Origin of the sequence: Streptomyces rimosus subsp. rimosus, from assembly GCF_000720725.1 — a bacterium.
Classification (GTDB): domain Bacteria; phylum Actinomycetota; class Actinomycetes; order Streptomycetales; family Streptomycetaceae; genus Streptomyces; species Streptomyces rimosus_A.
Genome location: NZ_JOCQ01000072.1, coordinates 1 through 42,745, shown reverse-complemented (window position 1 = coordinate 42,745; position 42,745 = coordinate 1). Strand labels below are relative to the sequence as shown.

Below are 42,745 nucleotides of genomic sequence, written 5' to 3'. Positions count from 1 at the left end.
CGCCGGCGCTGCGGGGGCCGGCGGCCGCGCCCGTCCGGCAGGCGCGAGCGTCATGCCGGGCCCGCGGCCCAGGCGGCCAGGCGCGCGCGCACCCACTCCGAGACCGGCCGCACACCGTGCTCGGCCTTCAGACAGGTGAAGACGACAGGCAGATCGCCGCGCTGCGCCTTGGCGTCGCGGGCCATGCCCTCCAGGTCGACGCCGACATACGGGGCAAGGTCGGTCTTGTTGATCACGAGGAGGTCGGCAGTGGTGACCCCGGGGCCGCCCTTGCGCGGGATGTCGTCGCCGCCCGCCACATCGATGACGAAGATCTGGCCGTCGACCAGGCCCTTGGAGAACGTCGCGGTGAGGTTGTCGCCGCCGGACTCCACCAGGATCAGATCGAGCGGGCCAACCGCGTCCTCCAGATCCTCCACCGCTTCGAGGTTGGCGGAGATGTCGTCGCGGATGGCGGTGTGCGGACACGCCCCGGTCTCCACCGCCGCGATGCGCTCCGGCGGCAGCACCGCCTCACGCAGCAGGAACTCGGCATCCTCACGGGTGTAGATGTCGTTGGTCACCACCGCCAGGGACAGCTCGTCGCGCAGCGCCCGGCACAGCGCGGCGACGGTGGCGGTCTTACCGGTACCAACCGGGCCGCCCAGCCCGATACGCAGCGCGCGGCGGGTGCCGTCGGCGCGCTTCGGGTCGGCGGCACGGTAGGTGTGCCGGTGCGGGAACCGCTCGTCGAGATCGTGATCAAGATGCATGTCTCTGCTCCGTAATCGTGTCGGAAATGGGGCGCGGTACGAAACTGCGGAGGCGCGCCGGGCGGCCGGAGGCGGGGCGCACCGCGGGATGGATACCGGCCGTCACGACGCGAACAGCCGCACCGGCCACGCCGCGTGCTGCTCAGCGGTGATGTCCAGCAGCGGTGCCGACGCCGCAGGCAGCACCCCGACCCCCTCCCCGGGCACGCGCCGCACCGCCTCGACGGCCTGCCCGGCCACCTGGTCCAGCGGCGCCGCCAGACGGGCCAGCACCGCCGTCGCCTCGAACGGATCCAGACTCAGCAGCCGTACGGCGGCGGTAGCCGGACCGCTGACGCTCTCGTACGCCGCCGCGCAGGCCGCATCCAGCGGTACCAGCCCCGCCGACCTGGCCGCCAAACCCAGCACCACCGGCTGATGGGCGCCCCGCGGCCGGGCCACGGCCAGCGCATCCAGCTCGGCCGACGGCCAGGTGGCCCGCGCCGCCCGCATCATCTGCCGCCCCAGCCGACGCGCCGTAAGCCGCAACGCCGGCACCGGCGTCCGCGCATCGGCAGCCTCGTCCAGCACCAACGGATCACACCCGGCCGCCGCAGCAGCCGCCAGCCCGGCCGCAACCAGGCCCGCGGTGTGCAACCGCCCCCGGCAGAACTCCTCCAAACTCGCCGCATCCGTGACCCGCCCCGCGGTGACCGCCGCCTCCGCACCCCCGGAATGCGCATGCCCCCCTGCCGGAAACCGGCCATCCGCCAACACCAGCAGCGCCGCCCCGCTCATCATCGCACCTCCTCCTTCAGCCGTGCGCACCTCTTCGGCCCCTCACCCGTCTCCCGGCCGCTCAGAAGAGGAAGTACCGCTGCGCCATGGGCAGTTCGGAGACATAGGCCCGGTCGACGATCTGGTCGTCGACGAATGTCGTCACATCCGTCACCTTCGCTCCGCCGATGATGACCTCATAGGTGTCGGGGTCGATACGGACATCGGGGGTCGCGTCGTTCTCCTTCATGTCGGCCTTGGTCACTGCTCGTGTGTCCTTGATGGCCCGGAACCGCTTGGTGAGTGTGCGGCCCTTGGCCAGGCCCTTGTTGAGGGCCCGGTCGGTGACGAAGTTGAAGGAGATGGCTCCGGGCGCCAGCCCCGTGGCTCCCCACATGGGGCGCGGCAGCACCGGCTGCGGGGTGGGGATGGAGGCGTTCGCGTCGCCCACCTGCGCGTACGCGATCTGTCCGCCCTTGATGACCAGATGCGGCCGGACCCCGAAGAACTTCGGCTCCCACAGCACCAGGTCGGCCAGCTTGCCGCACTCCACCGAGCCCACGACGGCATCGATGCCATGGGCGAGGGCCGGGTTGACGGTGTACTTCGCCACGTACCGGCGGGCGCGCCGGTTGTCGGCCAGTGGCGGCTCGGGCTCCGGCGTTCCGTCCGGCTCCGTGCCCTCGGGTCGGGTCTCCGGCCGGTCCTTGGGCTGGTCCTCCGGCAGGAAGCCGCGGCGCACCTTCATCACGTGCGCGGTCTGCCAGGTCCTCATGATCATCTCGCCGATGCGCCCCATGGCCTGGGCGTCCGAGGACATGATCGAGATGGCGCCGAGGTCGTGCAGCACGTCCTCGGCCGCCATCGTCGAGGGCCGGATACGGGAGTCGGCGAACGCCAGATCCTCCTCGACCTGAGGGTTCAGGTGATGGCAGGTCATCACCATGTCGAAGTGCTCCTTGACCGTGTTGACGGTCAGCGGGCGGGTGGGGTTGGTGGAGGCCGGCAGCACATTCGGCTCGCTCACCATCCTGAGCATGTCGGGCGCGTGGCCGCCGCCGGCGCCCTCGACGTGGAAGACGTGCAGAGGCCGCCCCTCGATGGCGTCGAGGGTGTCCTGGACGAAACCGGCCTCGTTCAGCGAGTCGGCGTGCAGTGCGAGCTGGACACCGGTCTCCTTGCAGACGCGCAGGCAGGCGTCGATGACGGCCGGGGTGGCGCCCCAGTCCTCGTGAACCTTGAGTCCGATGACTCCGGCGTCCACCTGGTCCAGCATGGACTGCTTCGACATGGTGGCGCCCTTGCCGAGCAGCCCGATGTTGACCGGGAAGGCGTCCAGCGCTTCGAAGGTGCGGTCGAGATGCCAGGAGCCGGGCGTCACGGTGGTGGCGGTGCTGCCCTCCGCCGGCCCCGTGCCGCCGCCGATCAGCGTGGTGACGCCCGCGGCCAGCGCTTCGTGCACCTGGCCGGGGCAGACGAAGTGGACGTGCGTGTCGATCCCGCCGGCCGTCAGGATCCTGCCCTTGCCCGCGATCACCTCCGTCTCCGGTCCGACGACGAAGTCGGTGGGTGCCGGGCCGATGCCGTTGTGACGGGTGTTGTTCTCCTCGTGCAGGGGGTTCATCGTCTCGGGGTTGTACGCCTTGCCCAGCGCGACGATCTCGCCGTCCCGGATGGCGACGTCGGCCTTGACGACGCCCCAGTGGTCCAGGACGACCGCGCCGGTGATGACGGTGTCGGGCGGCAGCACACGGCTGCCGGCGGCCCGACCGGTCCCGCTCCGGCCCGGATCGCGCGGGGCGATGGACTGCCCCATCGATTCGCGGATCACCTTGCCGCCGCCGAAGACCATCTCGTGGCCGCTGCGCCCGGGACCGCCGGACCAGTCGTCTTCGATCTTGATGCGCAGCGCTGTGTCGGCGAGGCGGATACGGTCGCGGGTCGTCGGGCCGAACCGGTCGGCGTAGGCGGCACGGGACAGGGGATCGAACGGGCCCGGCTCAGCCGGGCAGCAGGAGCAGTCGGGGCACGAAGCCATGGAGGTCACACCTGCTCCCCGCCGAACGAACCGCTGACGCTGTCGAGCGAACCCTCGACCTTCCGGGGCAGCGCCCTGATCTTGCGGCGCAGGCCGTGGACCACCCGCTCGCCTTCGATGGGCACGAGTTCGACCTCTTCGGTAATGCCGGGCTCGAACCGTACGGAACTGCCGGCGGGGACGTTCAGACGCCTGCCCCACGCCTTCTCGCGGGAGAACTCCAGCCCGTCGTTGGCCTCGGCGAAGTGGTAGTGCGAACCGACCTGGACCGGGCGGTCGGTCGGGTTCTTGACCGTCAGAGCGGTGATCTCGTGCTCGCGACGGTTGCGCTCGTTGAAGACGACCACCGCGTCTTCCTCACGCGGGGAGAAGTCGGCCTTCCCCGGCCAGACGGCCGGCTCGTCGTCCCGGCCCGCCGCCGGGAAGGGATCGTGCACGGTCACCAGCTTCGTCCCGTCCGGGAACGTGGCTTCCACCTGTACGTTCTCGATCATCTCCGGGACGCCCTCCATCACCTCCTCCCGGCTCAGCAGCTGCCGCCCGGAGGACATCAGGTCGGCGACGGTCCGGCCGTCCCGGGCCCCTTCGAGGACGTGCACGATCAGCAGCGCCATCGTCTCGGGGTGGTTGAGCCGCACCCCGCGGGCCCGGCGCTTTTCGGCGACATCCGCCGCCACGTGCAGCATCAGGCGTTCTTGTTCGTGTGGAGTCAGGTGCACAGCCGTATCCCTGCCTTCGCTCCCGCCCAGGGCTTCTGCCCTGAACCGTGTGTTGGGCTCCGGCCATGCATCACCGGCTCGCCGGACGAAGTCCTCCGACGTCATCCCGTGGCGGTACTCCGGCACAACAGCCGTCAAGGGCCGTTCCCAACCCCACGTGGACTCATCATGAGTACGCCGGCAGCCCACAAGCGTCGGACCGTGCGGCCAACACCCGAATGAGTGGCGACCGACAGATCGGCTGCACGGCACGGCATTCGATGATCCTGAGCACTCCGGACACGTCGGGCGCCCCGGGCACCTCGGGCACCTCGGGCGCCTCGGACGCCCCGGAGACCGCCTAAGCCCCTCCCCCGCCCAGCCACACCCCGACCACCTCGGCCGCGACGGACACCACCGTCCGGCCGGTGGTGTCGATCACCGTTGTGCCCGGCGGCTCCGGGCGGCGCCGGAGGTCGGCGTACTGGCGGAGGGTGCGGGTGAGTTGGCCGGCTGCCTCGGAGCCGATCTCCCGGCGGCGGACCCGGTGCTCCAGGGTGGGTACGTCGGCGGTCAGCCGTACGGCCGTGATGTCGGCGCCCGGCACGGCGTCGGCGATCCACGTCAACTCCCGCTCCAGCGTGACGAACACGCCCGTCAGGATCAGTCGGGTGTGCCCGACTTCGGCCAGGTTCGTCCAGACTGCGGCGAGGTTGCGGCGGGACAGCTCGTCCGGCGCGAGGCCGGGCGGGGGCCAGGGGTGCACCTGGTCCAGCTGGTCGGTGTCGATGACGGCGTGCGGGATGTCCGCGCGGCCGAGCTGGTGGGAGATCTCGTACGCCGTCGTGGACTTGCCGACCCCGGCGGCGCCGCACAGGACCAGAACCTTCGTCACAGGACCAGAACTTTCGTCGCGGGCTGCATCACCGCCCATGATCGGCCGATCGCACCCGCCTCGCCAGCGGATTTCCGGGCCTGCGAAGCTGTCCTGCGCCCGTACGCGCCGCACCGCGACCGGACGGGCCCGCGTCCGCAGCCGTTCCGGGCCACCGCCCGGTTTCCAGGAGCAGGAGAGACGACCGTGCGCAACGCCGTGGTGACGCCCGAGGGCGACCGCATCCGCTGGGCCGAACTGCCGGGCGAGGAGCCGGCCCGCGTCTACCTGCACGGCCTCGGCGCCACCTCGCCCGCCTACTTCGCCGAGACGGCCGTGCACCCGCGCTTGGCGGGCCATCGCTCGCTGCTCCTGGACCTGCTCGGCTTCGGCATCAGCGACCGGCCCACCGGTTTCTCCTACACCCTGGAGGCGCACGCCGACGCCGTCGCCGAGGCGCTGCGCGCCGCCGGGGTGAGCGCGGCGGATGTGATCGCCCACAGCATGGGCGGATCGGTGGCGATCGTGCTCGCCGGCCGGCACCCGGACCTGGTGGCGCGGCTCGTCCTCGTCGACGCCAATCTCGACCCGATCACCCCGCGGCGGGGCCGGCCGGGCAGCGGCGGCATCGCCGCGCTCTCCGAGGAGGAGTTCCTCGCGGGCGGCTGGGAGGGCGTACGGGACGCCGCGGGCCCGCACTGGTGGTCCACGATGCGGCTGGCCGGGCTGGAGGCGCTGCACCGCAGCGCGGTGCATCTCACCAAGGGGAGCGAACCGGTCATGCGCGAGCTGCTGCTGAAGCTGGCGATTCCGCGTACGTACCTGCTGCCCGAGGCCGATGTGCCGCTGCCGGGTGCCGGGGAGCTGACGGCGGCCGGCGTGCGGGTGGTGCCGGTGCCCGACTGCGGGCACAACATCATGCTGGACAACCCGGAGGGGTATGTCCGCGCGGTCGCGGCCGCGCTGGCGCCGCAAGCCGTCGGCTGAACCGGCCGAAAGCCCCTCCGGCCTGCGTGGATTGACGCCGTCACGCAGGCGTTGAGCTTCCGTTCATCGCGCTGCCGGATGCTGGCCATGCCGGCGGCACGGTGGTGCCGGCGGACGGGGGAAGTTCCGTGCCGAGATGGGGACATCTGTGATGAGCGTCGTTGAAGAACCGCTTCGCGTACCTGCCGTGTCGTTACCGCGCCAGCTGCCCGCGGGCAGCGCCAGGTCGCTGCCGATGCTGGACGCGGTGGTGGAGGTGTTGCGCGCCGCCGGTGAGGATGTGCACGTGGTGTACTCCGCACACGGCGACGTGTTCAAGGTGGTGCCGCGGCAGGACATGGCCGCCTGAACGGGCCGGGGCCGCCCGGTCAGCTGTCGCCCTGCCGCAGCAGGACGTTGCGGCAGGCGGCGGAGAAGTTGCTGAGACAGGCGTGGACATCCGCCCTGCGGTCCGCGACGCGCTCCCGTACGGCGTCGGGCTGCGCCGGTTCATGGGCCTCTGGCAGCACGGCCAGTTCGCGGTACGCCGCCACGAAGGCATCGGTCGCGCCGATCAGCGCGCGTGCGGCGTCGTGGACCTCCACGGGCCCCAGCATGGCCGTGGGGCTGACCGCGACCGACAGTTGCAGCCGCCGTTCCTCCACCCGCTCGACCAGTTCCTGTACGGGTCTCCGCCCGGAGAGCGCGGTGTGCAGGGCGGCGAGGGCGGCGGCCAGTTCGGCGTAGGCGCGGTTGATGTCGCCGTACACCTGGCGCCGCTCCTGGCGCACCCATTGCTCCTGCTCGTACCGGGCCTGCCCCGCCACCTGCTCGGCGAGGGCCCGCGCCGCCACCTCCGCGCTGTGCTTCGCCGCGCGATAACTGGCCAGCCCGCCGACCGCGGCCCCGAGCACCGCCCCGGCGAGCCCGATCGCACCGGCCAGGAGTGCGGCGAGTTCCTCGTCCACGGCGCCTCCTCGCACGGCGCCAAGGTACTGCCGGCCGACGGTGCCCGGTACGGGCCGTGCCTACCGGATCGGCACGCCCGCCACCGTCCTGGCGATGACCAGGCGCTGGATCTCACTCGTGCCCTCGAAGATCGTGTAGATCGCGGCGTCGCGGTGCATGCGCTCGACCGGGTATTCGCGGGTGTAGCCGTTGCCGCCGAGGATCTGCATCGCCTGGGCGGTGACCTTCTTGGCGGTCTCGCCGGCGAAAAGTTTGGACATGGAGCCTTCGGCGGAGGTGAACGGCTTGCCCGTGGTGGCCATCCAGGAGGCGCGCCAGACCAGGAGGCGGGCGGCGTCGATCTGGGTGCGCATGTCGGCCAGCTGGAAGGCGACGCCCTGGTTGTCGATGATCGGGCGGCCGAACTGGACACGGGTCTTGGCGTAGTCGAGGGCGACCTCGTACGCGGCGCGGGCGATGCCGACGGCCTGGGCGCCGACCGCCGGGCGGGACGCCTCGAAGGTGGCCATCGCGGCGTTCTTCACGCGTTCTCCGCCGGGGTTCTTCGCGCGTTCCCGCGCCCTCGCCAGGCGCTCGTCCAGCTTGTCCTTGCCGCCGAGCAGGCAGTGGCCGGGCACGCGCACGTCCTCCAGGACGACCTCGGCGGTGTGCGAGGCGCGGATGCCGTGCTTCTTGAACTTCTGGCCCTGGGACAGCCCCTGGGTGCCCGGCGGGATGATGAAGGAGGCGTGCCCCTTGGGGCCCAGGTCGGGGTCGACGACCGCGACGACGACGTGGACATTGGCGATGCCGCCGTTGGTCGCCCAGGTCTTGGTGCCGTTGAGCACCCATTCGTCCTTGGCCTCGTCGTAGACGGCGCGGGTGCGCATCGCGGAGACGTCGGAGCCCGCGTCGGGTTCGGAGGAGCAGAAGGCGGCCACCTTCACGTCGTCGGCGTCGCCGTACATCTGCGGGATCCAGGTGCCGATCTGCTCCTCGGTGCCGTTGGCCAGGACACCGACGGCGGCCAGGCCGGTGCCGACGATCGACAGGCCGATGCCGGCGTCGCCCCAGAACAGTTCCTCCATGGCCATGGGGATGCCGAGGCCGGTCGGGTCGAAGAACTGCTGGGCGTAGAAGTCGAGCGAATACAGGCCGATTTTGGCGGCTTCCTGGATCACGGGCCAGGGGGTCTCCTCGCGCTCGTCCCACTCGGCGGCCGCGGGGCGCATCACGTCGGCGGCGAAGCCGTGGATCCAGTCCCGGACCTCCTTCTGCTCGTCGCTCAGCTCCATGGTGAACTCGGCCATGACCCCTCCAGCGCTGCGTTGCCGGGTGCGGCACCCGACGGTGTTGCCGTGCGAGTGTTACTTGCGGTAACAAGAGTCTGTTACCCACCGGTAAGGGATGTCAACTCCCCCAGCGGCGCATTCACCCCGCGGTGCGGGTGTTACGTTGCGCGAGCGTCACGGATTCACAGAGGGCGGGGAGTGGGACATGGAAAACACCCAGTACAACGGCCGGCAGCGGGCCACCACGGCGGAGCAGTCCGCCGCGGGGCACGGCGCCGCGGCGGCCCCGCCGGACCCGGCCCGGCGGCAGCAGACGGCGACCGAGCGCCGGCGCCGCGAACTGCTGGAGGCCGCCGACCGGGTGGTGCTGCGCGACGGCCCGGACGCCTCGATGAACGCCATCGCGGCGGAGGCCGGGATCACCAAGCCGATCCTCTACCGGCACTTCGGCGACAAGGGCGGGCTCTACCGGGCACTGGCGGTACGGCACACCGACGCGCTGCTGGACGGGCTGCGGGCGGCGCTGGACTCCCCCGTACCGCGCCGGGACCGCGTCGAGGCGACGCTCGACACGTACCTGGCGGCGATCGAGACCCGCCCGCAGGTCTACCGGTTCCTGATGCATCCCGCCGACGAGAAGCCGGACGAGAAACCGGGGGCCGACAAGGACGCCGGCTTCGACGTCGGCCGGCACTCCGCGCCGCTGCTGCGCCGGCTCGGCGAGGAGCTGGCCGAGGTCATAGGCGAGCGGCTGGACCTGGGGCCGGGCGGCGAGGAGCTGGCCCGCGTCTGGGGCCACGGGATCGTCGGCATGATGCACGCGGCCGGCGACTGGTGGCTGCGTGAACGCCCGTGCTCGCGGGCGCAGTTGGTGCAGCATCTGGCCGACCTGCTGTGGGGGCGGCTGGCGGCGGCCGGGGACCGGCTGGGCGGGCCGGGGTTCTGAGCCCGCCCCCGTCAGGCCTCCGCCGTCCGCTCCCCCGCCCACGGCGCCCGGGCCGCCGCCCGCAGGGCCCGGCGGCGGCGCAGGCCGGTGAGGTGGTCGAGGTAGAGGCCGCCCGCCAGGTGGTCGCACTCGTGCTGGAGGCAGCGGGCGAAGAAGCCGGTGCCGGTGACGGTGAGCGGCTCGCCCGTCACGCTGAAACCTTCCACCACCGCGTGGTCGTGGCGCGGCGTACCGGCTTCGATGCCGGGCACCGACAGGCAGCCCTCGGGGCCGCGTACGACGATGCCGTCGGCTTCCACCAGCTTCGGGTTGACGAGGTGTCCGAGGTGCCGGCGGTCCTCGTCGTCCGGGCAGTCGTAGACGAACACCCTCAGCGGGACGCCGATCTGGTTGGCCGCCAGGCCGACGCCGCGGGCCGCGTACATCGTCGCGAACATGTCCTCGACGAGTTCGGCGAGGCCGGCGTCGAAGGCGGTGACCTCCTCGCAGACGCCGGTCAGGGCCGGGTCGCCGAGGAGGCGCAGGGGGCGCGGGCGGCCGGAGCTGCCGGGGATCGAGCGGGAACGCATGCGGGTAAGCGTACGTTCTGCAACGTGCGACGTCGCAGGTCGTCGCAGGGGGCCGGGGTCGCGGCACGGGTAGCGGGATTCGGGGCCGCCGCCGGATCTCGATAGGCTGATCCCCGACCGAAGCCTCCGGCCGGTCATCGGCTCCGGAGGAGGCGTTCCACCGGCAGCCCCAAGGGCGGGAGGGCGCCGGATGCAAGGAGGATCAAGGACGATGGCAGGCAACACGGAGCCGCTGTCGCCGCGGGCCAAGCTGGCCGTGACGGCGGGCAAAGCCGCGGCGGCGGTGTCGCGCGCGGCGGGGCGCGGCAGCGGATCGGTGATCGGCGGCAAGGTGGCGCTCCGGCTCGACCCCGACCTGCTGGCCCGGCTCGCCCGGCACCTGGACGTGGTGCTGGTGTCGGCGACCAACGGAAAGACGACCACGACGCGGCTGATCGCGGAGGCGCTGCGGGCCAGCGGCCCGGTGGTCTCCAACGCGCTCGGCGCCAACATGCCGGCGGGCATCACCTCCGCCCTGGCCGGCGGCTCGGACGCCCGCTTCGGCGTCATCGAGGTGGACGAGAAGTACCTGGCGGGCGTGGCGCGGGACGTGACGCCCAAGGCCATAGCGCTGCTGAACCTCTCGCGTGACCAGCTCGACCGGGCCGCGGAGACGCGCATGCTGGCCGAGCGCTGGCGCGAGGGCCTGGTCGGCTCCAAGGCGCTGATCATCGCCAACTGCGACGACCCGCTGATCGTGTGGGCGGCCTCGTCGTCGACGAACGTGGTGTGGGTCGCGGCGGGCCAGGAGTGGAAGGACGACGCCTGGTCCTGCCCGTCGTGCGGCGGCGTGATGCAGCGCCCCGGCGACGACTGGTTCTGCGCCGAGTGCGGCTTCCGCCGCCCCACCCCGAGCTGGGCGCTGTCCGGCGACCACGTACTGGACCCGCACGGCAGCGCCTGGCCGATCCGGCTCCAGCTGCCGGGCCGGGCGAACAAGGCCAACGCCGCGACGTCGGCGGCGGTCGCCGCGGCGTTCGGCGTGCCCCCGCAGGTCGCCCTGGAGCGGATGTACTCCGTCCAGGCCGTCGCCGGCCGCTACGACGTCGTCTCGTTCCAGCAGCGCGATCTGCGCCTGCTGCTGGCGAAGAACCCGGCGGGCTGGCTGGAGACGTTCTCGCTGATCGACCCGCCGCCCACCCCGGTGATCCTCTCGGTGAACGCGCGGGGCGCGGACGGCACGGACACCTCCTGGCTGTGGGACGTCGACTACACCCGGCTGGCCGGGCACCCGATCTTCGTGCTCGGTGACCGCAAGCTCGACCTGGCGGTCCGCCTGGAGGTCGCGAACCTGGACTTCCGGGTCTGTGACACGCTGGACGAGGCGGTGGAGATGGCCCCTCCGGGCCGTATCGAGGTCATCGCCAACTACACGGCCTTCCAGGACCTCCGCAGGCGCGTGGGCAACTGACGTGAACCAGCGATCTTCACGACAAGGACGAGCGAGCATGAGTGACAACAGCCTGCGGCTGGTGTGGATCTACCCGGACCTGCTGAGCACGTACGGGGACCAGGGCAACGCCCTGGTGGTGGAGCGCCGGGCCCGCCAGCGCGGGCTGGACGTCCAGCGCCTCGACGTCCGCTCCGACCAGCAGATCCCGACCTCCGGCGACATCTACCTGATCGGCGGCGGCGAGGACCGGCCGCAGCGGCTGGCGGCCGAGCGGCTGCGCCGCGACGGCGGCCTGAACCGCGCGGTCGCCAACGGCGCGATCGTCTTCTCGGTGTGCGCCGGCTACCAGATCCTGGGCCACGAGTTCATCAACGACCTCGGGGAGCGGGAGCAGGGCCTGGGCCTGCTGGACGTGGTGAGCACCCGCGGCGAGGGCGAGCGGTGCGTCGGCGACGTACTGGCCGACATCGACCCGCAGCTGAACCTGCCGCCGCTGACCGGCTTCGAGAACCACCAGGGCGTGACCCACCTGGGACAGACGGCCCGCCCGTTCGCCCGGGTCCGCTTCGGCAAGGGCAACGGCGTCGGCGACGGCTACGAGGGCGCGTACAACGACACCGTCTTCGGTACGTACATGCACGGCCCGGTCATGGCCCGCAACCCGCACATCGCCGACCTGCTGATCAAGCTGGCGCTGGACGTCAACGCGCTGCCGCCGGCCGACGACCGCTGGTACGAGGCGCTGCGGCAGGAACGCATCGCCGCGGCCACGCAGCCCGCGTAACCGATTCGCCGTACCCGTACGCCCGCGGTGTCCGCACTGCGGGCGTACGTGTGCCACCGGGCCCCGCGCTTGTAAGGTGAGCGCAATTCCACCGGACGACGGGGTCCGGGCGTCCGGTCGAGAGTCCGTGCCCGCGCCCGGCCATGGCCCGGCGGGCAGGCTCTTCAGTGCAGAGGGTCTGCGAAACAATGCGCATTGGTGTGCTCACCTCCGGCGGCGACTGCCCCGGGCTGAACGCCGTCATCCGCTCCGTCGTCCACCGCGCCACCGCCGACCACGGCGACGAGGTGATCGGTTTCCGGGACGGCTGGAAGGGCCTGCTGGAGTGCGACTACCGCAAGCTGGACCTGGATGCCGTGAACGGCATCCTGGCGCGCGGCGGCACCATCCTGGGCTCGTCCCGGGTGCAGCCCGCCCACCTGCGGGACGGCGTGGAGCGGGCCCGCGGCCACGTGGCCGATCTGGGCCTGGACGCGATCATCCCGATCGGCGGCGAGGGGACGCTGAAGGCGGCCCGGCTGCTGTCCGACGCCGGTCTGCCGATCGTGGGCGTGCCCAAGACGATCGACAACGACATCGCCTCGACCGATGTCACCTTCGGTTTCGACACGGCGGTGGGTGTGGCCACCGAGGCGCTGGACCGCCTGAAGACCACCGCGGAGTCGCACCAGCGCGTACTGATCGTCGAGGTCATGGGCCGCCACACGGGCTGGATCGCGCTGCACTCCGGGATGGCGGCGGGCGCGCACGCCATCGTGGTGCCGGAGCGCCCGTTCGACGTGGCGGAGCTGACCCGCAAGGTCGGTGCGCGCTTCGAGGCGGGCAAGAAGTTCGCGATCGTGGTGGTCGCCGAGGGCGCCAAGCCGCGCGCGGGCTCGATGGCCTTCGACGAGGGCGGCACCGACATCTACGGGCACGAGCGGTTCGCCGGGGTGGCCCGGCAGCTGTCCCTGGAGCTGGAGCGGCGGCTCGGCAAGGAGGCCCGCGCGGTGATCCTGGGCCATGTGCAGCGGGGCGGCACGCCGACCGCGTACGACCGGGTGCTGGCGACCCGTTTCGGGTGGCACGCGGTGGAGGCGGCGCACCGCGGCGCGTTCGGCATGATGACGGCGCTGCGCGGCACGGACATCACGCTGGTGCCGCTGGCCGAGGCGGTGGAGTCGCTCAAGACGGTGCCCGGGGAGCGGTACGCCGAGGTGGACTGCGTGCTGTAGCCCGCCCTGCCTTCTGCGTGACTGTTCCATGACTCCCCGATGACTGCTCCGTGCGGGCCGCCACGCGGCCTGTTCGACCGCCCCCGGCCGTGGCCCCGGCCGGGGGCGGTTCTAGTCTGGTCGCGGAGTATCGGTACGAATCAGGAGCGAGCGGATGGATCACGGCGGGCACGGCATGAACATGGATCTGCCGCCGTTCACGCTGGGGCGCGGCATGGAGTTCGGCGGGGACCCGTTCTTCCTGATCGGCTGCCTGGTGGGGCTGGGGCTGTACGGCTGGGCCGTGCTGCGGCTGCGGCGGCGCGGCGACCACTGGCCGGTGGCCCGGACGGTCGCCTGGGTCATCGGCGTGCTGACCGTGGCGCTGGTGATGTGCACCAAGCTGAACGACTACGGCATGGTCATGTTCAGCGTGCACATGGTGCAGCACATGGTGATCAGCATGCTGTCGCCGATCCTGCTGCTGCTCGGCGGGCCGGTGACGCTGGCGCTGCGCGCGCTGCCGGCCGCCGGCCGGGGCCGCAAGGGGCCCCGCGAGCTGCTGGTGGCGCTGCTGCACAGCCGGTACATGCGGGTGATCACCCATGCGGCGTTCACCATCCCGATGTTCATCGCGAGCCTGTACGCGCTGTACTTCACGCCGCTGTTCGACTTCCTGATGCAGTCCAGGGCCGGGCACATCGCGATGATGGTGCACTTCCTGGCGGTGGGCCTGGTCTTCTTCTGGCCGATCATGGGCGTGGACCCGGGGCCGCACCGGCCGGGCTACGTGATGCGGATGCTGGAGCTGTTCGCGGGCATGCCGTTCCACGCGTTCTTCGGCATCGCCCTGATGATGGGCACCGAGACGATGATCAAGACATTCGAGAACCCGCCGGCCTCCCTGGGCATCGACGCGCTCGGCGACCAGAGCGCGGCGGGCGGCATCGCCTGGGCCTTCAGCGAGATCCCGTCCGTGCTGGTGCTCGTCGCCCTCCTCTACCAGTGGTACAAGTCCGAGGAGCGCCAGAACCAGCGCAAGGACCGCGCGGCGGCGCGCGACGGCGACCAGGAGCTGGCGGCGTACAACGCCTACCTCGCCTCCCTCCAGGCCCGCGGCCAGGGCGGCGGCGCAGGGTGACCGGTTACTGACCAGAGGTCACGCACGAGAGCTGGCGGTACGGGCCGCGGCCGGGGACCATGTCCCCAAGGCCGCGGCCCGCGGCGTTGGGCCACCGGGCCGCTGTGAGGAGGTTGCGGGGATGCCCGGATCCGCTAAGGCGATGGCGGCGTGCACGGTGGGCGGACTGGTCGCGACGACGGCCTACACCGTGGCGCTGGGCAGCAGTGGCTGGCTCTGGTTCGCCTGGGTGGTGCTGGCCCTGGTGACGGTCGGGGTGGTGGCGGCACGGCCGTCGTAAGAGTCGCGAGAGGGGCGGGCGGCCGTCGCGAGGCCGGTGTCCACTCCGCAAGGGGCCCTTCGCGGCACGTCCGGCCTGCGATCTAGGCTGCGGGCATGTGGAAGGAAACGGCCCGCGGCGCGTGGCCCGACGCGGCATTCGCAGCTCCCGTATCACCGGCCGCGCTGACGGACGCGGAGCGCCGCCTCGGGTGCGGCCTGCCGGGCGAACTGACCGGATTGCTCCGTGAGACGGACGGGCTCGTGGGGCCGTACGGGGTCGATGCCGTATGGCCCCTGGAGCGCGTCGTCGAGCAGAACCTGTATTTCCGGTCCGACCGTTCCTTCGCCGAGCTGTACATGCCCTTCGACGCGCTGCTGTTCTTCGGCGACAACGGGGGCGGTGACCAGTTCGCCTTCGTCCGCACGCCCCGGCGGCCGGACGTCTTCGTGTGGGAACACGAGGACGACAGCCGCCGGTGGGCCGCCCGGGACCTGCGCGACTATCTGGAACGGTCCCTCGGGGCGGACGGCGACGACTGGTACCGGTAGCCGCGGCGCGGCCGGTACCGGTCCGGGGTCAGCGCTTGCGGGCGTACTTCCGGACCAGGACGCCGTTGTCGAACGTGCGGATCCAGTCCAGCGTGAAGTCCGTGACCGTGAAGTCCGCGCCGAACATCGGCATGCCGGAGCCGTAGACCTGCGGGTAGGTCTTGATCACCAGCTCGTCGACCTCGTCGAGCAGTTCGCCCGCCACCCGCGAGCCGCCGCAGAGCCAGATGTCCAGGCCGCCCTCCTCGGCCTTGAGCGCGCGGACGGCGCCGACCAGGTCCTCGGTGATCAGGTGCACGTTGGGGTCGGGCGACTCCCCGAGGCCGCGGGAGGCCACGTACTCGCGGAGGTGGCCGTACGGGCTGGTGATACCCGCGTCCAGCCCCACCTGGTAGCTGCCGCGCCCCTGGATCACCGTGTCGAACTTCTGGTTCTCCGCGTCGTGGAAGTCCAGTACGCGGCGCCCCTCGGCCGATACGGTCTCCGGGTATTCGGTCTTCAGGAACTCCAGGAACTCCTCGTTGACGAACTGCATCATCGACGACGCGTCACCGTTCGGGTCGCCGATGAAGCCGTCGATCGAGCAGGCCACGAAGTAGGTGAGCTTGCGCAAAGGGTCCTCTTTTCCGCCGGCGACGCGCGGTCGCGTCGCAGTCAGGGTCGGTGCGGTGGCGGACGGGCATACCCCTTCGCCGCAACCACTTCACCCATAGTGCTTCAGGCGTAGTGGTTGCGCAAGTCTTTTCTTGGCAGCTCCTGTCTGCGGCGCGCCTGCCGGGGACTGCGGAACATCCCCGGCAGGTGCGTCAGCAGTGGCTCAGCACGCGGCAGTTACCGCTCAGGAGTGGGCGACATCCACGATGAGCTGGTTCTTCTGCTGGGTGACCCGGAACGGGAGCCGCTTGGCGACCCCCAGCCCTATCTGCGTGTCCCCCTCGAAGCTGGCCGCGTACCGGGTGTCCTTGAAGGAGCGGTAGCCCGAGATGTTCACGCCCGGCAGCGGCTTGCCGGCCTTGCCCGGGTACGTCGCCTTGCCCGTGCCCGGGTCGTAGCTCGGCGCCGCCACCCGGATCTCCAGAATGGCGCCGCCGCCGACCTTGATGAGGTCGCCGGAACCGTCCTGGTGCAGCTCCTTGACGTAACCGATGCGGTAGCCGACCGGCTTGCCGCCCGCGGTCGGCACCTCGAAGACCATCCGGTCGAAGCAGTCGTGCTGCCCGGTCCGGATCTTCGTCAGCGGCTTGTGGTGGTCCGCCCCGGCGGACTTCAGGGCGCTCCCCCAGCCGGCCGTGTCGCACGCGGCCGCCGCGGCGGCGGCCGGTGCGGCCCCCGTCGCGGACGCGGCCGTCGCCGAGACCGCCGTTGCCGACACTGCCGCGCCTGCCAGCACGACCGCGGTCAGCGCAGTGCCCAATCGTCGCATTGCATACCCCGTATCTCGTCGCGTCCCATCGGATGCCGATGGTTCGTCCGTGGTGCGGCCCGGCCGGTCGGATCCGGCCGGTCCGTACTGGCGATCATTGCGTACGGGTCTGACAACGCGGCCCCGGGAGCGACGGGTTTCAGCCGCCGCCGAACGCCTGCGGGCCACGGCGCCCTTGGCGGCCGAAACGCCCTGTGCGACGCTCGCTGCCACGGCGGGGCCCGTCCGCGCACGTCACCCCCGCCGGCCCCGGTTCGTACGAATGCCGATACGGCCGCCTGTTACGGACAGTCCGGCGCGGTGTCCCGCGGCGCCGGCCGCCGGGCCGGAAGGCCGGCCGTGAAGCCAAGGAGAGCCAGAAGATGACTACTTCTGATCATGCCGGTCAGCACCCGCTCACCGACCCGACCCTCTACCGGACCCCCGCCGACGCCATCGCCGCTCCCCCGGAGAAGCTCGCCTACCTCGTCGGCTTCGACCGCACCGCGCAGCGCCCGGATGCGCTGATCGTCGTGGACACCGACCCGGAATCGAGCTCGTACGGACGGGTGCTGCACCTGGCCGACGTGCCCGGACTGGGCGACGAGCTGCACCACTTCGGCTGGAACGCCTGCTCCAGCGCCCTCGCCCACGAGGGCCACCACCAGCCCGAGCGGCGCTACTTGCTGACGCCGGGGCTCCGCTCCTCCCGGCTGCACGTCTTCGACACCCGCCCGGACCCGGCGCGCCCCCGCCTGGTGAAGGTGATCGAACCCGCCGAACTCGCCGACCGGGCGGGCTACTCACGCCCGCACACCCTGCACTGCGGCCCCGGCGGCGTCCTGCTGTCCTGCCTCGGCGGCGCGCACGGCAGCGACGGGCCGGGCGGCGTGGCGCTCCTCGACCACGAGACCTTCGACGTACTGCGCGCCTGGGAGACGGACCGCGGCCCGCAGCGCCTTGCTTACGACGTCTGGTGGCACCTCCAGCACAACATCGCCGTGACCAGCGAGTGGGGCACGCCGTCGATGGTCGAGGACGGCGTCGACCCGGAACTGCTGCTCGGCCGCGCGTACGGGCACGCGCTGCACTTCTGGGAGCTGGATTCCGGCCGCCATCTGCAACGCGTCGACCTGGGCGACGAGCACCAGATGGTCCTGGAACTGCGCCCGTCCCACGACCCGACCGCGACGTGGGGCTTCGCGGGCGTCGTGGTGAGTGTGGCGGACCTGTCGGCTTCGGTGTGGCGGTGGCAGCGCGAGGACGACGGGCGGTTCACGGCCCGCAAGGTGATCACGATTCCGGCGGAGCCCGCCAAGGAGGACGAACTGCCTCCGGTGCTCCAGCCGTTCGGCGCGGTGCCGCCGCTGGTCACCGACATCAACCTGTCGGTGGACGACCGCTGGCTGTACGTGTCGGCGTGGGGCACCGGCGAACTCCACCAGTACGACGTGAGCGATCCCGCCCACCCCCGCAAGACCGCGTCCGTACGGCTCGGCGGCATCACCGCCCGGCAGCCGCACCCGGCGGCGCCCGGTCTGCCGCTCACCGGCGGCCCGCAGATGGTCGAGCTCAGCCGCGACGGGCGCCGGGTGTACCTCACCAATTCCCTGTACGGCGCGTGGGACGACCAGTTCTACCCCGACGGCATCCACCCCTGGCTCGCCAAACTCGACGCCGACACCGAGAACGGCGGCCTCGCCCCCGACCCGCGTTTCTTCCCGCACGGTGAGGACTTCCGCGGACTGCGCGTCCACCAGACCCGTTTGCAGGGCGGCGACGCGTCGTCCGACTCGTACTGCTACCGCTGACCGTTTCCACCGGAACCGGAACCGATTCCGGGCCGGGGCGCGTGGCAGGACGGGACGGATATCGACGCATCCGCCATATCCAGCCACGGACAGGGGAATTCCACGCCATGCCCAAGGAATCGGAAAGCACGCCGGAACGTACGGTGCATCCGTCGGTGGAAGCCGTCGCGCACGGCTTCCTCTCCCATGCGGACCGGCTGTGCCCCGGCCTGGTCGAAGGGCTGTATCTGACCGGGTCGGTCGCGCTGGGGGACTACCGGCCGGGGCGCAGCGACATCGATTATGTGGCGGTCGCCGGGCACCTCCCTTCGGAGGCGGACCTCGCGGCCCTGAAAGAGGCCCACGCCGCGACGCGCGCCCGGCACCGCCGCCCGTATTTCGACGGAGTACTCGTCTCCTGGAGCGATCTCGCGGGAAGTTCCGCCGACTGCCCCGGCGCTGCGCGCACCCATATGGGCCGGTTCGACACGGGCGGCGGCTTCGAGGTCAATCCGGTGACGTGGGCCGTTCTCGCGCGGCACGCCGTGCCGGTGCGCGGCCCCGCTCCGGGCGAATTCGAGGTGGCCGTGGACAAGGCCGCGCTGCGCGAATGGACGCTGGGGAATCTCAACAGCTACTGGCGCCGCTGGCGGATCGCGCACGGCAAACCGCTGTCGGTCAGGGGTGTGTGGGCACTCGGCGGCCTTGCCACCGCCTGGGGCGTACTCGGCGTCACCCGTCTCCATTACACCTTGGCCACCGGGGAGATCACTTCCAAAGGCGGTGCGGGCCACTACGCCTTGCGGACGTTCGGCGCCGACTGGCATCCCGTGCTCCAGGAGGCGCTGCGCCTCCACGGCTCCGTCGCGGACTCCGCGGCTCCGCACGCCACCACCGCTCGCCTGCGCAACCCTTTCGCCCGCCGCCGGGCCGCCCTGGACTACATCGCCATGGTGATCGACGATGCGACGGCGGGCCGCTGACGACCGCCGGTCCGTGCGGACCGCCAATTCGGTGGCCCAGGGGACGCCCGTAAGGTTCCATGATCTTCCGGCACGGCCGCCGCACGGCACCTCCTCCCGTCCCGGCCCGGCCGCTTCCTTCCCAGCCGTCTCCCGAGCCACCAGGAGCCCCGCATGCCCACCCCGCCCCCGCCCTCCTTCCTCCTCGTCCACGGCGCCTGGCACCGGCCCACCTGCTGGTCCCCGCTCCAGGACGCCCTCGCCGCCGAGGGCCTGCGGTCCCACACCGTCGCGCTGCCCAGTTCCGGTCCGCAGGGCACGCCCGCCGCCGGGGTGTACGACGATGCCGAGGCGATATCCGCGCGGCTGCGCGAGATCGACGGGCCGGTGGTCGTCGTCGGCCATTCGTACGGCGGCATCCCCGTCACCGAGGCGGCCGCCACGCACCCGCACGTCGTCCACCTCGTCTATCTCGCGGCCTATATGCCCGCCGAGGGCGAATCGCTCGGCAGCCTGCACGGCCGCGAGCCGTCCAAGCCCGTGGACCTCAACGGTGTGCAGCCGCCCATGTTCGAGGACCCGCGTGCGTCGCTGTACGCGGATGTGCCCGACGAGCTGGCCGAGCGGGCCATCGGCGAACTCGTCGAGCAGAGCCGACGGTCGTTCCAGGAGCCGGTGACGCGCGCGGCGTGGCGCACCGTGCCCGCCACGTACGTCGTCTGCGAAGGCGACCAGGCGCTGCGGCCCGCGATGCAGACGAAGATGGCCGCGAACGCCGCCCACGTCGAACGGCTCGGTACCGGCCACTCCCCCTTCCTCGCCGCGCCCGCCGAACTGGCCGCCCTGCTCGGGCGGATCGCCTCCGGGAGCACGGAAGGCTGACCCGGCGCCCGCAGAAAACGGCCCGGCCCCTCCTCGAAGGAGAAGGGGCCGGGCCGTGCGGTGCGCGTTCAGCGCCGGTCACTCATGCGCTTCGGCTTCGACCGGCTTCGGGATCAGGAACGAGGTCGCGACGGCCACCGCCATGATGATCACGCCCGCGATCATTCCGGCGGTGTAGCCGGAGGCGGACGTGGGGTCGTCGGCCGGAGCGGCGGTCTTGACCGCGTACAGGACGGCGAAGCTGAGGCCGGAGCCGAGGTTGAAGGCGCCGGCGTTCAGACCGGGCAGGAAGCCCGGGTTCTCCTTCGGGGACAGGACGATGCCGAGTCCGTTGAGGACGATGTTCGCCACGCCCGCGTAGGTGATGCCCACGAGGATCGAGGCGGCCAGCAGCAGCCCCCGGGAGTGGGCGGAGAGCGTGACGATCATCAGTACGACGGTCGCCGCCGCGCCGATCAGCCCCAGGCGCAGGATCCGGCCGTACCCGAAGGTGGCCGCCAGCCGGCCGGCCAGCGGGCCCATGGCGAGTCCGGCGATGGCGTACGGGGTCAGCGTCCACCACGCGGACTGTTCGGCCGACATGCCGAGCCCCGCCTGGGCGTCCTGCGCGAACGCCGGGATGAGCCCGTTCATGACGGCGAAGACGCCGGTCATCGTCAGCATCGTGGTCAGCAGCGTCGCCCAGGTCGAGCGCTGCCGCAGGTGCCGCGTCGCGACCAGGGGGTGCCCGGAGCGGTCCTCGGTACGCCAGAACAGCCAGAACGCGGCTGCCGCCACGACCACCAGGACCGCTATCAGCGGCCAGTTGGCGGCGACCAGCTTGCCCGCCTCGTTGAGCGCGACGAGCAGCGAGCCGACGGAGACCACCAGCAGCACGACGCCCGGCCAGTCCATGCGGTTGCTGTCGGGCACCTTGGACTCGGGGGCCATGGTGGCGACGAGGGCGGTGGCGATCGCGGCGACGACGGCCATCGCCCAGAAGACCGCGGCGAAGCCGTGCCGGTCGGCGAGGTAGCCGCCGGCGAGCGAGTCGATTCCGGCGATGCCGCCGTTGACCGCGGTGATCACGCCGAGCAGCGTGCCGTACCGCTTGGGCTCGGTGACCTCGACCCGCAGCATGATCAGGCACAGCGGCACGGTCGGGCCGGAGACACCCTGGACGATGCGGCCGACGAACAGCATCGGCACGCTCTGCGCCAGCGCCGCGACCACACAGCCGACGACCATCAGGGCCATCATCCCGGCGAGCACCTTGCGGCGGCCGACGATGTCCCCGAGCCGCGGCAGGAACAGCGAGAACAGCGCCGCCGAGGTGAAGAAGGCGGTCTGGGTCAGCCCGATCTCGGCGGAGGTGGCGCCGAGGCTGTCCTCGATGTTCTTCAGCGCGGGGCTGAGCATGCTGGCGTTGAGCTGGAAGGCGATGCAGGCCGTCAGCAGCGCGGTGACCAGCACGCCGATCCGTACGGTGCGCCCCGGGCCCGCCGTTTCGGCGGGCCGGGCGGTGTGCGGTGCGCTCATGCCTCGACGTCGCCGATGCGTTCGAGGGCGTCCACCACCAGGTTCCAGAACCGTTCGTGGTCGAGCTGGACCGCGACCTGGGTGCGGCAGTCCGCGGGGATCGGCCAGCGGAAGTCGGTGACCGTCATGCCCATCGTCAGACCGCCGGTCAGCTCGATGTCCACCGGAGCCTTGCGGACGGTCATCACGTCGGGGTCGATGACGTACGCGACGGCGCACGGGTCGTGCACCGGCGGGTACTCGAAGCCCTGGTTCTCCCGGTAGGCGTCGCGGAAGAAGTCGAGCAGCTCCAGGACGAAGGCGGCAGGCCTGGTGCCGACGTCGGCGATCTTCTTGGTGACCTCGGGGGTGGCCAGCGCCTGGTGGGTGAGGTCCAGGCCGACCATGGTGACGGGCCAGCGCTCGTTGAAGACGATGTGCGCGGCGTGCGGGTCGATGACGATGTTGAACTCGGCGACCGCGCTCCAGTTGCCCTCGTGGTAGCCGCCGCCCATCAGCACGACCTCGCGCACGCGCTCGGCGATCCGGGGCTCCTTGCGCACGGCCATCGCGATGTTCGTCAGGCCCGCGGTGGGGACGATGGTGATCTCGCCCGGCTCGTGGGACATCACCGTGTCGATGATGAGGTCGACGGCGTGCCGGCGGTCGAGCTCGATGTCCGGCTCGGGCAGGTCCGGGCCGTCCAGGCCGGTGTCGCCGTGGATCTCCGGTGCGTTCTCGATGGTCCGCACGAGGGGCCGGGGGCAGCCGGCCGCGAACGGCACTCCGGTGATACCGGCGATGCGGGCGACGGACAGCGCGTTACGGGTGACCTTCTCCAGGGTCTGGTTCCCGACCACGGTCGTCACGGCGACCAGGTCGATGTCGGGATTGCCGTACGCGAGGAGCATGGCGATGGCGTCGTCGTGCCCGGGGTCGCAGTCGAGAATGATCTTTCTGGCCAACGGAAGAGCCCCTTTGCTCAGCTGAAGGTGGTGAAGTGGATCTCTTGGTGCACAGCAGTCAGGGCTGTTACCGAAAGAGCGCGGACGGACGGCGGCGCACCGGCCGGCGGACGGGGCCGACCACGGCTGGTGCTACCGGGCACCTCCCCTTCGACATGGGTCGGGTAATCGATTTCACGCAGGCGGTGCCTCCGTCCAGGGCCCTGACCAGCGATCGAGGCCCTGTCCCGTCATAGTGCCAGAGCAAACGGGCGGGGCGGACATCCGGGGCTTCGGCGGGGCGCGGGCGCCCGGCGGCAGGTACCGGTCAGACGTCGCGGCCGGGCTCCTGGGACGCGTCCGCCCCGTCGGCCCCCGCCGGCCCGGCGAGGGCGTCCGGCACCGGCCGGTCGTGCGCGGCGAGGACCGTGCCGATCGTGTCCGCCTCGGCGGCCGCCTTGTCTTCGCGATAGCGCACGACCCGTGCGAACCGCAGCGTCACTCCCGCCGGGTAGCGGGTCGAGGTCTGCAGGCCGTCGTACGCGATCTCCACGACCAGTTCCGGGCGTACGGTCACGATGTAGCCGCTCTCCTCCACCGCCAGCTCGCGCAAACGTTCCGTCTGCCAGGCCAGCATGACGTCGGTGAGGCCCTTGAAGGTCTTGCCGAGCATCACGAAGGTGCCGTCCGGGCCGCGCGCGCCGAGGTGGAGGTTGGAGAGCTTGCCGGTGCGGCGGCCGTGCCCCCACTCGGCGGCCAGCACCACCAGATCGAGCGTGTGCACCGGCTTCACCTTCAGCCAGGCGGCGCCGCGGCGGCCCGCGCTGTACGGCGCGTCCAGCGCCTTGACCATGACGCCCTCGTGGCCGCGCCGCAGCGTCTCGGCCCAGAACTCCTCGGCGGCCCCGCGCGCGGCGGTGTCGGCCGGATCCTCGACCACCATGCGCCGTACCCGCCGCTCCTCCGGCACCAGCCGGACCAGTTCCGCGTGCCGCCGGTCGCCCGGCAGGCCCAGCAGGTCCTGGTCGCCCACGGCGAGTACGTCGAAGAAGACCGGGGAGAGCGGCAGCGCGGCCCGGGCGGCGGCCACGTCCACGCGCGAGCCGAAGCGGCCCGCGATCTGCTGGAACGGCAGCGGGCGCCCGTCCTCGCCGAGTGCGATGACCTCGCCGTCCAGGATGAAGCACGGCGCGTCGAGGGCGAGCGCGGCCTCGGTGATCTCGGGGAGCCGGTCCGTGACGTCGTCGAGGGTGCGGGTGTAGACCCGTACGTACGAGCCGTCCCGGTGCACCTGCACCCGGATGCCGTCCAGTTTCTCCTCCACGGCGCACCGGCCGGCCTTGTCGATCGCCTCGGCCAGGGATTTCGCGCCGTGCGCCAGCATGGGCCCGACGGGCCGCCCCACCGTCAGCCGGAACTCGGCCAGTGCCGAAGGCCCCTCGGCGAGCAGGCCGCGGGCCACTTCCTCCAGGGACCCGGCCAGCATCACGGCCCTGCGGACGTCCGCGACGGGCACCTCGGCCGCCGCGGCGATCGCCTCGGCGGCGATGGCGTCGAGCGCGCCCTGCCGTACCTCGCCGGTCAGCAGGCCGACGAGAAACCGCTGCTCCTCCTCGGTCGCCGCGCCCAGCAGCTCCTGAACAAGGCGGCGCCGCTCGGCCTGGGAGCCGGGACCGGCGACGGCGGCCAGGGCGGTCAGGGCCGCGTCCGTACCGAGGACGGTCAGCGTGGCGGTGTCCGCGGCCGGTACCGGGTGGCGCAGCACGCTCCAGCCGACCCCGATCCGCCCCTGCGGCAGCCGCCCGGCCAGATAGGCGATGGCCACCGGCGCGTCGTCCGGTTCGGCCCGGCGGAACAGCTCGGCCAGCAGCTTGATCTTCTGGGACCGCGCCGAGGTGGCGGCGACCTCCCCGGACACCTGTGCGAGTCGGGCCAGCAGCATGGCAACATCCTGCAACGGCGGCGCCGCGCTCGCACGATCACCGGCGCGGGTGTGCCGCACCACCGTCCCCGGGGCACCGCCGCACCGGGCCGCCCGCGCTCACTTGCCGAACCCTTCGGACAGACCGCGCACGAAGTGCCGCTGCGCGACCAGGAAGATCACGATCATCGGCAGCGCGGCGATGGTCAGACCGGCGAAGAGCATCGGCCAGTCGGAGTTCAGGCGCCCGGCCATGTCGGCGAGGCCCACGGGCAGCGTCTTGAGGTGGTCGTCGGTGATGAAGACGAGCGCGAAGGCGTACTCGTTCCAGGAGAAGAGCGCCTGGAGGAGCGCGGCGGAGACCAGGATCGGGCGGGCCATCGGGACGACCACGCGCCAGAAGGTCTGCCGGCGGCTCGCCCCGTCGATCAGGGCCGCCTCCTCCACCTCCACCGGCTGGCCCAGCAGGTAGGCGCGGATGAGGAAGGTGGTGAAGGGCACCTTGAACGCGGTGTAGAGGACGATCAGCGCCCAGTACGTGTCGTAGATGTGCAGCGCCTGGAGGAGCTGGGTGAGCGGGACCAGCGCCACGGTCGGCGAGAGCATCATGGCGCCGAGGACGAGCAGCAGCGCGGGCTGGGAGAAGGGGATGGCGAGCCGGGTCAGCCCGTACGCGGCCCAGGCGCTGATCAGCACGACGGCGAGGACGCTGGCGGCGGTGACGAGCGCGCTGTTGAGCAGGTAGCCGAGCACGCCCTGGTGCCACGCGTCGGCGTAGGTGCCCCAGTCGGGGTGCGCGGGCAGCCCCCACGGGTCGGAGAAGATCTCCCCGTTCGTCTTCAGGCCGGACAGGGCCATCCAGCACAGCGGGTAGACGACGGCGACGGCGAGCGCGGCGAGTCCGCAGTACGTGAGGACGCGCAGGACGACGGAGCCTGAGCGGGCGGGTCCGCGGCGTGTGGTGGAAGGGGCCGGCGGGGCGTCCGCCGGGGCGGGCTTGTGCAGGGTCAGGGTCATGCCGCGACTGCCTTCCGGCGCGAGTGGAGGAGCTGGACGGCACCGGCCACGAAGGTGATGGCGAACATGACGGTGCCGATGGCCGCGGCGTACCCCATGTCGTCCCCGGTGAAGGCGCTGGCGTACAGCCAGGTGCCCAGCGTCTGGCTGGAGTTGGAGGGGCCGCCGCCGGTCATCACCATCACCTCGTTGAAGACGAGGAAGGCGCCGGAGACGGTGAGGATGACGAGCAGGGTCGTCATCTCGCGGACCATCGGGACGGTGACGGCGAAGAAGGTGCGGATGCGGCCCGCGCCGTCCACCGTCGCCGCCTCGTACAGCTCACGCGGGATGCGCTGGACGGCGACCGTCAGCAGCATCGTGGTGTAGCCGAAGGACTGCCACTGGCTCATGTTGATGACGCCCCATATGGAGGTGCCCGGGTCGCCCAGCCAGTCGTGGGCGAACCGGCCGAGGCCGAGGGTGTCCAGCGCGCTGTTGATGAGCCCGGCGTCGGGCTGGTAGAGGAACTGGAAGAGCAGGCCGGCGACTGTCATGGAGACAGCCGCGGGGATGAAGTAGACCGTACGCAGCAGCCCGCGCAGCCGCCGCCCGATGACCGCCTCCAGAATCGCGGCCAGCACGAGCGCGGCGCCGACCTGGAAGACCACCGATGTGACGGCGTAACAGAGGTTGTTGGCCAGGGCCTTCCAGAAGACGGGGTCCTGGAGGGCTTGCCGGTAGTTCTCCAGGCCGACGTAGCGCATGCCGGGCTGGAAGACGCTGAACTTGAACAGGCTGAGCCGGATGTTCTCCGCGATCGGGTAGTAGACGAACAGGGCGATCAGGGCCAGGGCGGGGGCTGCGTACAGGGCGTGGCGGAATCGGCGTCGCTGCATGACGGCGGCACCTCCTTCGGGGCGTCGGGGTGTACGGGGGTCAGTCGCGGACGCGGAAGCGGTGGGCCTGCCGGGCACCGTCGCGTACCTGGCGCACCGCCTGCGCGGCGGTGGTCCGGCCGCCGAGGACCGCTTCGGCCGCCGACAGATACGGATTGACGATCTTGTCGTCGGCCCGGGTGTCGAGCCACAGCGCCATGTCCTTGCTCGCGAGCGTGCGCTGCGCCTCGGGCAGCCCCTTCAGGCGCGCGGCGTCCGCCGTGCCCTTGACCGCGCTCAGCCAGCCCAGGTCGCGCACCACCTTGCGGGCCTGGTCGGGGCTGGTGAGGAATTTCAGGAAGTCGACGGCGAGGGCTTTGTTGGGCGAGGAGTTGGCGACCAGCAGCCCGTCCGCTCCCCCGGCGACGGCACGCGCGGAGCCCGCGGCGCCCGGGATGGCGGGCATGGTGAAGAAGTCCCAGTTCTTCGCGAACTTCTCCGGGGCGCCGCCCTTGGCGCTGAGGTAGGAGAACTCCAGCGTCTCCAGGTATTGCATCGCGGCCTTGCCGTACAACAGGCGGTTCTGCGCGGACTCGTGGCTCATGCTCGTGCCGGACGGTCCCATGCAGTGCTTCTTGAGCTGCGCGAGGTCGTTGAAGGCGCGTTCGTAGCCGGGGTGGGTGAAGGCACCATCACCGCCGTCGCCGTCGTAGTCCCTGGCCAGGACTGCGGGCGGCACCTCCATGGCGTTGAACTGGGTGAGCAGGTGCCCGGCGGGCCAGCCGTACTGGTTGCCGAAGGCGAGCGGGGTGCGGCCTGCCGCCGAGATGCGGTCGCAGGCCTCGAGCAGTTCGGGGAAGGTGTGCGGTTCTTGCCGGACCCCGGCCGCGGCGAAGATCTCCTTGTTGTACGCGAAGACCTTGGCGTCCATGTCGAGCGGCACCCCGTACCGGCGCCCGTCGAAGGTGAAGGCGTTCAGCGCACCGGGCTCGAACGTGCGGCCCCACGCGGTGCCCTTGAGCGGTTCCGACAGGTCGGCGGCGAGCTTGCCGTCGGCGAACTTCCGTGCATACCGGCCGGGCCAGGCGAAGTAGATGTCCGGCATCTCACGGGACGCGGCCAGCACCGCGATGCGGTCCTTGTACGGCTGGTCGCCGACGGCCTGGAGGTCGATGGTGACGCCCGGGTTCCGGCGTTCGTAGGCGCGGACCACGCTCCGGAAATACGGGGCGTATTCGGGGTCTGCCCACTTCTCCAGGATGGTGAGGTGGCCGCGCGGGGGCCCGTCGAGGGCGAAGTCGTTCGGGGTGACGCGGACGGGGGCCTGCCCGCACCCGCTGACCAGCAGGGTCAGCAGGGCGACGAGCAGGGTCCCGGCGACGGCGGCGGGAGTGCGGCGCATCGGCTCTCCTGGCGGGGGTTCTCCTGGCGGAAAGGGGCTGGTCAGGGGCGCCGGGACGGGTCGCGGGGGCGCGCGCCGTCCAGGGCGAGGGGATGCCCGAAGGCGCCGGGCAGTGTGCAGACGGCCGCCGCGTATGTGGCGGCGTACCCGGCCGCGTCGGCGAGCGGGCGGCCCCGGTGCAGGGCGAGGTGCAGGGCGGCGATGAAGGAGTCGCCGGCGCCGAGGGTGTCGGTGGCCCGTACGGGCACGACCGGCTGGTGGTGCATGGTGCCCTCGTACGACAGCAGCGCGCCCCGGGCACCGCGCGTCACCACGGCCAGCTTCGCGCCGAGGCGGTGCGCGCGGGCCAGCAGTCCGGCGGCCTCGTCCTCGTCCGCGTCGGGGCGGGAGAGGACGGCGCCGCTCACGAAGGGCAGCAGCGGTTCGGCGTAATTCCAGGGCCGGTCGGAGAAGTCGAAGCTCACCGGGCAGGCGGCGGCCAGCCGCGGCAACTGGTCCTCCATGCCGCTGCAGTCGCCGGTGTGTACCAGGTCGAAGCCGCGCAGCCAGCGCAGGTCGGCGTCGTCCGGGGTGAAGAGGGAGATCGTCTCGTCGCAGTCGCCGAAGGTCCGGTTGCCGTCGCCGTCGAGGTGGACGGTGGCGTACGCGTTGGGTCCCACGGCGATACGGGCCCGTTCCGTCGATACGCCTTCGGCCGCCAGGGCTGCCCGTACGTGCTGCCCGGCCGCGTCGCTGCCGGTGACGCCGAGGTACGCGGCCTCGGCGCCGCAACGTGCCGCGTGGACGGCGACGTTGAGGGCGTTGCCGCCCGGGTACATCAGTCCGCGCCGGGGATAGCGATCGACGACGTTGTCGCCGAGTCCGCAGATGCGCATACCGCTTTTCCTCCAGTTGGCTCCGGTGGGGTCCGGCCCGGCGCGGGGCGCGCGCCGGGCCGGGCGGGTACGGAGCGGACTCAGTACTCGACCTGGAACATGTAGCGGCGCTTGTCCAGGTCGTGGCCGCGCACGGACTCGTAGTGGCGGGCCAGGCGGGTGCCGAAGACGTCCAGCGCGATGGGCGTGATGTCCCCGCGCACCTCCTCGGGCACCCCGGGCAGCGAGAAGATCCGGGAGTCGACGTAGTGGGCCTTGCGGGTGTACTTGTCGAGGAAGCGCCTGGTGCGTTCGGCCATCGGGCGGGTGGCGTCCTCGCCGAGGAAGAGGATCACCGGCTGGTCCTCGGTGACGACCTCGAAGGCGCCGTGGAAGAACTCACCGGCGTGGTAGCTGCCGCCGTGCTTCCACTGCATCTCCATCAGGTAGCACATGGTGAAGCCGTAGCCCGCGCCGTAGTTGGGACCCGCGGAGAGCACGTACGTCACGGGCTCGTCGGCCAGCGCGGTGGCGATGGAGTGGGCGAGCGCCTCGCCCTCCTCCTGGGCGGTGTAGAGGGCGTCGGGCAGCGCCTCGTACGCCTTGCGGACGGCCGCGTAGTCGCCTTCCGCCCCCGTCTTCTCCAGCAGCGCGTACGCGAGCTGCCCGAACAGCACGCCCTTGGGGGCGACGACGGTGTCCTCGCTGCGGTAGGTGAACGCGATGTCGGCGGCCTGCGCCAGGGGGCTGTCGTCGTCGCGGGTCAGGGCGGCGACCTTGGCGCCGGTGGAGCGGGCGTAGTGGGCGGCGGCGACGGTCTCCTTGGTGGTGCCGGTGTGCGAGGAGACGAGGACGAGGGAGCCCTCGCCGAGCAGCGCGGGCCTGCGCAGGTTGAACTCGTCGCTGTTCATGTGGAAGACCGGGAAGCCGGCGCGGGTCTCCAGCAGGAAGTGCACCGGGTAGGAGGCGGTGAGCGAGCCTCCGCAGCCGACCAGGAAGACGTTGCGCAGTCCGCTGTCGACGACCTCGGCCACGAAGGCGCGGGCCGTCTCGTACTGGCTCAGGGCGAAGGCCACGGCCTCCTTGAAGTCCTCGGTGATGGGCTTGAGGGGCAGGGTTGCGGTGGTCACGCGGATCCTCTCCGAGCAGGTTGGGAACGTTCCCAATGCAGACCGGGAACGCCCTCCGACGCAGGGTTGGGAACGTTCCCATCGGGAATGCTGGGAACCTTCCCACCGCCCTTGGCGGGGCGTCAATACCCGTGCACAGCCGATAGCCTGGCGAGGCCATGACGACGAACCGACGCAGCGGCCCGCACCGGCCCGCCACCATCCCCGACGTCGCCCGCGAGGCGGGCGTCTCCCGTTCCACCGCCTCGCGGGCGCTCGCCGACTACGGCTCCGTCAGCCCCGAGGCGCGTGAACGCGTACGGGCCGCCGCCGAGAAACTGGGCTACCGCCCCAACCAGCTCGCCCGGTCCATGATCACCGGACGTACGCACACGCTGGGCGCGGTGATCGCCGACATCCAGAACCCGTTCTTCGCGGGCGTCACCCGCGGCATCACCGACGCCGCCCGCGCCGCCGGCTACCAGATCCTGCTGGCCAACACCGACGAGGACCCGGCCGCCGAGCGGGCCGCCGTCAAGACGCTGCGCGACAAGCACGTCGACGGCCTGATCGTCGCCCCCGCCTCCACCACGGACACCGGCCACCTCACCGCCGCGCACGACGGCGGCTGCCCGGTCGTCCTCCTCGACCGCCGCGTGCCCCGCCTCGACCTGGACTCCGTCACCGTCGACAACCACGGCGCCGCCCAGGACGCGGTACGCCGCCTCCTCGCCATGGGGCACCGGCGCATCGCCCTGGTCAGCCTGGTCGGCAACGACGCCACCGACGACCCGGTGGACCCCGGCTCCACCGGCCTGGCCCGCATCGAGGGCTACCGCGCCGCGCTGCGCGAGGCGGGCGTCGAGGACACGGAGACATATCTGCGCACCGGCGCCTTCCACGGCCAGGACCCGGCCGTGCTCGCCCACGGCCTGCTGGACTCCCCCGAGCCGCCGACCGCCGTGTTCGCCACCGACAGCCTGATCGCGCTGGGCGTCCTGTCCGCCGCACGCGAGCTGGGGCTGCGCGTCCCGGAGGACCTGTCCGTGGTCACCTTCGACGACACCGACTGGGCGCGCGCCGTACGCCCCCGGATCAGCGTCGTCGCCCAGCCGGTCCAGGAGCTGGGCGCCACGGCCGTACGGTCCCTGATCGCCCGTGTCCAGGGCGGCACCCACCGCCCGCAGCACACCACGCTGCCCACGGAGTTCATCGAGCGGGAGTCGGTCGCGCGGGCGACGAAGGGGAGGAAGCGGCGGAAGTAGCTGTACGCCGCCGGGCAGTTGGGGCCGATCTTCGGGGAACTCCGGTTCGGATCCACCTCCGACAATTTCCGTTATCGGGGGTAGTACTCGCCGCCGGCCCCTCGTGGCCATGATGTACGGCATGAAGCTGGTCAAGCGGTACGTGCTGCTCGCGTTCCTGGCCGCCGGCGCCGCCGGCTACACCCTGCTCCTGTGGCACGGGCCCTGGTGGATCGACGGCGCCCATCTGCGCACCCGCGACCTCCAGCCCGCCGACGGCGTGGTCATCACCGGCTTCCGCACCGCGCTGGTCGCCCTCGGGGCCGGGCTGATCGCCGCGGGCGGCCTGTTCTACACGCACCGCACGCTCCAGCACACCCGCGACAAGGACCAGGAACAGGCGGAGATCGCGCGCGAGGGGCAGGTCACCGACCGGTACGTGGAGGCGATCAAGCTGCTGGGCTCGGCGAACCTCACCGAGCGGCTGGGCGGGATCTACGCGTTGCAGCGCATCATGCACGACTCCCGCAAGGACCATCTGACGGTCGTCAACGTCCTGGCGGCGTACGTCCGTACGCACCACTCGGCCCCCGGCGGGCACCAGGATGCGGACCGGGCCGGGCACGACCGCGCCCGTACCCACCCGCTGCCCGAGGACATCCGGACCGCCCTCACCGTGATCTCCGGCCGTCCGGCACGCGATCTGCCCGGTGAGCGTGTGGACCTGCGCGGCATCGACTTCCGCCGGGCGGACCTGCGCGGCATGAGCTTCGCGGGGATGGACCTCGGGGGCGCGGACCTGCGGGAAGCGGATCTGCGCGGGGCCGCGCTCAGAGGTGCCGACCTGTCCGGCGCCGGCCTTCGGGAGGCGAACCTGCGGGGCGCCGGCCTGGTGCGCGCCCGTCTGGCGGAGGCCGACCTCCAGGAGGCGAATCTGCGGGACGCCATGCTGTGGTACGCGGATCTGCGGGGCGCGAACCTCCAGGCCGCCGACCTGACCGAGGCCGACCTCGAAGGCGCCGACCTCACGAAGGCCAATCTGCGCGGGGCGAACTTCCTCCACGCCGATCTGAGCGGGACGGAACTCCAGGCCGCCGACCTGCGCGGAATCGATCTGGAGAACGTCGACCTCAAAACGGTGCCGCTGTCGGACCACGGCTACCTGGCCGCGGACCAACTCGCGCGGGCGCGCCTGCGCCGCTCGACCCGGCTGCCTCCGGAGCTGGCCAGGGACGCCGGGGTGCTGGCCCGCATGGCCGCGTGCGAGGCCGCCGGGCAGGAGTGAAGCCGCTGGGGCGGTGTACGGCGTACGGGGCCGTACCCGTCAGGCCTCCGCCTCGATCCCCCGCGACGACGGGGACCGCTTCCCCTTGCCCACGCCCGAGGCCTCGGCCGCCGCGTGCAGCGAGCGCAGGGCCAGCAGGAGGACCCCGATGTCGTCGAGGAGGACCGGGTCGGGCAGCAGATCGACCGGGGAGAGCACATAGAGCAGCGCCCCCCAGTACGCGATCTTGTTCTCCAGCGGTACGCCTGCCTCGCGCAGGACGGCACGCGCACGGACCACCTTGACCAGGAGCACGATCGCCGCGCCGACCATCACCGCCAGCAGCACCGCGACGATCACCACGATCGCCCACATCTCACCGCTCATTCCTGACGTCTTCCCTCCGTCGCCCGTGGAATACCGGCCGCGTCCGGCATTCTTCCTCCGGCGCGGACGGCATCCACGTCAACGAGCGATCAGGGACGGCGAAACGGCTCGTGGGGCGGACGGGGCCAGAGTTTTCCACGGGCCCCGCCGGTCGACGTCGTCGTCAGTGCAGCAATTCCGGATCCGGTTTCCGCTCCTCGCGGATGATTTCCCGCTGTTTCGCCGCCGGCGCGCCGGACATTCTCTCCCGCCGCTCCCGCGAATGAAATCGCATTTCCTCCACGCTCTTCTGCATGGCGGTACGGATTTTCCTGCCCAACGGCCGTTCCACGAACCGGTGCACCACCCAGGAAAGGGCCAGCATGAATACGACGATACCCGGCAGCAGCACGGTCGCGGGCACCCGGCTGCGCAGCAGGTCGATGAGGGTGAAACCGACGTACATGTGGAGCAGGTAGAGCGGATAGGTCAGCGATCCGGCGGTGGACAGCCAGCGCCACTGGAGTTTGTCGAACCAGCCCAGCGCGATGGCGGCCATCAGCACGAAAGCCAGCAGCACGGCCAGTCGCACCGGCCATCCCTGCGCCACGTCCGCCTTCGCGCCGAGATTCATCACCAGCCGCCCGCGCAGATAGTGCTGGGCGAGCAGGAAGGAGACCGCGACGATCGCCCACAGCAGGATGGTGGGCCGGAAACGGTGCATGAGGTAGAAGGCGATGCCCGCGATGAAGTACGGGGAGTACGGCGCTATGGCCCACACCGAGAGCAGGTCGCTGTTGGCCTTCAGCGCCACCACGCCGGCCACCGTCCACAGGCCGCAGAACAGCACACACCTGCGGTAGGTGACCCCGCGGAACACCACGACCGCGAACAGCAGGTAGAACTTCAGCTCGATGAACAGCGTCCAGTAGGCGTCGTCCACGTCGGGCACGCCGACCCCCTGCTGGAGCATGGTGAGATTCGTCAGCACCGTTTCCCAGTTGTCCGCGCTGCGGACGTTCGGCCACACGGTCAGAACCGCCGCGGTCAGCAGCACGGCGACCCAATAGGCCGGATAGAGACGGGAGACACGGGAGGTCACGAAATCGCCCAGGGAACGCCCCCAGGCGCTCATACAGATGACGAACCCGCTGATCAGGAAGAAGACTTCGACACCCAGCCAGCCGTACTCCGACAGGTGGTAGACGACCGGGGAGAACGCCCGCGGGTCCTCGCCCCAGCCGTCGCGCAGGGTGATGTAGTGATAAGCCAGGACCATCAGGGCGGCCAGCAGCCGCAGTCCGTCGAGGACGCGCAGTCTGGGCCGCCGCGTCTCCCCCCGCGAGCCGGGAGGGTGTTCTGGCGCGGCGTAAAGCATCCGGGTCCTTAACGACGGTACGGCGGCAGCCTGTCCGAGTTTCACGGTAAACGACGGGAAATGCGCGAACGGATCGCGGAGTTTAGCGTACGACACCACACCTGCCCCATGTCCACAACAGCGGTGAACTTCCTGACGTCGCCTTCCGGTGCAGGTCAACGGGGTATCGGTGGGCAGCGCCGTCGGCGTTTGTGAGAAAAGGATGAGAAATCGGGGCGGCGGCGAACCGGACGGACGAAAAAGATGTCGGGACGGAAACCGGCACGCTCCGGCTCCGCGCGCCCCCCGACGCGCCGGCCACCGGCGCGCGCGCCGCCCGCCCCCTCCCCCGGCACCCCCGGCCGCCCGCTCGCCGTACGCGGACCGCTCCCCTCCAGTTATGGCGAAGTTGTTGCCAGCAGCCTCAGTTGCCCCAACAATGCGCACGTCAAAGCCGAAGGAACTTCGGCCACAGATTCTGAGAGGACCCCCACATGAAAAGCCCTCTCGTCGGTGCCCTGGCCACGGCCGTCCTGGGTACCGCCGCTCTCGTGGGCACCGCCGGAACCGCCGGCGCGGCCACGATCTCGGACGCAGCCGGACACACGGCGGCGCCCGCGCTCCAACGCACGGCGGACGCCACGGCCACCGCGGCCAAGGCGTTCCCCAGAGCCGTGAACTATGCCGGCACGGTGGCGCTCAGCAACTGCTCCGGATCGATCGTGCGCATGCCCACTTCGACCGACAACGACCCGGCCCTGGTCCTGTCCAACGGCCACTGCCTGGAAGGCGGCATGCCGGACGCGGGCGAGGTCGTCACCGACCAGCCGTCCAGCCGCAGCTTCACCGTGCTCAGCGCCTCGGCCGGCAACCTCGGCACGGTCCGCGCCACCAAGGTCGTCTACGGCACGATGACCGACACCGATGTCTCGCTCTACGAACTCTCCTCCACCTACGCCCAGATCAAGCAGCGCTACGGCATCAAGGCGCTGGACATGGCCACCACCCACCCGGTCAAGGGCGCCGCCATCGCCGTCGTGTCCGGGTACTGGAAGAAGACCTACAACTGCAATGTGGACGGCTTCGCCTACCGGCTGAAGGAGGGCAACTGGACCTGGAAGGACTCGGTCCGCTACACCTCCCCGTGCAACGTCATCGGCGGGACCTCGGGCTCCCCGGTGATCGACGTCGCCTCCGGCAAGGTCGCGGCCGTCAACAACACGATCAATGAGAGCGGCCAGCGCTGCACGGTCAACAACCCCTGTGAGGTCGACGCCAACGGCCGCGTGAGCGTGCGCCGCGGCATCGGCTACGCCCAGGAGACGTACGAGATACCCAAGTGCTTCGGCACCGGCAACAAGCTGGACCTGAACCGCCCGGGCTGCGTCCTGCCCAAGCCGTAGTCCCCGCGCCGGCGGGCACCCCGCGTGCCCGCCGGTACGGTCCTCTCCCGGACGCGGGTCCCGCCGTACGCCGGACGGCCGCCGCCTTCACCCGGCGGGGTGAGGCACCCCGGGGTCCGTCCGGCACGTACGCCCGCGCGGGCGGTGGTGTGGCACGGTCGGACCATGAACGCGGCATCCGACATCCGGTCCCAGGCCACCACCCTCGCCCGCGACCTCGGCGGGCCGTGGCAGCCGGACGACGCCGACCGCAACCTCGCGCTCACCCTGGTCCTCGCCCGCGACGACAACGGCGGCCGGCTCACCGCCCGGATCATCACCCACATCCTGCTGAGCGCGTCGTGGGGCCTGAAGCCCATCGGCGCCATGTACCAGCTGATGGCCTGCACCGCCGACTTCCTCGACGACCCCAAGCAGCGCGAGACGGACACCGGCCGGGAGGCCCTGAACGACGTCAACCGGCTCCTCGACACGGTCGCCGCGCTGCCCCCGGACGGCATCTGACCGCGGCGCCGCGGATCCGGCCGGGGCCCTAGGACTCCGGCTCGACGACCTGTACGGCGGCCCCGGTGGCCTGCAGGGCGGCGATTTCCCCGGCGGGGGTGGCGGTGTCCGTGACGACCGTCCCGTAGCGGGCGGCGGTCCCGTACGCGTACGTGGCGCGCTTGCCGAACTTGGCGTGGTCCACGAGGAGTACGGCCTCCTCGGCGGCGGCCAGCATGGCCTCCTTGACCTCGACGTACTCCCGCAGCGGATGGAACAGCCGCCCGTCGAGGACGGCGGTGGCGGACATCAGCACCAGGTCGGCGTGGAGCCGGGCGAGGGCGCCCCCGACCTCCGGGCCGGTGCAGGAGTTGAAATCGCTCTGGTACCGGCCGCCGAGCAGGGTGACGTCCACGCCGGGGGCCGCGCCGAGGCGCTGGGCGAGGCCGACCGAGTTGGTGACGACCGTGATGCGGGCGGCCGGGCCCTGCCGGGCCAGCAGGCCGGCCAGCGGGTAGAGGGTGGTGGAGTCGTCCATCAGCACGGTGCTGCCCGGCGTGATCCGGTCGGCCACCGCGGCGCACAGCGCGGTCTTGGCCGCCAGTCCGGCGCTCTCCCGGAAGCGGGTGGCGGTCTCCATGGTCAGGGCGGGGAAGGCGACGGCCCGGCCGCGCTCCTTGCGCAGCAGATGGCGGGCGGCGAGGTCGTCGAGGTCGCGGTGCATCGTCATCAGGCTGACGTCGAAGCGGTCGGCGAGCGTGTCGATGCGCTGGGCGCCCCGGTCGGCGACGTAGCGCAGGACGGCCTGCCGCCGCTGTTCGACGCCGGCCTGCGACAGCCGTGCCTTGGCGGCCATGCGGCTCCTTTCCCTCCGTGCCCGTGGGGCCCGGGCTCAGCCGGGCTGCGGGCACACCACGGGCTTGATCGTCGTACGGTCCCGGGCGGCCGCGGTGAGCGCCTGTTCCGCGTCCGCCAGGCCGTACCGGTGGGAGACCAGCCGGTCGAGCCGTACGTCGCCGGAGGCGGCCAGCGCGATGGCGGCCGGCCAGGTGTTGGCGTACCGGAAGGTCCCGGTGACCTCGATCTCGAAGTTTTGCACATGGGCCAGCGGCAGCGGCACGGTGTCGCCGCCCATGCCGACCAGCACCGCCCGGCCCGCGCGCCCGACGGAGCGGATCGCCTCGTCGGCGACGGCCGGGACGCCGGAGCACTCCAGGAGGACGTCGGGTTCGTACCCGGTGTCGGCGAGCCGGGTGGTCCGGGCGTCCACCGTGGCGGTGGCGCCCAATTCCCGTGCCAGAGCCAGCCGTTCGGGCGCGATGTCGGTGACGACGACCTCGCCGGCGCCGAAGGCGCGGGCCGTCTGGACGGCGACCAGCCCGATCGGCCCGGCCCCGGTGACCAGCACCCGCGCGCCGGGCCCGACCCGCCCCTTGCGCGCCGCCCACACGCCGACGGACAGGGGCTCCAGCAGGGCGGCGGTCTCGGCGGTCAGGGTGCCGGGGACGGCGTGGGCGAAGTGTTCGTCGATGGCGACGTATTCGCACAGCGCGCCGTCGACCGGCGGGGTGGCGTAGAAGGACACGTCGGGGCACAGGTTGTAACGGCCGTGGCGGCACTGGTCGCAGGTGCCGCACGGTACGCCGGGTTCGAGGGAGACCAGCTGTCCCGGCTGGTGGCGGATGGCGCCGGGGCCGAGGGCGACGACCGTGCCGCCGGGCTCGTGGCCGAGGACCATCGGGGCGCGGACGACGAAGTCGCCGATCCGCCCGTGCTCGTAGTAGTGCACGTCCGAGCCGCAGATGCCGACGGCTTCGACGCGGACCAGCACCTGCCCCGGCCCGGGGGCCGGCACCGGCCGTTCCTCGATCCGCAGGTCCTTGGGCCCGTGCAGGACGGCGGCACGCATGGTCGCGGGGACGTGGTCGGGCAGCGGAGCGGGCATGGCGGCGTCCTCGGAAGTCGGTGATCGGGGCGGGGTCGCGGTCGCGGTCGCGGTCGCGGTCGCGGTCGCGGTCGCGGTCGCGGTCGCGGTCGGATGGATGATGGCGGACAGCATTGTTAGCAGACCTCAGCAGCATTGTTAACACATATTGCGCGATGTTGTCGGGACCCCTTACGGCCGGTTTCAGGCGCGTCACCCCCCTCGGCACCCCTCACCGATCGACAACGGACAGCCGGCGCTCGGCTTCTTGCCCCCGGGCTCAGTGCGGCAAAGGCATCGGGCAGTACCGGCCACATCCGGCGGTGACCGCATGGGCACTGATAGACAACAGCGGTCATGAGGCAGGCTCCTCCGACCGGCCGGGCGCGGACATGCCGTCCGTACGCCGTCCGGAGACCCCGTGGGGCGGCCACGGGTGCCGTCGAGGAAGCGACGAGGTGCCATGGTCCGGTGTGACAGCGGTGCGGCCGGTTCCCGGCCGGGAGAGGGCGGCGCCCTGCCGACGGGCGCCGCGTTGAGCGCCGTACGCGTCGAGGAACTTCTGATCAAGCACCTGGGATGCGACGAATCCCAGGCCCGCGCCTGCGCGAGCGGCCTGCTGGGCACCCCGGCGGCCGTCCCCGGCCCGGCGCCCTCCGCCAGGACGGTGTACGGCGCCGGCCGCCTGTCCGGCGCCGTCGAGGACCGCCGCGTCCGGGCCACCGGAGCGAAGGCCCGTGCGGGAACGGTCCGGCACGGCTCCGGACCGCACGTCGGCGCGGTGGGCCCGGCCGCCGCCCGAAACCCGGTGGAGCTGGCACAACACCTCCTTGACCGGACCGAGGACACCGGCGCCACGTCGGTGCTGCTGGCCGTCGCGGACGGGGACGGCGGGCTCCGGACGAGCGGTGTCGCCGGGACGGCGGCCCGCACGGGCAGCGACTGGTCGCAGATACCGCTGCACTGTCTACTCCCGCTGGCCCGGATGTCCGCGGCGGACCAGCAGGTGTGGCTCGACGACGAGGCCGGCGGCCGGAGCCTGACCTGGGTGTCGGCCGGCGGCGTCGGGACGGGCGGGCCCTGCGCCGCCGGGGCCCACCGCGGGCCGGGCGCCACGGTGTGTGTGGTCAGCGTCCTCTGGTCCGGCCCCGCGCGGCCGGCGCCCACGGCCCGCGCCCGGCTGGAGACGCTGGCCGACCGCACCGGGCAGCGGCTGCGCGAGCTGGCCGCCCTGGAACCGCGGGACGACGGCGTACGGGCGGCCTGGCTGGACGCGGTCGTGGACGCGATTCCCGTACCGGCCGCGCTGCTCCGCCCGCTGCGCGACCCGGTCGGCCGGGTCGTGGAGTTCACCGTGGACCGCTGCAACGCGCGCGTCACCGACCTCCTGGGCCGTACGCCGGACCAGATCACCGGCAGCCGGCTGCTCGAAACCTTCCCCGGCATGCTCCTCTCCGGGCTCTTCGACGCGTACGTGGCGGTCCTGGAGACCGGTGTCCCGCTCGACCGGGGGCCGTTCTCGTACGAGGAGCCCTTCCAGGGCGTCACGCGTCCGGCCGTACTGAGTGTGCGGGCCCAACGCGTGGCCGACGGGCTGCTGGTGACGTGGAAGTTCCACGACGAGCAGGCGCACACGAGCACCCGGATCGACGACGACGAGCGGCTGGTGAACCTCGGCTGGGCGGAGTGGAACCTGGCCACCGGCGGCGTGACGTGGTCCCGGCGGATGTACGACATCCTCGAACGCGATCTGGGAAGCGGACCGTTGCCGCTGGATGCGCTGTCCGGGTACGTCATCGAGGAGGACCTGCCGACCGTCGTGGAGGCCGTCCAGTCGCTGGCCCGCGGCCCCGGCCCGGTGCGGTTCGAGGTCCGTACGCGCGCCTCCGAGGGCCCGCGGCACGTGAGCGTCAGCGCCGAACTGCTCCGCGACAGCCTGGGCAACCTCGTCGCGCTGCGCGGTGTCGTCCAGGACGTGACCGGCGTGCGGCGGACGGAGGCGGCGCTGGAGGCGACCCGGCGGGAGGCCGAGAGCCGGCAGCTGCGGATGGCGGAGGAGCTGCAACTGGCGTTGCTGCCGCGGGCGCACACCACCCTGCCGGGACTGCGGACGGCGATCCGGTACCAGCCCGCCGAGAACTGCGCCCGCGTCGGCGGCGACTGGTTCGAGGCCACGCCGCTGCCCGACGGCCGGGTACTGATCGCCATCGGCGATGTGCTCGGACACGGCCTCCAGGCCGCGGCGGGCATGGCGCAGCTGCGCAACGCGCTGCTCGGCATCGCGTACACCGGCGCCGACGCGGCCCGCATCCTCGACTGTCTGAACCTCGTCGCCTTCCACGGCCACGACGAGTCCCTCAACGCGACCGCTGCCGTCGGCCACTTCGATCCGCAGCGGCGCACCCTGACCTGGGCCCGCGCCGGCCATCCGCCGCCCGTCCTGGTACGCGGTGGCCGGGCCACCGAGCTGGTCAACGACGACGGGACATCGCTGGGCGCCAGTCTGGATCCCGGCTACGCGTGCAAGACGCTGTCGCTGCGCCCCGGCGACCGCGTGATCCTCTACACCGACGGTCTGGTCGAGCGTCGTTCCGACCGGTCCGGCAACCGCGAGGACCTGTTGCTGTCCGCGGCCCGCCAAGGCGCGCACGGCGGTCCCGAGGCCCACTTGGAGACGCTGCTGTCCGTTCTGCACACCAATCCGGAGGACGACACGTGCGTCATCGTGCTGCATGTGGGGAGTTGAGCGGGGGTGTCTGCACGGCTGCCGCGGACCTGCCGGGGCGAGGGGTTCGGCCAACCTTCGCCGACTTCGGCAAGTCGGCGTTTTCGATCGGCTGTTCGCGGCTAGGTTGTGCGGTGGGTCCGATGCCGCATCCCCCCGTGTGCGGCATCGGACCCACCTGACATCTCCCTCGTCACGGCCCGGCAGCCGCCCGGCCCGGACGGCTCCAGCAGGCGATGGTCCACGCCGCCCATGAGGTCGCTCACCCCGCCGAGCGCACTGCCCGGACCGGCCGCGGCGCCCAGTAGCGCGACCAGCAAACAGGCGCCGACGCCCTGCGGTTCTCGGCTGCCGCACGGCCTCTGTTCGGTTTTCTTCCGGGCATGCCGGGTGTCCCGCCCGGAACGCCCGGATCAGGCCGGTTCCCGTACGGCCGTGGCGCCCCCGGTGGCGAAACGTTTAGCCTGCGCTCCGCCGTCCTGCTCGGACCACCTGTGTGTGAAGGGACTTCCGCGTGAACCGCATACGTACCGTATTCGCCGCCCTCGGCCTCGCCGCCGGCCTGGCGACCGCTCCTGCCGCGAGCGCCGCGCCTCAGCCCGACGAACGGCCCTCGGCCGCGCAGGCCGTGGCCGCGCGGCACGAGCCGTGCACCGGGAAGTTCCACGGTGACGCGCGGCTCGGCCCGAAGTGGCTGCCGGGCGGGCAGCAGGCCCCGGTGGGCCCGCTGGTGAAGGGCTACCAGCGGACGGGGAAGCTGTCGCCGTCCTCCTTCCTGAAGAAGTACTGGGAGGGCCCGGCGGACTCGGGTGGCTGGAAGTACCCGCCCAACGACGGCTTCGGCGAGGTCAACGGCACGGTGGACAAGGAACCCACGAAGCTGCGCCCCGGGCAGCGGCTGGACCGCTTCGGATCCGAGTTCGGCGGATTCCTGGCGCCCGCCGGGGACGCGTACGCCGAGCGGTCGCTGCCGCCGCAGAACCTCAACACGCGCGAGGCGACCGCGCCGTGCGACTACCACGTGTACAAGGTCGCCAAGCCGTTCTGGGTGTGGCAGGGCAGCATCGCGCCCTGGTTCGAGCAGCCCGGCGGCGGGCAGCAGATCAAGCTGGACGCGGTGTTCCTGGACCCCGGGCAGGGGCAGCGGCTGAACGTGAAGTGGCTGCTGGAGCACGGCTACCTCACGCCGGTGGCAACCTGAGCGTTCAAGAAACCCCGGGGCATGCCGGGCAGGCTGCCGGTGGGCAAGTAACGTCCCCTCCATGGACGCCCCCACAAACCGTCGCGCCCTACGGGCCGCTCTGCGTGCCGCAGGAGTGGCCGACGGCCACTACCGCATCGAAGGGGTGCACGAACCGGCTCCCACGCCCCCGGACTTCCTGTTCCTGCGGCAGGCACCGGACGGGGCGTGGGAGACCGGCGCGTACGAACGCGGCTCCCACCAAGTCGTCGCCCGGCACACGACCGAAGCGGCGGCATGTACGCATCTGTTGCGGCTGCTCACCTGACAGCCGCCTTCGTGACGGCCTCCGTCAGGCCGCGCTGCCCGCCTGCCATTCCGACCAGGGCATGTTCCAGCCGTTGAGGCCGTTGTCCGGCTTCACGGTCCGCTCCTGGGAGTTCTTCACGGCCACCACGTCACCGATGAGCGAGTTCTCGAAGAACCACTTGCCCGGGGTGTCGCCGCCACCGCCCTCGTTGTCCTGGAGGCCGATACAGCCGTGGCTGGTGCCGGACCGGCCGAAGATCGACGGGCTGCTCCAGTGGTTGCCGTGGACGAACGTGCCGGAGGTCGACAGCCGCATCGCGTGCGGCACGTCGAGTTTGTAGGAGTCCTTGCCGAAGCCGACCGTCGAGCCGTCCATCCGGGTCTGGACGAGCTTCTCGGAGATCACCATCTGGCCGTTGTAGGTCGGGTTCTTCGGGCTGCCGCCGGAGATCGGGATCGACTTGATGGTCTTGCCGTCCCGGACCACCGTCATGGTCTGGGTGTTCATGTCGACGGTGGAGACCTGCGAACGGCCGATGGTGAAGTCCACCGTCTTGGACTGGACACCGGTGATGCCCTCGCCGCCCTTGACCCCGTCCAGGTCGATCTTCAGCGTGACCTTGGAGCCGGCCTTCCAGTACTGCTCCGGACGGA

The 42,745-nt window shown here is 71.7% G+C and carries 42 protein-coding genes; 19 read left to right on the top strand and 23 right to left on the bottom strand.

Annotated features, from left to right (window positions below; all coding sequences use genetic code 11):
* Positions 1-50 precede the first annotated feature (50 nt).
* From ureG to IH45_RS0129800, 5 genes are all read right to left on the bottom strand, one after another.
* The gene (gene ureG, locus IH45_RS0129825) at positions 51-752 is read right to left on the bottom strand and encodes an urease accessory protein UreG (RefSeq protein ID WP_030675340.1); all 702 of its coding nucleotides are present in this window, start codon (positions 750-752) and stop codon (positions 51-53) included.
* A 102-nt stretch (positions 753-854) separates the two neighbouring features.
* Entirely contained in the window at positions 855-1,529 is a 675-nt protein-coding gene (locus IH45_RS0129820) for an urease accessory protein UreF (RefSeq protein WP_030675337.1), read from the bottom strand.
* A gap of 61 nt (positions 1,530-1,590) precedes the next feature.
* Positions 1,591-3,546: an urease subunit alpha gene (locus IH45_RS0129815; protein ID WP_050515282.1), complete on the bottom strand. Its 1,956-nt coding sequence runs from the start codon at positions 3,544-3,546 to the stop codon at positions 1,591-1,593.
* A 5-nt stretch (positions 3,547-3,551) separates the two neighbouring features.
* Entirely contained in the window at positions 3,552-4,265 is a 714-nt protein-coding gene (locus IH45_RS0129810) for an urease subunit gamma (RefSeq protein WP_030675332.1), read from the bottom strand.
* A 340-nt stretch (positions 4,266-4,605) separates the two neighbouring features.
* Entirely contained in the window at positions 4,606-5,139 is a 534-nt protein-coding gene (locus IH45_RS0129800) for an ATP-binding protein (RefSeq protein ID WP_030675330.1), read from the bottom strand.
* A gap of 186 nt (positions 5,140-5,325) precedes the next feature.
* On the opposite strand from IH45_RS0129800, the gene IH45_RS0129795 reads away from it, so the two are divergent.
* Both IH45_RS0129795 and IH45_RS1000000147070 read left to right on the top strand, forming a co-directional pair.
* Positions 5,326-6,105, top strand: coding sequence for an alpha/beta fold hydrolase (locus tag IH45_RS0129795; RefSeq protein WP_030675326.1), 780 nt, complete (start codon positions 5,326-5,328; stop codon positions 6,103-6,105).
* Between the two features lie 187 nt (positions 6,106-6,292).
* The gene (locus IH45_RS1000000147070) at positions 6,293-6,454 is read left to right on the top strand and encodes a hypothetical protein (protein WP_226048747.1); all 162 of its coding nucleotides are present in this window, start codon (positions 6,293-6,295) and stop codon (positions 6,452-6,454) included.
* Between the two features lie 19 nt (positions 6,455-6,473).
* On the opposite strand, the gene IH45_RS0129785 is transcribed toward IH45_RS1000000147070, so the two are convergent.
* The gene (locus IH45_RS0129785) at positions 6,474-7,052 is read right to left on the bottom strand and encodes a hypothetical protein (RefSeq protein ID WP_030675323.1); all 579 of its coding nucleotides are present in this window, start codon (positions 7,050-7,052) and stop codon (positions 6,474-6,476) included.
* 60 nt (positions 7,053-7,112) lie between these two features.
* Positions 7,113-8,342 (bottom strand): acyl-CoA dehydrogenase family protein, encoded by a 1,230-nt coding sequence (locus IH45_RS0129780; RefSeq protein WP_030675320.1) that lies wholly within the window; start codon positions 8,340-8,342, stop codon positions 7,113-7,115.
* Between the two features lie 187 nt (positions 8,343-8,529).
* Here IH45_RS0129780 and IH45_RS0129775 point away from each other — a divergent pair, with 187 nt between their 5' ends.
* The gene (locus IH45_RS0129775) at positions 8,530-9,270 is read left to right on the top strand and encodes a TetR/AcrR family transcriptional regulator (protein WP_234440726.1); all 741 of its coding nucleotides are present in this window, start codon (positions 8,530-8,532) and stop codon (positions 9,268-9,270) included.
* Between the two features lie 11 nt (positions 9,271-9,281).
* On the opposite strand, the gene def is transcribed toward IH45_RS0129775, so the two are convergent.
* The gene (gene def, locus IH45_RS0129770; RefSeq protein ID WP_030675313.1) at positions 9,282-9,839 is read right to left on the bottom strand and encodes a peptide deformylase; all 558 of its coding nucleotides are present in this window, start codon (positions 9,837-9,839) and stop codon (positions 9,282-9,284) included.
* A gap of 211 nt (positions 9,840-10,050) precedes the next feature.
* Between def and IH45_RS0129765 the strand changes: the two genes are divergently transcribed.
* The 6 genes from IH45_RS0129765 to IH45_RS0129740 all read left to right on the top strand — a co-directional run bounded on the left by IH45_RS0129765 (position 10,051) and on the right by IH45_RS0129740 (position 15,199).
* Entirely contained in the window at positions 10,051-11,289 is a 1,239-nt protein-coding gene (locus IH45_RS0129765) for a MurT ligase domain-containing protein (protein WP_030675310.1), read from the top strand.
* Positions 11,290-11,326: 37 nt separating this feature from the next.
* Entirely contained in the window at positions 11,327-12,055 is a 729-nt protein-coding gene (locus IH45_RS0129760; RefSeq protein ID WP_030601993.1) for a type 1 glutamine amidotransferase, read from the top strand.
* 188 nt (positions 12,056-12,243) lie between these two features.
* The gene (locus IH45_RS0129755) at positions 12,244-13,269 is read left to right on the top strand and encodes a 6-phosphofructokinase (protein WP_030675307.1); all 1,026 of its coding nucleotides are present in this window, start codon (positions 12,244-12,246) and stop codon (positions 13,267-13,269) included.
* A gap of 154 nt (positions 13,270-13,423) precedes the next feature.
* Positions 13,424-14,389, top strand: coding sequence for a cytochrome c oxidase assembly protein (locus IH45_RS0129750; protein ID WP_030675303.1), 966 nt, complete (start codon positions 13,424-13,426; stop codon positions 14,387-14,389).
* A 121-nt stretch (positions 14,390-14,510) separates the two neighbouring features.
* A complete protein-coding gene (locus IH45_RS1000000149500; RefSeq protein ID WP_030675301.1) occupies positions 14,511-14,669 on the top strand; it encodes a hypothetical protein in 159 nt (52 codons plus the stop codon).
* A 95-nt stretch (positions 14,670-14,764) separates the two neighbouring features.
* Positions 14,765-15,199, top strand: coding sequence for an SMI1/KNR4 family protein (locus IH45_RS0129740; protein WP_030675298.1), 435 nt, complete (start codon positions 14,765-14,767; stop codon positions 15,197-15,199).
* A 28-nt stretch (positions 15,200-15,227) separates the two neighbouring features.
* Here IH45_RS0129740 and IH45_RS0129735 read toward each other — a convergent pair whose 3' ends face one another.
* Both IH45_RS0129735 and IH45_RS0129730 read right to left on the bottom strand, forming a co-directional pair.
* Positions 15,228-15,812 (bottom strand): dihydrofolate reductase family protein, encoded by a 585-nt coding sequence (locus IH45_RS0129735; RefSeq protein ID WP_030675295.1) that lies wholly within the window; start codon positions 15,810-15,812, stop codon positions 15,228-15,230.
* Positions 15,813-16,037: 225 nt separating this feature from the next.
* Positions 16,038-16,622: an AMIN-like domain-containing (lipo)protein gene (locus IH45_RS0129730; RefSeq protein ID WP_030675292.1), complete on the bottom strand. Its 585-nt coding sequence runs from the start codon at positions 16,620-16,622 to the stop codon at positions 16,038-16,040.
* 362 nt (positions 16,623-16,984) lie between these two features.
* Between IH45_RS0129730 and IH45_RS0129725 the strand changes: the two genes are divergently transcribed.
* The 3 genes from IH45_RS0129725 (at position 16,985) to IH45_RS0129715 (ending at position 20,235) form a co-directional block, all read left to right on the top strand.
* Positions 16,985-18,412: a selenium-binding protein SBP56-related protein gene (locus tag IH45_RS0129725; RefSeq protein WP_030675289.1), complete on the top strand. Its 1,428-nt coding sequence runs from the start codon at positions 16,985-16,987 to the stop codon at positions 18,410-18,412.
* Between the two features lie 107 nt (positions 18,413-18,519).
* Positions 18,520-19,374, top strand: a complete 855-nt coding sequence (locus IH45_RS0129720; RefSeq protein ID WP_050515277.1) for a nucleotidyltransferase domain-containing protein — start codon at positions 18,520-18,522, stop codon at positions 19,372-19,374.
* Between the two features lie 153 nt (positions 19,375-19,527).
* The gene (locus tag IH45_RS0129715) at positions 19,528-20,235 is read left to right on the top strand and encodes an alpha/beta hydrolase (protein WP_030675286.1); all 708 of its coding nucleotides are present in this window, start codon (positions 19,528-19,530) and stop codon (positions 20,233-20,235) included.
* A gap of 78 nt (positions 20,236-20,313) precedes the next feature.
* On the opposite strand, the gene uriT is transcribed toward IH45_RS0129715, so the two are convergent.
* The 8 genes from uriT to IH45_RS0129675 all read right to left on the bottom strand — a co-directional run bounded on the left by uriT (position 20,314) and on the right by IH45_RS0129675 (position 29,857).
* On the bottom strand, positions 20,314-21,753 hold the full coding sequence (gene uriT / locus IH45_RS0129710; protein ID WP_030675284.1) for a uridine transporter UriT: 1,440 nt from the start codon (positions 21,751-21,753) through the stop codon (positions 20,314-20,316).
* The gene (uriH, locus tag IH45_RS0129705; protein WP_030675282.1) at positions 21,750-22,697 is read right to left on the bottom strand and encodes a uridine-preferring nucleoside hydrolase UriH; all 948 of its coding nucleotides are present in this window, start codon (positions 22,695-22,697) and stop codon (positions 21,750-21,752) included. The genes uriT and uriH overlap by 4 nt, the downstream gene beginning before the upstream one ends.
* Before the next feature lie 307 nt (positions 22,698-23,004).
* Positions 23,005-24,618 (bottom strand): ATP-dependent DNA ligase, encoded by a 1,614-nt coding sequence (locus IH45_RS0129700; RefSeq protein ID WP_030675279.1) that lies wholly within the window; start codon positions 24,616-24,618, stop codon positions 23,005-23,007.
* 99 nt (positions 24,619-24,717) lie between these two features.
* Positions 24,718-25,614: a carbohydrate ABC transporter permease gene (locus tag IH45_RS0129695; protein ID WP_078897838.1), complete on the bottom strand. Its 897-nt coding sequence runs from the start codon at positions 25,612-25,614 to the stop codon at positions 24,718-24,720.
* A complete protein-coding gene (locus IH45_RS0129690; RefSeq protein WP_030675272.1) occupies positions 25,611-26,492 on the bottom strand; it encodes a carbohydrate ABC transporter permease in 882 nt (293 codons plus the stop codon). The genes IH45_RS0129695 and IH45_RS0129690 overlap by 4 nt, the downstream gene beginning before the upstream one ends.
* A gap of 40 nt (positions 26,493-26,532) precedes the next feature.
* Entirely contained in the window at positions 26,533-27,873 is a 1,341-nt protein-coding gene (locus tag IH45_RS0129685) for an ABC transporter substrate-binding protein (protein WP_050515276.1), read from the bottom strand.
* 41 nt (positions 27,874-27,914) lie between these two features.
* Positions 27,915-28,748 (bottom strand): PfkB family carbohydrate kinase, encoded by an 834-nt coding sequence (locus tag IH45_RS0129680; protein WP_032918668.1) that lies wholly within the window; start codon positions 28,746-28,748, stop codon positions 27,915-27,917.
* Between the two features lie 80 nt (positions 28,749-28,828).
* A complete protein-coding gene (locus IH45_RS0129675; protein ID WP_030675266.1) occupies positions 28,829-29,857 on the bottom strand; it encodes an SIS domain-containing protein in 1,029 nt (342 codons plus the stop codon).
* Between the two features lie 158 nt (positions 29,858-30,015).
* Between IH45_RS0129675 and IH45_RS0129670 the strand changes: the two genes are divergently transcribed.
* Both IH45_RS0129670 and IH45_RS0129665 read left to right on the top strand, forming a co-directional pair.
* On the top strand, positions 30,016-31,101 hold the full coding sequence (locus IH45_RS0129670; RefSeq protein ID WP_030675264.1) for a LacI family DNA-binding transcriptional regulator: 1,086 nt from the start codon (positions 30,016-30,018) through the stop codon (positions 31,099-31,101).
* Between the two features lie 121 nt (positions 31,102-31,222).
* The gene (locus IH45_RS0129665) at positions 31,223-32,365 is read left to right on the top strand and encodes a pentapeptide repeat-containing protein (protein WP_030675262.1); all 1,143 of its coding nucleotides are present in this window, start codon (positions 31,223-31,225) and stop codon (positions 32,363-32,365) included.
* A gap of 39 nt (positions 32,366-32,404) precedes the next feature.
* Here the strand turns inward: IH45_RS0129665 and IH45_RS0129660 are convergent, their stop codons facing one another.
* The gene (locus IH45_RS0129660; RefSeq protein WP_030675260.1) at positions 32,405-32,731 is read right to left on the bottom strand and encodes a YkvA family protein; all 327 of its coding nucleotides are present in this window, start codon (positions 32,729-32,731) and stop codon (positions 32,405-32,407) included.
* Positions 32,732-32,894: 163 nt separating this feature from the next.
* Positions 32,895-34,088 carry an acyltransferase family protein gene (locus IH45_RS0129655; RefSeq protein ID WP_030675258.1) on the bottom strand — a complete coding sequence of 398 codons (1,194 nt, stop codon included), beginning with the start codon at positions 34,086-34,088 and terminating at the stop codon, positions 32,895-32,897.
* Positions 34,089-34,561: 473 nt separating this feature from the next.
* Between IH45_RS0129655 and IH45_RS0129650 the strand changes: the two genes are divergently transcribed.
* Together IH45_RS0129650 and IH45_RS0129645 are read left to right on the top strand one after the other, a co-directional pair.
* Positions 34,562-35,470, top strand: a complete 909-nt coding sequence (locus tag IH45_RS0129650) for a S1 family peptidase (protein ID WP_030675256.1) — start codon at positions 34,562-34,564, stop codon at positions 35,468-35,470.
* A gap of 165 nt (positions 35,471-35,635) precedes the next feature.
* A complete protein-coding gene (locus tag IH45_RS0129645; protein WP_030675254.1) occupies positions 35,636-35,974 on the top strand; it encodes a hypothetical protein in 339 nt (112 codons plus the stop codon).
* 28 nt (positions 35,975-36,002) lie between these two features.
* On the opposite strand, the gene IH45_RS0129640 is transcribed toward IH45_RS0129645, so the two are convergent.
* Both IH45_RS0129640 and IH45_RS0129635 read right to left on the bottom strand, forming a co-directional pair.
* On the bottom strand, positions 36,003-36,809 hold the full coding sequence (locus IH45_RS0129640; protein ID WP_030675252.1) for a DeoR/GlpR family DNA-binding transcription regulator: 807 nt from the start codon (positions 36,807-36,809) through the stop codon (positions 36,003-36,005).
* 36 nt (positions 36,810-36,845) lie between these two features.
* Positions 36,846-38,012 (bottom strand): NAD(P)-dependent alcohol dehydrogenase, encoded by a 1,167-nt coding sequence (locus IH45_RS0129635; protein ID WP_234440725.1) that lies wholly within the window; start codon positions 38,010-38,012, stop codon positions 36,846-36,848.
* A gap of 328 nt (positions 38,013-38,340) precedes the next feature.
* Between IH45_RS0129635 and IH45_RS1000000145510 the strand changes: the two genes are divergently transcribed.
* The 3 genes from IH45_RS1000000145510 to IH45_RS0129620 all read left to right on the top strand — a co-directional run bounded on the left by IH45_RS1000000145510 (position 38,341) and on the right by IH45_RS0129620 (position 42,110).
* Entirely contained in the window at positions 38,341-40,623 is a 2,283-nt protein-coding gene (locus IH45_RS1000000145510; RefSeq protein WP_050515274.1) for a SpoIIE family protein phosphatase, read from the top strand.
* 493 nt (positions 40,624-41,116) lie between these two features.
* Positions 41,117-41,803, top strand: coding sequence for a TNT domain-containing protein (locus IH45_RS0129625; protein WP_030675247.1), 687 nt, complete (start codon positions 41,117-41,119; stop codon positions 41,801-41,803).
* A 61-nt stretch (positions 41,804-41,864) separates the two neighbouring features.
* Positions 41,865-42,110: a hypothetical protein gene (locus IH45_RS0129620; RefSeq protein ID WP_030675245.1), complete on the top strand. Its 246-nt coding sequence runs from the start codon at positions 41,865-41,867 to the stop codon at positions 42,108-42,110.
* Between the two features lie 24 nt (positions 42,111-42,134).
* Here the strand turns inward: IH45_RS0129620 and IH45_RS0129615 are convergent.
* The coding region (locus IH45_RS0129615) for a L,D-transpeptidase (protein WP_030675242.1) at positions 42,135-42,745 on the bottom strand (611 nt) is incomplete at its 5' end.

Coding starts and splice junctions, on each gene's coding strand:
- ureG (WP_030675340.1), bottom strand. CDS start 752: ATGCATCTTGATCACGATCTCGACGAGCGGTTCCCGCACCGGCACACC.
- IH45_RS0129820 (WP_030675337.1), bottom strand. CDS start 1,529: ATGAGCGGGGCGGCGCTGCTGGTGTTGGCGGATGGCCGGTTTCCGGCA.
- IH45_RS0129815 (WP_050515282.1), bottom strand. CDS start 3,546: ATGGCTTCGTGCCCCGACTGCTCCTGCTGCCCGGCTGAGCCGGGCCCG.
- IH45_RS0129780 (WP_030675320.1), bottom strand. CDS start 8,342: ATGGCCGAGTTCACCATGGAGCTGAGCGACGAGCAGAAGGAGGTCCGG.
- IH45_RS0129775 (WP_234440726.1), top strand. CDS start 8,530: ATGGAAAACACCCAGTACAACGGCCGGCAGCGGGCCACCACGGCGGAG.
- def (WP_030675313.1), bottom strand. CDS start 9,839: ATGCGTTCCCGCTCGATCCCCGGCAGCTCCGGCCGCCCGCGCCCCCTG.
- IH45_RS0129765 (WP_030675310.1), top strand. CDS start 10,051: ATGGCAGGCAACACGGAGCCGCTGTCGCCGCGGGCCAAGCTGGCCGTG.
- IH45_RS0129760 (WP_030601993.1), top strand. CDS start 11,327: ATGAGTGACAACAGCCTGCGGCTGGTGTGGATCTACCCGGACCTGCTG.
- IH45_RS0129755 (WP_030675307.1), top strand. CDS start 12,244: ATGCGCATTGGTGTGCTCACCTCCGGCGGCGACTGCCCCGGGCTGAAC.
- IH45_RS0129750 (WP_030675303.1), top strand. CDS start 13,424: ATGGATCACGGCGGGCACGGCATGAACATGGATCTGCCGCCGTTCACG.
- IH45_RS1000000149500 (WP_030675301.1), top strand. CDS start 14,511: ATGCCCGGATCCGCTAAGGCGATGGCGGCGTGCACGGTGGGCGGACTG.
- IH45_RS0129740 (WP_030675298.1), top strand. CDS start 14,765: ATGTGGAAGGAAACGGCCCGCGGCGCGTGGCCCGACGCGGCATTCGCA.
- IH45_RS0129730 (WP_030675292.1), bottom strand. CDS start 16,622: ATGCGACGATTGGGCACTGCGCTGACCGCGGTCGTGCTGGCAGGCGCG.
- IH45_RS0129725 (WP_030675289.1), top strand. CDS start 16,985: ATGACTACTTCTGATCATGCCGGTCAGCACCCGCTCACCGACCCGACC.
- IH45_RS0129720 (WP_050515277.1), top strand. CDS start 18,520: ATGCCCAAGGAATCGGAAAGCACGCCGGAACGTACGGTGCATCCGTCG.
- IH45_RS0129715 (WP_030675286.1), top strand. CDS start 19,528: ATGCCCACCCCGCCCCCGCCCTCCTTCCTCCTCGTCCACGGCGCCTGG.
- uriT (WP_030675284.1), bottom strand. CDS start 21,753: ATGAGCGCACCGCACACCGCCCGGCCCGCCGAAACGGCGGGCCCGGGG.
- IH45_RS0129700 (WP_030675279.1), bottom strand. CDS start 24,618: ATGCTGCTGGCCCGACTCGCACAGGTGTCCGGGGAGGTCGCCGCCACC.
- IH45_RS0129695 (WP_078897838.1), bottom strand. CDS start 25,614: ATGACCCTGACCCTGCACAAGCCCGCCCCGGCGGACGCCCCGCCGGCC.
- IH45_RS0129690 (WP_030675272.1), bottom strand. CDS start 26,492: ATGCAGCGACGCCGATTCCGCCACGCCCTGTACGCAGCCCCCGCCCTG.
- IH45_RS0129685 (WP_050515276.1), bottom strand. CDS start 27,873: ATGCGCCGCACTCCCGCCGCCGTCGCCGGGACCCTGCTCGTCGCCCTG.
- IH45_RS0129680 (WP_032918668.1), bottom strand. CDS start 28,748: ATGCGCATCTGCGGACTCGGCGACAACGTCGTCGATCGCTATCCCCGG.
- IH45_RS0129670 (WP_030675264.1), top strand. CDS start 30,016: ATGACGACGAACCGACGCAGCGGCCCGCACCGGCCCGCCACCATCCCC.
- IH45_RS0129665 (WP_030675262.1), top strand. CDS start 31,223: ATGAAGCTGGTCAAGCGGTACGTGCTGCTCGCGTTCCTGGCCGCCGGC.
- IH45_RS0129660 (WP_030675260.1), bottom strand. CDS start 32,731: ATGAGCGGTGAGATGTGGGCGATCGTGGTGATCGTCGCGGTGCTGCTG.
- IH45_RS0129655 (WP_030675258.1), bottom strand. CDS start 34,088: ATGCTTTACGCCGCGCCAGAACACCCTCCCGGCTCGCGGGGGGAGACG.
- IH45_RS0129650 (WP_030675256.1), top strand. CDS start 34,562: ATGAAAAGCCCTCTCGTCGGTGCCCTGGCCACGGCCGTCCTGGGTACC.
- IH45_RS0129645 (WP_030675254.1), top strand. CDS start 35,636: ATGAACGCGGCATCCGACATCCGGTCCCAGGCCACCACCCTCGCCCGC.
- IH45_RS0129640 (WP_030675252.1), bottom strand. CDS start 36,809: ATGGCCGCCAAGGCACGGCTGTCGCAGGCCGGCGTCGAACAGCGGCGG.
- IH45_RS0129635 (WP_234440725.1), bottom strand. CDS start 38,012: ATGCTGTCCGCCATCATCCATCCGACCGCGACCGCGACCGCGACCGCG.
- IH45_RS1000000145510 (WP_050515274.1), top strand. CDS start 38,341: ATGGTCCGGTGTGACAGCGGTGCGGCCGGTTCCCGGCCGGGAGAGGGC.
- IH45_RS0129620 (WP_030675245.1), top strand. CDS start 41,865: ATGGACGCCCCCACAAACCGTCGCGCCCTACGGGCCGCTCTGCGTGCC.